The sequence below is a fragment of the Saccharopolyspora sp. NPDC045839 genome, assembly GCF_056431645.1.
On record NZ_JBWKKH010000002.1, the window covers coordinates 440769 to 497279 of the forward strand.

The following is a 56511-nucleotide window of genomic DNA, read 5'->3' on the forward strand; positions in this document are numbered from 1 at the left end:
AAAAACTCTACCCGAGCCACCCCCTCCTCTACCATTCTTTTTTTTTTTTTTTTTTTTTCCCCCCCCCCCCCCCCCCGCCCCCCCCCCCCCCCCCGTCCCCCCCCCCCCCCCCCCCCCCCCCCCCCCCCCCCCCCCCCGCCACCGTCAAGGCCTGGTGCTCCTGTTCGTGCCCCGCCGGGGAGGTTCATGCCCCGGCGGGGCGGGCGAAGCGCAGGGTTCGGATTTCGAAGGGCCGCAGCCGCAGGTCGAATGCGTCGGTGGTGGCGTCGGGTTCGGCGAGCGGCCGTTCGAGGAGGTCGGTGCGGGTGACCGAGGTGGCCGGGAAGGAGATGGTCAGCCGGGCGCGGGCGCGGCCGCCGCGCGATTCGTAGAGGCGGACCACGAGGTCTCCGCTGCGGTCGTCGGCGAGCTTGACCGCTTCGATGACGACGGCGTCGTTGTCCACGGCCACCAGGGGCACGACGGGCCGCGAGCCGTTGATGGTGCGTTCGGGAAGGTTGATGCGGTAGCCCTCGCGGCTGGCGTCGCCGATGTCCGCCCCGACGACCAGGGCGTAGCGCAGGTGGTGGCGGCCGTGGTCGGTGTCGGGGTCCGGGAAGCGGGGCGCGCGCAGCAGGGACAGGCGCACGGTGGTGGTCGTGCCGCCGCCGGGGCGGGTGTCGCGGGTGACGTCGTGCCCGTAGGTGGCGTCGTTGACCAGGGCGTGGCCGTAGCCGGGTTCGGTGACGTGCAGGAACCGGTGGGCGCAGATCTCGAACTTGGCGGCGTCCCACGAGGTGTTGGTGTGGGTGGGGCGCATGATGTGCCCGAACTGGGTTTCCGCGGCGGAGCGGTCGGCGTGCACGTCCAGCGGGAAGGCCGCTTTGAGGAGCTTCTCGGTTTCGTGCCAGTCGATGTCGGTGTCGATGTCGACGCGGCGGGCGTCGGCGGCGAGGCTGATGCGCTGCTCCACTGTGGACTCGCCGAAGCGGCGGCGGATGCGGACGGTGCCGTTGTCGAGGTCCAGCTCGTCGAGCTCGGTGAGGTCCCGGGTGTGGTGCCGGTAGAAGGCGTCGAGATCCCACGCGTCCCAGGCGTTGGGGTGGTCGGCGTGCAGCTGCAGCAGGTTCGCGGGGCCGGCCAGCGCCTCGCGTTCGGCGGCGTGGTCGTAGACGGAGGTCAGCAGCCCGCGGTGGTCGACGGTGACGCGCAGCAGGCCGTTGTCGAGGGTGGTGGTGCCGTCGGGGTGGCGGGTGGCCGTCGCCGCGGCGGCGGTGTTCGCGGTGGCCGCGCCGAGGGCGGGGACGCCGTTGCGGCTGTGGGGTGCGGCGTTGAAGGTCAGCGGCCCGGCGGGTTCGCCGGCCAGGGCGCGCAGCGCGCCGGTGATGATCGCTTCGAGTTCGGTGGCGATGCGGGCGTAGGCGGCTTCGGCTTCGCGGTGCACCCAGGAGATCGAAGAGCCGGGCAGGATGTCGTGGAACTGGTGCAGCAGCACCTGCTTCCACAGCCGGTCCAGTGCGTCGTGCGGGTAGTCGCGGCCGGTGGCGATGGCGGCGGTGGCGCACCACAGTTCGGCTTCGCGCAACAGGTGTTCGCTGCGGCGGTTGCCCTGTTTGGTCTTGGCCTGCGAGGTGTAGGTGCCGCGGTGCATCTCCAGGTACAGCTCGCCGGACCAGACCGCGGGGCCGGCGTGGTCGGCTTCGGCGGCGGTGAAGAACTCCTCGGGGGTTTCCAGGCGGACGCGCGGGGAGCCTTCGAGGTCGGCGGTGCGGTAGGCGCGGGCGAGCATTTCGCGGGTGGGTCCTCCCCCGCCGTCGCCGTGCCCGAAGGGCAGCAGGGAGCGGGTGGCGTAGCCGTGCTCGGCGAAGTTGTCGGTGGCATGGGCGAGTTCGGCGCCGCTGATCTCGGAGTTGTAGGTGTCGGCGGGCGGGAAGTGGGTGAACACCCGGGTGCCGTCGATGCCTTCCCACCAGAAGGTGTGGTGCGGGAACTTGTTGGTCTGGTTCCAGGAGATCTTCTGGGTGAGGAACCACCGCGAGCCGGACTGGGCGACGAGCTGCGGCAGGGCGGCGCTGTAGCCGAAGGAGTCGGGCAGCCACACCTCGCGGGTTTCGATGCCGAACTCCTCGAGGTAGAAGCGCTTGCCGTGGACGAACTGGCGGGCCATGGCCTCGCCGCCGGGCATGTTGGTGTCGGCTTCCACCCACATGCCGCCGACCGGCACGAACTGCCCGGTGTGCACGAAGGTGCGGACTCGGTCGTAGAGCTGGTGGTGGTGCTCCTTGATCCAGGCCAGCTGCTGGGCCTGGGACATGGCGAAGTGGAAGTCGGGGTGCTCGGCCATCAGGGCGGTGACGTTGGCGACGGTGCGGGCGACCTTGCGGACGGTTTCGCGCAGCGGCCACAGCCAGGCGGAGTCGATGTGGGCGTGGCCGACGGCGGAGATCACGTGGGCGCTGGGGTGCGCGGGCCGGGCGAGGACGTCGGCGAGGGCGTCGCGGGCGGCGGGTGCGGTGCCGGTGATGTCGTGCAGGTCGAGGCGGTCGAGCATGCGTTCCAGGGCGCGGAGGATCTCGTGGCGGCGCGGTGAGTCGGCGGGGAGTTGCCGCATGAGCTGGTCGAGGACTTCGGCGTCCTGGACGAGTTGCCACACGGGTTCGTCGAGGACGCCGAGTTCGGCGCGGCGCAGCCGGTACAGCGGCGGGGTCGCGGTGGTGGGTTTGGTGCCGAGGTCGGTGGGCCGGAATCCGTTGTCGCCGAGGATGATCGGGTTGGCGGCGGCTTCGACGTACCAGGTGCGGTGCCGGCCGGCGGAGTTGCGGCCGGCGGGCAGGTGGGTGTTGCGGGGGTTGAGGCCTTTGATGGGGGTGCCGTCGGCGTTGTGGGCGAGGCCTTCGCACTGGAATCCGGGGCGGTCGGCGTCGAAGCCGAGGTCGACCACGACTTCGACGGTGCGGCCGTCCCAGTGCGGTGGGATGGTGGCGCTCAGCCGGAACCAGCTGGTGCCCCAGGCGGGTCCCCAGGCTTCGCCGATGCCGGCGGGCGCGTAGTCGGCGCGCAGGGCCTCGGCGACGGGCACGGGTTCGCCGGGCGCGTGCCAGACGGCGATGTCGCAGGGCAGCGTTTCGGCGTAGTAGGCGGGTCGCAGGCGTTCGGCCAGCACCCGGTCGAGGCGCTGTTCGACGATGCGGCGGTCGTCGTGCATGTGCTCCCCCGATGCGCTCGGTGTGATCGTGATCATGCTGGCACATCTCGGCGGCGGGTGGGCAGCTGCGAATCGGGTGGTGGCGCGGTTGCCGACCCATAAGTAGGGACGCATCCTGCGGGTGTCCACCCGTCGGCGCGGAAAGGCGACGTCATGGCGACCTGCGAAGTCTGCGGCAATGATTACTGGATGACCTTCGAGGTGCACACCGTGGGCGGCGGGGTGCACACCTTCGACTGCTTCGAATGCGCTGCGCAGCGACTCGCGCCGCAGTGCGAGCACTGCGGGACCCGGATCCTCGGGCACGGGGTGGAGGCCAGCGGCCGGTTCTTCTGCTGTGCGCATTGCGCGCGTCAGTCGGACATGGCCATGGCCGGGGAGCTGCGCGACACCGTCGGCGCGCATCCCGGTTGATGGTCCGCCCGGGGCATGCACGCAGCGTCGGCGAGGCCTAACGGGCGTGCCCCTTTCGATGGATGAACACCTATCCGAATCTTCGTTACCAATACGTTATGAATTGCGAGAAACACGTGAGCTACCTGCGACGACATGGCGGGTGAGACGGCTTTTTCCCGCCTGGTTCGCGCCGGTTGTCGCGTCCGGGATTGACAACGGGGCGAAGCACCGTCGACTTATCCCCTCGAAGTTAGTGGAGGACGCCCCGATGGCAGGTCTGGTTCGCTGGCTGGGCGGTATGGCACGTGAGATGCAGCGGGCTCGCATGGTGATGCGGAACCCTGCGTCGAGCAGCCAAGCCCGGCGCTGACGTCCGTCAGTACCCAACCCTGCCCGGCCGCTCGGCCGGGTGCGGTCGAGGCATCGGTCCGGCGGCCACGCGCCGCGACGCAATACCGGGGCAACCAACAACCGGGCGACCGATGCCGGAACCTGCTGAAGACACTGGTGCCGTGGCCGGCCGGCCACGGCACCAGTGCGTTTAGGGCGCGATCAGGGCGCCCAGTCGACGACCGGCCCCATCGACCGCGTGAACCTCGACCGCGGCATCAGCCGCATCGCGGCGTTGCGCGCCGCGACCGGCACGGGTGCCGACCAGTGGGCGAGTTCCCCGATCCGCCGCGACCGGCGGGCGATCATCTGCGTCCGCGGCCTGCGCAGCCGGTCGTAGTCGGCCAGCCCCGCCGGCCCGGCGCCGGCCACGGCCGAGGCGAGCACCACCGCGTCCTCCAGTGCCTGGCACGCGCCTTGCCCCAGGTTCGGGGTCATGGCGTGAGCGGCGTCGCCGAGCAGCGCGACCTTCCCGGCGACGTAGGTGTCCAGGTCGGGCAGCTCGTAGGTGTCGTTGTGCAGCACGTCGGCCTCCTGCGCCGCGCCGAGCAGCGCCGGGATCGGGTCGTGCCAGTCGCGGAAGCGCTCGCGCAGTTCGGTCAGTCCGCCGCCGCGGGATTGCGGGGCGTTGACCATGGCGTAGCAGTAGGTGCGCCCGTCGGGCAGCGGCGAGTAGCCGAAGCGTTCGCCCCTGCCCCAGGTTTCGGCGGCCTCGCCGACCGGGCGGGTGGCCACGATCATCCGCCAGGTGCTGTAGCCGGCGTAGCGGGGCGCGGGTTGCGGGCCCCAGATCGAGCGGCGCGTGGTGCTGCCGATGCCGTCCGCGCCGACGACGAGATCCGCGGTGGTGGTGCCGGCGCTGTGCGCCACGGTCCCGTCGCGGTGGACCTCCCGCACTGTGATGCCGGGCCGCAGCGCCTCGGCCGGGATCGCTGCGCGCAGCACTTCCAGCAGGTCGGCGCGGTGCAGCATGGCCCATTGCCCGTAGCGGCGCCGGAGTTCGGTTGCGTCGTTGCGGGAGAGCCAGCGTCCGGTGACGTCCTTGATCCCCACCGGCGCCTGGTCGAGGGCCCGCCGCCGGACCTCCTCGCCCAGGCCGAGGCGGTCGAGGGCCCGCAGGGCGTTGGGCAGGATGGCCAAGCCGGCACCGACTTCGGTGAATTCGGGGGCTCTTTCCAGGACCTCGACCTGCCAGCCGCTGCGGTCCATGGCGACGGCGGTGGCGAGGCCGCCGATGCCGCCTCCGGCGATGATCGCTTTCACCCCGGCCTCCCGCAGTGGGCATCGATGTTCCACAGGTCCATGTCAGCGTTCCTCTCACCGGTCGCGTCGCCGCAGGTGAGCCCTGCGCGACGACCGCCACCACACGGCGGTCAGGAGCAGGAACGCGATCGCCGCCGGGATCCACCATCGGACTTCCACGTGACTCCTTAATGTCTCTAAATTTGTTTAGAGGCATTAAGTATGCATAGATGATCTAGGGTGTCAATGACGGGAACGAGGAGGTCTACACATGCCACCGCAGACCACGAGCCGACGGGACCGGCTCCGGCAGGCCACCCTGGACGAGATCCACGAGGCGGTGCGCACGCTGCTGACGACGAAGGGTTCGGCCGCGGTGACGATCAACGCGGTCGCCCGCGAGGTGGGGATGACCGGCCCTGCCCTCTACCACTACTTCGCCGGTCACGACGAGCTGGTGGGTGCGACGGCGGCGGGTTTCTGCCGCGAACTGACCGAAGCCATGCTGGCCGCCCGCGACGCCCATCCCGCCGGTGCGCACGCCCGGCGGTTGCTGGCCGCCTGCCGCGCCATGCGGGACTGGGCGGTGGCCCACCCCGCCGAGTTCGGCTGGATCTTCGCCAGTCCCCTCGCGCCGCCCAACCGGCAGCCGGACTCCGCGCGCCACGTCGCGGGGCAGCGTTTCGAGCAGGTCTTCCTGGACCAGGTCGCCGAGTTGTGGCAGGCCCGGCCGTTCCCGGTGCCCGAGTTCGCCGGCCTCGACCCGTCCCTGCGGGAGCAGCTGGGCGCGTATTCGGAGTCGCTGGCGGGGCGCCTGCCGCCGGAGGCCGCGCACGTGTTCCTGTCGTGGTGGATCCGGCTCTACGGCCTGCTGTGCATGGAGGTCCTGAACCAGCTGGACTTCGCCTTCTCCGACCTGCACCCGGTCTTCGAGGACTGCCTGCGCGAGATGTGCGGCGGGCTCGGCCTGGACTACGAGCCCGCCGGCTGAGGCCTGAGGTCAGTCGCGGGGCCGCAGGCCCGCGAGGGCGATGTCGACGAAGCGGCGCCAGTCGCCGATGGCCGCGCGGCTGACCGTCGCCAGCGCTCCGACGATCATGTACAGGTCGGCCGCGGTCACCTCGGCGGCCAGGGTGCCGTCGGCTGTGCCGCGTTCGACCAGGGTTTCCCCGAATGCCAGCAGCCGGGTGCTCACCTCGCCCTGCGGTGCCATGGAGCCCAGGACGGACTCGATGGCGCCGGAGAGGCCGCGTTCGTTCTCGTGGACTTCGCCGATGCGGCGCAGGAACGCGGTGAGGCCCTGCCGGGTGTCGGGGCCGGACAGGCACTGCGCCTCGCCGAAGGCGAGGATCGCGGCGAAGCGCTCCTCCGCGACGGCTTCGACCAGCGCCTGCCGGGTGGGGAAATGCCGGTAGACGGTGCCGACGCCGACGCCGGCGGCTGGGAGCGCTACCTCGAGGACGTCAGCGAGGCCGGGCAGACCCTGATGCGGGAGGACGGGAGCCGGGACTGGGTGAAGATCAACGAGATCGGCGTGCAGTACGGCATGCGCTACCACCTCGGCGACGCGGGTGGCGACGGCGGGGAGGCGGGCCGGTTCTTCGTCCTCGAGGCGGGGCAGGCTCGGCCCGGTCGCCTGCGGATTCCGCCTGCCTTCGCCGTCAAGGCACGCAGCGGTGACACCGGTGGGGCGTTCTCGCTGCTGGAAGTCGTCGTCGCCCAGGAGATCCCCCGGCACGTCCACCACGAGGCCGACGAGTGCATCTACGTGCTCGACGGGGCCCTCACCGTGGAGTTCGACGGGCGGGTCCACACCGCGACCCGGGGGCGGTTCGTGCTCCTGCCGCACGGTGTTCCACACGCCCTGCGGCCGGGGTCCGCGCCGCCGCCGCGCGTGCTGCAGATCTCCGCCCGGGCGGCTGGGAGTGCTTTGTCGAGGATCTGATCGAGGCCCGGGCCCGGGTGAGCTCCGGTGGCCGGCTGGATCCTGCCGCGCTCAACACCATCGCCGCGAAGTACCGGATCACCTACGAGGAATGAAACCCCGAAGTCCGATGTGGACGTCCGGGTGGCGGGCGGGCCCGCTCCGGGCTGCTGCTAGTGTTGCCGCATCGTGCGAGACCGAGGAGGTGAGACCCATTACCGCTGTTTCAGTCCGGGTGCTCTCCTTCCGCCGCCGTGACCGGCGTCGCTGAGAGCGCTCGTGGTCACCGAAAGGCACTTCTCATTCCTGTGTTGTCATCATCTTTTTCCGCTGTGGTGAGCAGCCTGCGCGCTGCTGGTTGTGTGTTCGCCGAGGACGAGGCGCGGCTGCTGCTGTCGGCGGCCGCCGACCCGGCCGAGCTTTCCGGCATGGTGCAGAGCCGGGTCGATGGCCTGCCGCTGGAGCAGGTGCTGGGCTGGGCGGAGTTCTGCGGTCTGCGCATCTCTGTCGATCCTGGGGTGTTCGTTCCCCGTCGCCGCACCGAGTTCCTCGTGGAGCAGGCCGCCGCGCTGGCCCGGCCGCACGCGGTCGTGGTCGACCTGTGCTGCGGTTCGGGTGCGGTCGGCGCCGCTCTCGCCGCGCGGCTGCCGGTGGAGTTGTTCGCCGCGGACGTGGATCCCGCGGCGGTGCGCTGCGCGCGCCGCAACATCACTGGTGAGGTCTTCGAAGGCGACCTCTACCGGGCGCTTCCGGTGGCGTTGCGGGGCCGCATCGAGGTCCTGGCGGTCAATGCCCCCTACGTGCCCTCCGACGAGGTCGATCTGATGCCACCAGAGGCGCGGCTGCACGAACCGCAGGTGGCGCTGGACGGCGGCGCCGATGGCCTGGACGTCCAGCGCCGGGTAGCGGCCGCCGCGCCGGAGTGGCTCGCACCGGGCGGACATCTGCTGATCGAGACCAGCCGCCGCCAGGCACCGCGCACCGCGGAGCTCTTCGCGGATGCCGGGCTGGTCCCGAGTGTGGCCGGTTGCGAGGAGCTGGACGCCACGGTCGTGGTGGGGGCCAATCCCGTGGCGCCGTAGTAGCGTTTTCCGGCTACCGGCCGGGCAGCTCCGAGGCAGTGTTCTCGAATCGGCGCAGGGACGTGTTCGTCAGCGCGAGCACGATGATGCCGACGACGCAGAGCGCTCCGCCGGAGAAGGCCGCGAACGCCGCGGATGTCGCGTCGGCGACCAGGCCACCCCGGAAGTTGCCCAGGTCGGGGCCGGAGACTCCGGCGATGTGGTCCACGGCGCTGACCCGGCCGCGGTGCGAGTCCGGCGTCGCCAGCTGCACGATCGCCCCGCGCGTGATCACCGAGGTGGTGTCGGCCGCGCCCGCCGCGGCGAGGCAGGTCAGCGCCAGCCACAGCGGCTGCGCCAGGCCGAACCCGGCCACGGTGGCGGCGTGCACGGCGAGCAGTCCGGCGGCCAGCAGCTGGATGACGGTCGTGACCAGCACCAGGCGCCGGCGGTCGACGGCGTCGGCCAGCGCGCCGCCGAGCAGCCCGAAGACGATCATCGCAACGGACTGGACGAGGCCGATCGCGCCGACCGCGAGGGGGCTGCGGGTGAGCTCCCACATCTGGAAGAGCACCGCGACCACCGTCAGCTGTCCGCCCAGGGCGGAGAGGGCGTTTCCCGCCCACAGGCGGCGGAAGGCGGCGCTGGTGCGCAGCGGCCGGGTGTCGAGCAGCCGGTCCGCCAGGCTCACGAGGACTGTTCCTGCGACCGCTGGAGGTGGTGGGCGATCCGGTCGTGGAACGAGCGCCGCGCCAGGGCCTCCTCCAGGTCCCGGACCACTTCGCTGAGCGGGTGCGGCAGTTCGCCTTCCAGCTCGCGGACGGCCTGTTCGGTGGCCCGCCACTCGGCTTCCAGCAGTGGGAGGAGCGCGTGGGCGCGTTTGGTCAGCGTCACCTGGCGGGTTCGCGCGTCGGTGCCCGCGATGCTGCGCACCAGTCCTTCGCGGCGCATGGCGCTCACGGTCTGGCTCATCGCCGAGTGGGTCACGTCCAGGGCGTCGGCGATTTCGCGGATGGTCATGGCGCCGCGGTGGCCGAGACGGATCAGGGGCATGACGAACCGCGGGCGGATGCTGTCCAGGCCCCGCTGCCGGTACAGCCGGCCGATCTCGTCGTCCATGTCGCCCAGCAGGCGGCGCAGCGGCTGCCAGACGCTTTCTTCTTCGGTCGGGTCAGGACCCCCAGTCGTCACCCGGCTGACTGTAACAGTGCTTATGTAAGTGCTGTTGCTCTTTTCGGGGAGGTTCCGTGACTTGGCACGAACGCACCCGGCGCCTGCAGGAACGATTCTGGCCCGCCCAAGCCGCCCTCGGGGAAGAGGTCCAAGCCCAGCTGCGCTACACGTATCAGGGCGACCGCGGCGACGGCGCAGGCCTGACCTACATCATCGAGACCTCGCAAGGCTCGCTGCTGTTTCAGGACACCGCCGGCTGCTGGGAGCCACCTACACCTACCCGCTGTTCAGTGCTGAGCCGAGCACACCCGACGCTGTCCGCTGAGGGATCGGCTACTGGGACGGGGCTGCGTGCGGGAGTCGGTGCGGCTGAGTTGCGGGCGTGACTTCACGCGCGTGCAGCACGACGTCGAAGAACTCGGACAGCGATCCGCCGGACATGCTGGCTGGCTGGGTGGGGTCGTAGCGCGGTCCGATCAACCGCAGCTTCGCTGGGGCGTCGGCGACGCGCCTCGCATCGGGGCCGCCCGCTCGGAGATCGAGCAGGTAGCGCTCAAGGTCCGTGCCCCCGAGTACGGCGTCGGTGAAGTCGGTCGGGGATGCGGGGACGAGCGCCGGCGTCCCGTCCAGGTCGACCGACCCGTGGTGGAACGTCAGGCCAGTCGACAGGTACTCGGTGCCGAGCTGCTCGCGCAGGTAGCTGCCGGCGTTGCGGCTGGTGACCCCGGCCCCGGCCTCGTTCGGCGTCCAGGCAACGCTGCGAGCGTGCCCGACCGCGCTGTGGCTCCCGCTCCAGTAGAGGATCCGATGGCCGGTGTGCACGCGCCATCGGAGCGTGTTGGCGGCGAGATACCGCTCGAGGACGCTCATGTCGTCTGCCGCGACGTCGACGAGGCCGACGAGGCGCACAGGATCGTCGGGATGATGCTCGTTGTAGGTGCGCATCCAGCGCAGCACCTCGAGGAACTCCGACACCCGCCACCATGAGTGGGTGTCGCTCAGCCGAGTCACGACGTCGCCGCGTCCGGTCTGCAACCACGCGTCGATCTCCAGGCCGGTCGTCCACTCGGCCTCGATCGCGAGCGAGCGGAACCCGAGCTGCTCAACGAGGAATCGCAGGACGCGGTGGGTCAGTTGGCTGAACTCGCGGGCGCCGTGGGCGCCCCGCGCGACGCCGACGACCGAGGCGTTGCCGACCATCGCGCGCAGCGGCTCGAGGTCAGTGAGCGGTGCTGCGGGGTCCGCGGTGCCCAGCGGGTGCGCCGCGCTGGTGATCCACTCGGTCGCCGCGATCATGCGGCACCGGCGGGGTCGTCGTGCTTGAGGCTGACGCCCGGGAACGCACGCAAGCGCGCGCCGTACAGGGCAGCGGTCGTCGCCGCCGTCATTGAGTCGGTCTTGTCGGTGGTCATTACCGGACAGTGCTACCTCGACCGCGGTCGAGGTCAAGAGGGATCGCGTTGGAGCTACCGCACCCGTCCCTGGCGCCGGGAAGGTGTCGCTGATCAAGCATCTCGCTCGAGGAACCCCTGCCGGACACCTCGCCAGCCGCGTCCCAGACCGTCGCGAGCTGGACCTGCGGCGTCTCAGATACCTGGACGGCACTCGCCTGCTTTGCGGCTCAGGACAGCTTCGGGAGTACTGGGCCTACGAGGTTGACGCGCCGCAGTTCCTCCGCGACGCCTTCGACTGCGACGAGGCGCACGACGGGCAGCAGCGTCGAGGGGACTGTGGTGATGCCGGCGCCGCGCGCTGTAGCGCGCCGGAAGCGGGCCGCCCGGCTGACAAGGGGCGGCCCGCTGGGCGGGGTCAGGCCAGGGCTTCGCGGTGTTTGGCGGCCAGCGTGACGTAGTGCTCGGCGGAGAGCTTGAGGCGGGCCTGTTCCTCTTCGGTGAGTTCGCGGCGGACCTTGCCCGGGGTGCCGGCGACCATCGAGCCCGGCGGGATCTCGGTGCCTTCCAGGACCACGGCGCCGGCCGCGATCAGCGATCCGGCTCCGATGCGGGCGCCGTTGAGCACCACCGCGCCCATGCCGATCAGGCAGTCATCTTCCACGGTGCAGCCGTGCAGGACCGCTTTGTGCCCGACGGTGACGCCGGTGCCGATCTCGGCCGGGAAGCCGGGGTCGGCGTGCACGACGCAGCCGTCCTGGATGTTGCTGCGGGTGCCGACGCTGATGTTCTCCTGGTCGCCGCGCAGCACGGCGTTGTACCAGACGCTCGCGCCGGCGGCCAGGCGCACGCGGCCGATGAGCGCGGCGCCGGGCGCGACGAACACGTCGGCGTCGAGCTGCGGGGCGATCCCGTCGATGGTCAGCGTGTGCGAGGGGCCTGAACTCACTTTTCCTCCTGTTTCTCCCGCTGCCGCCGCAACCACTGCAGCGCCACGTCGGTGTGTCCGTCCACTTTGGTCTCGATGCCGCCGAGGAAGGTGCGGTCGCCGTGCTCGGCGAGTTCGGTGAGCACCGCCTCGGGGTCGCCGGCCTCGATGACCGACAGCAGCCGCCGGTGGCGGGCCACGTCCTCGGCGAGGCTTTCGCGGCCCTGGCGGGCTTTCCGGTTCAGCGCCATGGACAGCATCATCTGCAGCTGCAGCGACCGGTAGGCGTCTTCGAGGCGCTGGTGCCCGGACAGGCCGACGACCGACAGGTGGAACTCGAAGGAGCATTCCATGAAGGCCGGTTCGTCGCCGGTGCCCGCGGCGTCGTCCATCCGCTGCAGGGCCTGCCGGCAGCGGCGCAGCCGGGCGGGTTCGGTGACCGGCACGCCCAGGCGCACCGCGAGGCGTTCGAATTCGGCGCGCAGGGTGCAGATCTCGTAGATGTCGTGCAGCGTCAGCGGGGTCACGATCACGCCTTTGCGCGGTACCTGCCGCACGAGGCCTTCGCGTTCGAGCACCCGCAGCGCTTCCCGCAGCGGTGGCCGGCTGATGCCCAGTTCGTGGGTCAGGCGGTTTTCCACGATGCGCTGCCCGCACAGCAGGTCGCCGCCGATGATCATGCGGCGCAGCGTCGCGGCGGCCAGCTCCACCAGGCTCGGTGGGCCGACGATGCTCGGGGCCCGGCGGGTCGCGGGGCTGTCTTCAACGGATCCGGTCACGTCCAGCAGTCTTCCCTTCCCGGGCCCGGTTCCGGCGCGCTTTCGCGCCGGTGCCGTGGCGCTGGTCCGCTCGGGGCAACCTCGTGGGGCAAAGCTTGTCAGCTCCGTTCTGCCTGCTGTAGACAAAAGTCAGGTGATGCCGATCACGGTATCCGGTTTCCGCCCGGATTTCTTGGAGCCGCGCATGACTTCTCCCCCAGATTCCCGATCCCAGGCCCCGCTGCACGGGGTGCGCGTGGTGGAGATCGGCGCGTTCATGGCCGCGCCGTTCGCGACGATGCAGCTGGCCGACCTCGGCGCCGACGTCATCAAGGTGGAAAACCCCGCCGGCGGTGACCCGGTGCGCCAGACCGGGCCGTTCCTCGACGGCCACAGCTCCCCGTTCGTGCGGCTCAACCGCAACAAGCGGTCGGTGGCGCTGGACCTGAAGACCGACGAAGGGCGGCGGCTGCTGTGGTCGCTGCTGGACACCGCGGACGTGCTGGTGGAGAACCTGCGGCCGGGCGCGCTGTCCGCGCTGGGCTTCGGCTATGACACCGTGCACGCCCGCAGCCCGCGGCTGGTGTACGTGTCGGCGTCGGGGTGGGGGCAGGACGGGCCGCTGGCCGCGCAGCCCGGGCTGGACATCATGGCGCAGGCCCGCGCGGGGCTGATGAGCATCACCGGCCCGCCAGGCGGGGAGCCGGCCAAGGTCGGGGTGCCGATGTGCGACCTGGTGTGCGGGCTGTACTCGGCGATGGGCGCGATGGCCGCGCTGCGGGCCCGCGAGCACACCGGCGAGGGCCAGCACGTGGACGTGTCGCTGTACGAGGCGGGGGTGTCGTTCGCGGTGTGGGAGGCCGGGAACTACTTCGCCACCGGCGAGGTCGGCCGCGCGCACGGTTCGGCGCACCAGAACAGCGCCCCCTACCAGGCGGTGCGCAGCAAGGACGGATGGGTGACCGTCGGGGCCACCACGACGAAGACCTGGCCGGCGTTCTGCCACGCCCTCGGGCTCGCCGAGCTGCTCGACGACGACCGCTACACCAGTTCCTACGACCGCTACCACCACCGCGACAGCCTCATCGCGGCCATCGAGGTGGCCACGGCGGCGCGCACCACCGCGGAGATCGTCGACGTGCTGGTGGCCGCGGGGGTGCCGTGCGCGCCGATCGCGACCATGGACCGGGTGTTCACCGATGACCACCTCGGGCAGCGCGGTTTCTTCTGGGACGCGCCGCATCCGGAGCTCGGCGAGGTGCGGCAGATCGGTTCGCCGATGCGGATGTCGGGGACCCCGGCGCGCCGCGGCTCGGCCGGGCCGGTGCTGGGCGCGCACACCGCGGAGGTCCTGGCCGAGGCCGGTGCCGAGGAGCTGGAGCGGTTGCGCGAGTCCGGGGTCATCGCCACCGGCGAGTAAATCCCCTACTTCTTCCCTTTTTTCGCGACGCAGCTCAAGGAGGAGCAGCGATGCGCGTGTTGTTGCGGGGTCGCGGCGTGGTGGCCGCGTTGTGCGCGGCGGTGCTGCTGGGTGGGTGTGCCACCGGCAGCGCCGGGCAGGAAGGTTCCGGTGGGCCGCGGCCGGCGGGGAACGTGACGATGGTGGTGCCCTTCGCCGCCGGTGGCGGCAGCGACATCGCGGGCCGGGCGATGGCCGACGGGCTGGCGGGAGTGGAGCCGGGGCTGCGGGTCAACGTCGACAACCGGGAGGGCGGGCAGGGTGCGGTCGGCTACTCCTACTTCCTGGCCAAGGCGGGTTCGCCGGACTACCTGCTGGCCACCGAGACGTCGCTGCTGTCGCTGCCGTTGAGCGTCGACGTGGCGTTCTCCTACCGCAGCTTCACGCCGATCATGAAGATCGGCGATGACTACACGCTGCTGGTGGCGCTGCCGGGGTCGCCGATCACCAGTTGCGCGGACGCGGTGGCGCACAGCCGCGGACGGCGGGTGCTGGCCGGGATTTCCGGTGCAGTGGGCCCGGATGCGGTGGTGTTCTCGCAGATGGAGCGGGTGGCCGGCGCTGATTTCGACACCGTGCCCTACGAGGGCGGTGGGGAGACGCTGGCGGCGGTGCTCGGCGGGCAGGTGGAGCTGGCGTCGCTGAATCCCAGCGAGGTCGTCGGCCAGCTGCGGGCGGGACAGCTCAAGGCGCTGTGCGTGTTCGCCGACCAGCGCTACACCTATCCGGAGCTGGCGGGGATCCCGACGTCGGTGGAGCAGGGCGTGCCGGTGTCCTTCGCGCAGTTCCGCGGCATGATCGCGCCAGGCGGGCTCAACCCGCAGGCCGCCGAGTACTGGATCGGGGTGGCCCGCCGCTTCGCCGACTCCCCCGCCTACGCCGAGTACGTCGAGTCGGAGTTCCTGCAGCCGCGGGTGGCCTTCGGCGAGGAGTTCACCGCGTACTTGCGGGACAACGAGGGGCTGCTGGCGCAGGTGGTGCGGCAGTGAGCGGGCAGCGGTCGCCGCAGGTGGCGGTCTTCGGCGGGCTTGCGCTGGTGGGTGCGGGCTTCGCGGTCAGCGCGGTCGGTTACGGGGTGATGCTGCCGGAGTCGCGGATCGGGCCGGGGTTCCTGCCGCTGGTGGCGGGCGGTCTGCTGGCCGTGTTCTCGGTGCTGCTGCTGGTCGAGCAGCTGCGCCGCCCGGCCCCGACTGCCCCGGAGGGCGGGACGGATGACTTCGGGCGAACACCGGCGCAGCGGATGTGGATCCTGCGGCGGGTGTTCGCGCTGTTGCCCGCGGCGCTGCTGGCGGTGCCGCTGGTGGGCATGGTCACCGCGTTCGGGCTGCTGGTGCTGGCGATCTCCACCTGGCTGGAGCGGCGCAGGGTGCTGCCCGCGCTGGCGCTGTCGGCGGTGTCGGCGGCGGCCATGCACGTGATCTTCGCGGTGGTGCTGCGGGTACCGCTGCCCACCGGCTTGTTCGGGTTCTGAGAAACCGGAGTCGGGGCGGGAGGCCCAGCATGCTCGACACGGATTCGCCGGTTTTGAAGCGGCGTCGGCCGCTTAGCCCACCCTCGCAACTCGCGCCGCGGCGGGTTCTCGGATGTCGTCTGGCGAGGACAGCCCCGATGCCGCGTATTGGTCATACACAAGTCGGGGATCCCGCAGCCAGGCGGCATCTGAGGTTCCGCTACTCGCACCGTCACGCAGAACGAGCCTGGAACACCTGTTTTCACCGGAGGCGCAAGTGATCGACAACTTGTTGCTGGGGTTATCGACTGCGTTCACGCCGACGAACCTGTTGTGGTGCTTCGTCGGCGTGGTGCTGGGGACCGTGATCGGGTTGCTGCCCGGGCTGGGTTCCAGCACTGGGGTGGCGATCCTGATCCCGCTGACGCTGACCGTGGAGCCGGTCACCGCGCTGATCATGCTGGCCGGGATCTACTACGGCTCGCAGTACGGCGGCACGATCACCTCGGTACTGCTGTCCACGCCGGGCGAGGCGGCCAGCGTGGTGACCACTTTGGACGGTTACCGGATGGCGCGGCAGGGCCGTGCGGGCGCGGCGCTGGCGATCGCGGCGATCGGGTCGTTCGCCGCGGCGATCCTGTCGCTGGTGCTGCTGGCCGCGCTCGCGCCGCCGTTCGCACAGTTCGCATTGCGGTTCGGGCCGCCGGAGAACCTGGCGGTGATGGTTCTGGCGCTGGTGACGATGGTGGTGCTGTCGACCGGTTCGAAGCTGCGGGCCGCGGCGATGGCCTGCGCCGGGGTGCTGCTGGCGTGCGTGGGCATCGACGCGGGCACCGGCGAAGCCCGCTACACCTTCGGCAGCATCGAGCTGCTGTCGGGCATCCCCTACATCGAGGTGGTCATCGGGTTGTTCGCCGTCGGCGAGGTGCTGTACCAGATCCGGGTGGGGGCGGCGACGCCGATCCGCGCGCGCTTCCGGGACCTGGTGATCCGCCGCCGCGACATCCGGGATTCGGCCGGCGCGATCGGCCGGGGCAGCGCGATCGGGTTCCTGCTGGGCACGCTGCCGGGCGCGGGGTCGACGCTGGCGTCGTTCCTGGCCTACGGGCTGGAGAAACGGGTTTCCCGCAACGCCGCGCAGTTCGGGCACGGCGCGATCCAGGGCGTCGCGGCGCCGGAGAGCGCCAACAACGCCGCCGCGAACGCCAACTTCATCCCGACGCTGACGCTGGGCATCCCTGGTGGTGCGACCACGGCGGTGCTGCTGGGCGCGTTGACGGTGTACGGGGTGCAGCCGGGGCCGCTGCTGTTCGAGGAGCAGCCGGAGCTGGTGTGGGGTCTGCTGGTGTCGTTCTTCATCGGCAACGTGATCCTGCTGGTGCTCAACCTGCCGTTGGCGCCGGTGTTCGCGCAGCTGCTGCGCATCCCCTACGCCTACCTGTACCCGTTGATCCTGTTCACCAGCTTCGTCGGGGCCTACGCCATCGACAACAACGTCTTCAGCGTGTGGCTGGTGCTGATCTTCGGCGTCATCGGCTACGGCATGAAGCGCTTCGAGTTGCCGATGGCGCCGCTGGTGGTCGGGGTGGTCATCGGGGCGCTGTTCGAGAAGGCGCTGGTGCAGTCCTCGGCGCTGCTGGACGGCAATCTGTGGCTGGTGCTGACCAAGCCGATCGCGGTGGTGATCCTGGCGCTGGCGGTGGTGCTGCTGGCCGGCCCGGCGCTCGCCCGCCGCGCCCGGGTGTTCCTCCGGCGCGCCGCGCCGGAGCAGTCCGAAGAGGAGTCGCATGTCTGACGAGTTGCTGGTGGCCCGCGAGGGGGCCGTGCTGCAGGTGACGTTCAACCGGCCGCGGCAGCGCAACGCGATGAGCTGGGAGATGTACGACGGGCTGGTCGCCGCGTGCGAGACGGCCGACGCCGATGACGGCATCCGGGTGCTGGTGCTGCGCGGCGCCGGGGACGAGTCGTTCGTGGCCGGCACCGACATCGCGCAGTTCACCGGGTTCACCTCCGGCGAGGACGGGGTGGCCTACGAGCAGCGAATGGAGGCGGTGCTGGACCGGTTGGAGACCACCAGGGTGCCCACGGTCGCGGCGATCTCCGGGTTCTGCGTGGGCGCGGGCATCGCGTTGGCCGCGGCGTGCGACATCCGGGTGTCGACGACGACGGGCCGGTTCGGGGTGCCGGTGGCGCGAACGCTGGGCAACTGCCTGTCGATGAACACCTATTCGCTGCTGGTGTTCCACCTGGGGCCGGCGCGGGCGAAGGACATGTTGTTGCGGGCACGGATGTTCAGCGCCGACGAGGCACATGCGGCGGGGTTCGTCGCGCAGCTGTGCGAGGTCGGTGAGCTGGAGGAGACCGTGGCGGGGGTGGCCCAGCGGCTGGCGCAGCACGCACCGTTGACGATGTGGGCGGGCAAGGAGGCGGTGCGCCGGTTGCGGTTGGCGAACCTGCCCGACGGCGACGACCTGGTGCGCACCGTGTTCGGCAGCGACGACTTCCGCAACGGGGTGCGCGCTTTCCTGGACAAATCCCCGCACCGCTGGACCGGCCGCTGAGGGTCGCGGGCGGCGCCGGGGGGTATCCGGGGGTTGTCCGAGATCGAGCGAGGAGGTGGATCATGACCACCATCGTGCGGGCCCATGATGTGGCGCGAACCGAGCATGCGCACGCGGCGGAGGTGTTGCGCCCGGAGGTCGAGGCGATGCGGGCGCTGCTGGGCGAGTTGTCGGCCGAGGAGTGGCTGATGACCACCGACTGCCCACGCTGGAGCGTGCGCGACGTCGTCGCCCACGTGCTCGGCAACGCCGAGGCCACGCTCGCCCCGGATCTCATGGTGCTGCGGGTGCGGGAAGGTGCGCTGCGGTATCCGCGGCTGTACCGGCTGGATGCGATGAACGAGATGGCCGTGGACGCGTGGCGGGACCGGCAGGCCGGTGAGCTGGCGGCCGAGTTCGCGCCGTTGTGGCGGCAGGCGATCCGGGCGCTGCCGGGCATGACGGAGTCGGTGCGCGGCCAGACGTTCGACACCGGCTATCCGGGAGCGCTGCCGGTGGCGATGGGCTATGTGGTGGATGTGGTGCTCGCCCGCGACATGTGGATGCACCGCGTCGACATCTGCCGGGCGACCGGGCGGGCGTTCACCGGGCACGAGCACGATCGCGGCGTGGTCGAGCAGGTGCTGCGGGATCTCGACGATGCGTGGACCGGGCCGCCGCTGGTGCTGGAGCTCACCGGTGTGGTCTCCGGTGGCTGGCAGGTCGGGGCGGATGCGCCCGTGGCGACCGTGCGCGGGGACACCGTGGGTGTGCTGCGCATGTTCTCCGGCCGCGTCGAGCCGCAACCGGATCTGATCGTGGAGCACGGTGACAGCGCGGTGCTGGGCGCACTTCGCGACGCACGGGTGCCGTTCTGAGGCGGGTCAGGTGCCGGCCAGTGGCACGCCGATCTGGACGTCGAGGTAGGACACGTGGTCGGCACCGTCGACGGGGCCCTGGCTTGCGTCGACGATCACGACGGTCCCGTTCACGATCCCGGCGAATCCGGTACCGGAACGGCGGCAGTCCTCGATCCGGTCGGTGACCGCGCGGCGAACCTCCTCGGTGAGGAACGTGAGCCCGCGCGGGAATTCCGCGCTGAGCGGATGCAGTTGCCGCCCGGCCTCGATCCAGCTGCCGATGCCGAACTGGGCCGAGACGATCTGGTCGCCGCGCAGCGAGACCCGGAAGTAGCCGTTGGACTGGACGCGGTTGCAGGCCTGCTGCGGCGGGTAGGTGCAGTCGTATCCGCCGGCCCGCAGGTCGTCGACGGCGGAGCTCATCGTCGTCGCGTAGTGCTCGGCACCGGTGGGCCAGCGGTGAACCGAGGTGTCGCGGACGGTGACGACCAGCCCGTCCACGGCGGACAGCAGGTAGTCGGCGTGCTCGTCCTGCCACGCCGTCCGCGGCACCTCGGTGGTGTCACGGCGCTGCGCGCGGTCGCGTTCGAAGTCGTCGGTCTCCTGCCGGATGCGGTCACCGGCACCGGGCCAGATCGCGGACAACGCCGGCGCGGCGGCGGCCGTGACCGGATCGTCGTCACCGGGGGCCGTGTCGGGCAGCGGGAACCACGCCCACGCGAGCTGGTCGTCGCGGTCGAGGAGGAACTGCGCCACCTGCGGGACGACCGCGTCCGTGGCGTCGCGGTGGCCGACCCGGCACCACAGGGCGCGCCCGTCCGCGTTGGCCCGGACCTGCGCGCAGAACCAGCCGGCGTCGGTCAACGGGCCGGTGACCGCTGCAGCGGTGCCACCGGGCGCGATCGGTTCGGCCTTCGAGCTCTCCCCCGCCGCATCGTGCTCGTACACCCCGGCCGGCGGTAACGCGGGCGGCTCGGCCGACGCGGTGCACCCGGTCAACGCGACCGCGCCCAGCGTGAGGCCCAGCCAGGGCGCGGCGAGCGTGCATGATCGGCGCATAGGCTCATCCAAGCAGGTGGCAGAGCCCGTCTGCGGGAATGGTCGTGCTGCTGCGCGCAGCGACTAGAGTGGTCGTCGTGCTTTGACGTGTTCGCGGCCCGCCCCGGACTCCTTCGTCCACGTTTTCATCGATGACGAAGGGGTCTTTCGACGATGTCTTCTGCTGTGGTGGTTCCGGCCGCGCTCGCGGCGACCCATCGTGCCAGCTCCCGCGGGTCCGGTTGGATCGACGGGCTTCCCGCGCTGGCCGAGCAGCGGCTGGCGGCGTGGCGGCTGCGCCCGGATGGCGCCGCCTGGCACGGCATGGTGGCGCTGGTGCTGCCGGTCGTGCGCGCCGATGGCAGCGCCGCGGTGCTGAAGTTGCAGCCGGTCACCGAGGACACCGCCGGGGAGCCGGTGGGCCTGCGGGCGTGGGGTGGGCGCGGCGCGGTGCGCCTGCTGGAGCACGATCCGGATTCGGGCAGCATGCTGCTGGAGAGACTCGCGACCACCTCGTTGTCCAGTGTGGACGATGATGTGGCGGCGGCACGGATCCTGGCCGGGCTGCTGGCGCGGTTGAGCGCCGTGCCCGCGCCGCCGGGCGTACGGCGGCTGTCGGACATCGCGGCCGCGATGCTCACCGAGGTGCCCGAGGCGTGCGCGCGGCTGTCCGATCCGGCGCAACGGCGGCTGCTGGCGCACTGCGCGGGCGTGGTCGAGGAGTTGCGCGGCGAGGCGGGCGACCGGCTGCTGCACTGGGACCTGCACTACGACAACGTGCTTGCGGCGCAACGGGAACCGTGGCTGGCCATCGACCCGCAGCCGCTGGCCGGTGACCCGTGCTTCGAACTGATGCCGGCGCTGCACAACCGGTGGGACGACGTGGTGACCACCGGCGACGTGGCCGCGGCGGTGCGGCGGCGATTCGAGGCGATGATCGAGGTGCTGGGCCTGGATCGGCAGCGCGCGGCGGGCTGGACGCTGGGGCGGGTGCTGCAGAACTGCCTGTGGGACATCGAGGACGGCGAAACCGAGCTGAACGACGTGCAGGTCGCCGTGGCGGAGGCGCTGATCGGCTGGGGGCCGTGACCAGGGCAGAATGCTTGACCGCTATTGATTCCCGGCCACGGCTGGCGGGCTGGCCGTGGCGCGAGTGGTGCTGCCCGACCGTCGAGTCCAGCAACCGCGAATCTGTCGACGCCCGAACGGTAGCCGTCGGAGACAGATCCAGGCCCCGTCCGCGAAGGCCGGGGTGGCGAGCACGGTCCCATCACCTCCATCCGCATCGAGGCTCTCGGAGAAGCGGCCCCAGTTGAAGCGCTCGGCGATCTGCGGTGCCTGCGCTTGGAACCGCCAGTTCATCTGGGCGCCGCAGCTCGGACCGGCTGTCGAGATCCGCGGTGTCGCACATCACACCCGGCCCATGTCACGTCCAGGCCGCCTGCCCCCATCTGGTGGGCATCAGCAAGCGAGTCGAGGAGGACGCAACGATGAGCGCACGGCAGGAGACCGGCACAGCGACCGCACACCGCGTGGTGATCTTGGGGGCGGGATACGCGGGCATGGCCGCGGCTATCCAGCTCGCGGCCCGAACCAAGCGGCGCGAGGAAGTGCGGGTAACCGTGGTGAACGCGCATGAGCGGTTCACCGAACGCTTGCGGCTGCACATGACGGCGTCCGGCCAGCAGCTCGCCGAGCTGAGCATCCCGGAACTGCTGGACGGCACAGGCGCGCGGTTCGTGCAGGGCTGGGTGACGGCGGTGGACGCGGACGCGAAGACCGTGCGGATCGACGACGACCAGGTGCTGCACTACGACACGTTGGTGTACGGGTTGGGCAGCGTGGCCGACACGTCGGCGGTGCCGGGGGGCGAGGACCACGGGTACACCCTCAGCAGCGCCCAGGACGCCGAGTTGCTGGCCGACCGGTTGGGGCGGCTCGGTAGCGGCACGGTGGTGGTCGGCGGTAGCGGGCTGACCGGCATCGAGTCGGCCGCGGAGATCGCCGAGCGGCACCCGGAGCTGAAGGTCGTGCTGCTGGGCCGGGCCGAGCCAGGTGCGGCCATGAACGCCAAGGCCAAGGCGTACGTGCACGCCGCACTCAACCGGCTGGGCGTCCAGGTGCGCTCCGGGGTCGAGATGGTGAAGGTGCTGCCCGACACGGTCGAACTGGCAGGCGGGGAGAGCATCGCCGCCGACGCGGTCCTGTGGACGAGCGGTACGCGGGTGGCGCCGCTGGCGGCCGCCGCTGGGCTGGCGGTCGACGAGCGCGGACGTATCATCACCGATGCCGCGCTGCGGTCGGTGTCCCATCCCGAGGTGTACGCGATCGGCGACGCGGCCGCGATCCGCCAGAGCTATGGCGTCATGCACGGCACCTGCCAGGGCGGCATGCCGACCGGGGTGCACGCCGCGCTGTCGATCGACCGCGTGCTCAACGGCAAGCAGCCCAAGCTGTTCCGCTTCGGCTACTACCACACGCCGGTCAGCCTGGGACGCAACGACGCCGTGGTGCAGTTCACCCGCCCCGACGACAGCCCGCGCCGGGTCTGCCTGACCGGCCGCATGGCCGTCCGGTACAAGGAAACGGTGACCGCCTCGCCGTGGCCGACCTACGGACGCATGAAGAAGATGCCCATCTCGGGCACGTTCTGGCCCCGCGGGGGCCGTTTCACCCGTGTCCGGGACGCCCGGTGACCGACCTATCCGCCCACCCCGACCAGCAGGTGTTCCGCGAGCACCGCAACCTGCTGTTCTCCGTGGCCTACCGCGTCCTCGGCTCGGCGGCCGACGCCGAGGACGCGGTCCAGGACGCCTGGATCAAGTGGTCCGCCGCCGACCGCTCGCAAGTGGCCGATCCCAAGGCGTACCTGGCCCGGATCGTGTCGAACCTGGCGCTGGAGCGGCTGCGCTCGACCCGGCACAAACGGGAGACCTACGTGGGGCCGTGGCTGCCGGAACCGATCCTGACCGGTGGTGACGCCTCCGAAAGCGTCGCCGACGCCGAGTCGGTGTCGATGGCCATGCTGGTGGTGCTGGAGACGCTCAGCCCGCTCGAACGCGCGGTGTTCGTGCTCAAGGAGGTCTTCGACTTCAGCCACGCCGAGATCGCCGAGGTGGTGGAGCGTTCCGAAGCCGCCGTGCGCCAGTGCGCACACCGGGCCCGGGAGCACGTGCAAGCCCGGCGACCGCGCTTCGCCGCGGACCGCTCGCAGCAGCGCAACGTCACCGAACGGTTCTTGGCCGCGGCCACCGGCGGCGATGTCAACGCCCTGATGGAGTTGATCTCGCCGGAGGTGACGCTGTGGACCGACGGCGGCGGCAAGGTCCGCCAGGCGCTGCGCCCGGTCGTGGGCGCGGAAACGGTGGCGGGGTGGTTCGCGGCCATCGGCACCGTCACCTACCAGGGCGTCGAACCTGCCGACATGAAGGCCGAACTAGTCGAGATCAACAGCGGGTCGGGCATCCTGTTCAGCGGACCGGACCGGGTGATCGCCACCGTCACCTTCGACTTCGGCACCGACGGCCGCATCGCCGCGATCCACAACGTGGCCAACCCGGACAAGCTCCAGGCCATCGCCGGCGGCACCGCTTACGACATCGGGACGCAGTGAGCGCCGCCGATCTCAGCCGATCCCGTAGTTCCGGACCGTGCCTGGATTGCTGAGTGATGCCGTGGTCAGGTCCGCGGTGGCGACGTCGGGGACACCGCGCGAGGTCCGACCGTGACACGAGGCCGCTGTGCACTGGGCCACGCCCTGCTTTCAGGTCCGCTGCCGGGCGAGCTCGGCCAGTGCTGTGACTGTCTTCCAGTTGCGGGCGGTGACGCCGACCCCGAGCCGCTTCTCCAGGTAGGCGGCGGTGAGCCTGCTCCGGCCCGCTCCGGCCGGGTAGTGCAGGTAGAGCTCGCGTCCAGCCAGGTGGAGTTCTTCAGGCGCCCCGTCGGGCACAGCCAGCTGCGCGGCCCGGTCGGGGTCTGGTTCGGCGGTCAGGAACGCGACGTGCAGCTTGGCGAGGTCGTGCTGACCGTCTTGGCAGGGGTGGTGCCCGGCGATGCCGGTGATCTCGGTGCCGGTGCGCACCAGGACCTGGGTGTCCACGCCGAGTTCACCGCCGAGCCGCTGCCGCAGGTCCGCCGACAGCGCCTCGGGGTCGGTGCGATCGGAGGTGAAGACGACGTTGCCGCTTTGCAGGTACGTCGCGACGTCACCGTGCCCGGCCGCGGTGACCAGGTCGCGGAGGTCGGCCATGGCGACGCGGCCGCGGCCGGCGACGTTCACGGCGCGCAGCAGTGCGATGTAGGTGTGCACGACGGAATCGTGCCATCTTCCGGCGGCAGCGTCCCCTCACCGTTGTTCGAACAACACCTGCTCGGCCCGCTCTACCAGCGCACCATCGACGCCATCCGCCAAGTCGACGACGTCCGAAACGAAGCCGACAAGGCAGGCGCCTGCTGGTGGTACTGGTCCAACGACCGCGGCAGCTGGGGCCCCTACGCCCCCGACGGCGGCTGGGCACCCCTCACCGACCACCTCACCCGCACCAACGACGGCTGACACCGCCGAAGCGCATCACCCACGCGCCTCGGCGACCGCCTCCGCCGCCGAAGCCCGGCACACGAACCGCTCGCGCAACCGGGTGATCGTCAACAACCGCAACACCGCACCATGACCAGGAACCACGAACAACCTGGTCCGGCGATGCTCGGCACGACGCTGCGTGTGCAACAACAACTCGATCGCCGCACTGCTGGCGAACGACACCTCCGAAACATCCAGCACGATGGCGTGCAACGCAGCAGCCGTCAGCCGCTGCCGGATCAACTCCGTGAGCCTGGGCACCGTGGCCAGATCGATCTCACCACCGATGCGCACCACCACAACACCCGGCACAGGCCACTCCACGGCCAGCCGCAACGCGGACGTGCACATCGAATGCCCGACGACCGGATCGTCGGACGCGCGCGGCGCGACGATCTCATGGCCCGCGCCCACCCACGCGGCCGGAGACATCCCGGATCTGGAGACGATCACGCTACCTCCCCTGGTTGCGTATCGACGGTTCGGTTGGCCACGGGACCGGGAACTCGCCGCTGCGCTCAACGCAAGGGGTACGCCGTGGCGGCTGCTCAACCGCACCCCCCACCGTAGGAGCCGCCGCCCGACCCGAACAAGGCTCGCCACGTTCGTGTGACATTCGCTCCCGATCAGGTGGCAGCAAGGCTGCAACGAGCCAAAATACCGACCAGCCGGGCGACACGCGGCCCCGCCACCAACCACCACCCAATCGCACAGAGTCACCACAGAACAAGGCGTTCCGGCACCCGCAACACGCTAAGCTCACGCCCATGCCGGCCGGCCCAGCCCAACGCATCGTCGTCTACGGCGTCACGGGATCCGGCAAATCAACCGCCGCGAGCCGCATCAGCCACGCCACCGGCCTGCCCTGGCACTCCGTCGACGACCTCACCTGGGAACCCGACTGGATCCAGATCCCCACACCCGAACAACGCGACAAGATCCACGCCATCCGCACCAAACGCGCCCGAATCCGGCAATGGGCCGCCAACCCCCACGGCCCCACCGTCCACCGGTTCCGCCGCCCCAGCGACCTCACCACCTGGATCGCCACGCTGCACCGCTGACCGCGCTCACCCGAACACGCTGTGCCGCCGAACCGGCTGCGAACCCTCCACCTCGGCACGCTCCACCGGCGCCGCATGCCGACCACCCGACACCGGCTCCCACACCGACGTCACCGACAACGACAACTCCCCACCCACGACATCCACCGACACCTGATCACCCGCCGACACCGTCCCCGCCAGCACCATCGACGCCAACCGGTTGTCCAACTCCCGCGCGATCACCCGCCGCAACGGCCGCGCCCCGAACTCCGGCTGATACCCCCGCTCCACCAACCAGTCCAAGCCCGCATCACCCACCACCAACCGGATGCCCTTCGCCACCAACTGCGCGCCCGTGCGCTCCAGCAACAACGACGCGATCCGCCGCAACTGCTCCGCCCCCAACGGCCGGAACACCACCACGTCATCGATCCGGTTGATGAACTCCGGACGGAAGAACGCCCGCAACTCCTCCAACACCACCAACGCCGACTCCCCGGCATCGGCCCCCGCATCCAGCACCCGATCCGCCCCGATGTTCGAGGTCATGATCACCACCACGTTGCGGAAATCCACCAAGCGACCCTGCGAATCGGTCAACCGCCCCGCATCCAGCACCTGCAGCAACGTGTTGAACACATCCGGATGCGCCTTCTCCACCTCATCCAGCAACACCACCGAATACGGCTGCCGCCGCACCCGATCCGTCAACTGCCCGGCCTCGCCATAACCCACGTACCCCGGCGGCGCCCCCACCAGCCGCGACACCGTGTGCTTCTCCTGGAACTCCCCCATGTCCAACCGCAACAACCGCTGCGCATCACCGAACAACGCGTGCGCCAACGCCCGCGCCAACTCCGTCTTGCCCACGCCCGTCGGCCCCAGGAACAAGAAACTCCCGATCGGCCGATCCGGATCCGCCAAACCAGCCCGAGCCCGCCGCACCGCCTCGGCCACCGACGCCACCGCCGCATCCTGACCGACCACCCGCGACCGCAACTGCTGCTCCAACTCCAGCAACCGCTGCACGTCCTCCGCACTCACGTCCGCCACCGGAATCCCCGTCCGCGACGCCACCACATCCGCCACATCATCGGCGACCACCGTCGGCTCGAACACCGCCGACTCCCGCACCTCACCACCACGCCGCAACCGCACCCGCGAACACGCCTGGTCCAGCAGATCCACCGCCTTGTCCGGCAAGAACCGATCCGCGATGTAGCGCTGCGACAACTCCGCCGCCGCCGACAACGCACCATCATCGATGCGCACCCGGTGATGCCGCTGGTACTTCTCCCGCAACCCCTCCAGCACCACCACCGTCTCGGCCACCGACGGCTCCCCCACCATGATCGGCGCGAACCGGCGCTCCAACGCCGGATCCTTCTCCACGTGCCGCCGGTACTCCTCCACCGTCGTCGCCCCGATCAACCGCACGTCACCGCGCGCCAACGCCGGCTTGAGCATCGTGCCCGCGTCCATCGAACCCTCACCCGCACCGGCCCCCACGATGCTGTGCACCTCGTCGATGAACACCAGCACGTCCTCCCGATGCGCCCGTATCTCCGCCAGCACATCCCGGAACCGCTGCTCGAACTCACCCCGGTACTTCGCCCCGGCCACCATCCCCGCCAGGTCCAGCGACACCACCCGCATGTCCGCCAACGACCACGGCACCGCGCCCTCGACGATCCGCCGCGCCAGCCCCTCCACGATCGCGGTCTTGCCCACCCCCGGGTCCCCCATGAACACCGGGTTGTTCTTCGACCGCCGCCCCAACACCTCGATCGCCTGCTCGATCTCGGCATCCCGGCCCACCACCGGATCCAGCTTCCCGGCCCGCGCCAGCTCCGTCAGATCCAGCCCGAACTCGTCCAGCCGCGGCGTCACGCTCAACACCGACCGAGCCGCACCCCGATCACCCAACTCGATCGCCCGCGCCAACGCCCTCCCGGCCACCGAATCCGCATCCGCGGCCAATCCCAACACCAGATGCCGCGCCCCCACCACGTCGACACCCTCGCCCAACGCCTGCTGATAAGCCCCCAGCAACGCCCGCCGGGCCGCCGACGACAGCACCGGCCGGCCCACCGCCCCCGAATCCTGCGCCACCACCGCCGACCGCACCGCGGCCGCCAACTCCTCCACCCGCACCCCGGAGGACACCAGCAACTCCGCCGTCGCCGGCACCTGCGTCACCGCCCACAGCAGATGCGCACCGTCCAGCTCCCGGCTGCCCCAGTCCACAGTGGCCCGAACCGCCTTCGACACCACCTCGTGCGCCTGCGCATCCAGCAACGTGCCCAACGCCAGACCGCGCTCCGACGCCGAAGCATCCCCCGACGTCCCCGAGAACACCTCGCTGAACAGCGAATCAAAGGCGGCAGAGGAATCACCGACACTGCCGCGAACCAAAGGGGCCACCTCCACACGCACACGCAGGCCCCGCCTGCAACCGAACTCCAGCAGCAGACCAGCACGCAGCACCCGCACGGCAGGACCGGCGCCCAACCGCCGACCCGCCAACGCGCCCACCAGCAGCGCCGCGCTGATCTCCACGACCGCGCCACCGAGCCCGCTCCGCGGAGCGCATTCGATCATCGCGGTCGTGATGTTGGCACCAACATACTGAGAGGCCTGCAACAGCCGTGCAGCACCACTACGCTCGCCGCGGCGCAGCACCGACGGTGTGCGCCCGCGCGCCCCGCGTCAGCTCGCGCGCTTCTGCGCCTTCTCGATCGCGTCGGCCAACCGGGTCAGCTCCTTGCCGATGTGCGACAGGCGCTCCGACATCACGCTGGCGTGCCCGGACAGCGGGCCGACGTGCCCGGCCGCCCGCAGCCACTCGGTCACCCCGCCGCACCCGACGGCCATGCCCTCGACCGTCAGCGAGAACCCGCGCATCACCTGCTCGATCTCCTCGACGCTGTGCGGCACAGCGGGGTCGCGCAGCCGATCGCCCAGCGCGGCGGCGGCCTCGCCCACCTGCCACGCCACCTCGGCCGAATAGCCCGACTCGCCGGAATCGGCACTCCGTCTCGTCCCCGACCGCCGAGGTGGCGTGTGCCTACCCGCCTGCGTCGGCGTGTTGTCGGAATGTCCAGCGGCAGTCATAACGAACCAATCAACCCGAGACGGACACCTAGCTCCACCCCGACGCGCCAGAAGCCCCCCGACCGGTGGTGCAAGTCCACCCGTTTCCCGGTTCTCCGCAGCGCAGGAGTAGGTGCCGCGAGGCTATCGCGTCATGGCCTCGGTTGGTGAAGGTTGGTCCGGAGGATTAATTTTGATCGACACTGAAATCATGAGAAATATCAAACTAAATGTTGCGGGAGGGGCGGGTTCCCGTGCCGGAAAAGTGATTTCCTCCCCGGTGGCGGGCTGGGACCATCGAGCGGTGGTGATCGACTACCGATGGCGGGCCGAGGCCTCCGACGACGAACTCGTGTCCCTGACCCTCTCCCACGGCGGCACGGCCGAGCCCGGCTGGTGGGACCGGGTCCGCACGCACAGCCTGGGCTGGGTGACGGCGCGGCTGCCGGGCGGCGCGCTGATCGGCTTCGTCAACGTCGCCTGGGACGGCGGCGACCACGCCTTCCTGCTCGACACCAAGGTCCGCCCCGACCACCAGCACCGCGGCATCGGAACGGAACTCGTGCGGCGCGCGGGGCAGGCCACTCAGGCCGCGGGCTGCACCTGGCTGCACGTCGACTTCGAGCCGCACCTGCGCAGCTTCTACTTCGACGCCTGCGGCTTCCGCCCCACGGACGCGGGCCTGATCCTCCTGGCGGACCGCTGACGGCCGGCGATCCGGATCAGCCGGGCAGCGGCGCGGGCAGCTTCGCCGCCTCGCCGATGGAGGTCCCCAGCAACCGCAGCGCCGCTTCGGAAGGAGAACCCGGTTCCGCGGTGAACAACTCCAGCCGCTGATCCTGCTGGTCCGGTACCTGCAAGGCCTGGTACTCCAGCTCCAGCGGCCCGACCAGCGGATGCCGCAACCGCTTGCATCCGTAGGTGCAGTCGCGCACCCGTCGCCGGCCCCACAGCTCCGCGAACTCGGGGCTCTTCATCGAAAGCTCCCCGACCAGCCCCGCGATCAGCGGGTCGTCCGGGAAGCGGCCCGCGACCAGCCGCAGGTAGGCGACGTGCCCACGCGCCTCGTCCGTCCACTGCGGATAGAGCTCGCGGGTGTGCGGGTCGAGAAATAGCATCCGCGACAGGCTCGGCCGGTCCGCCACCCGGTTCGGGCTGCCGAATTCCAGGTGCCCCGCCAGCAACGCGTGCCCGAGCCGGTTCCAGGCGAGCACGTCGTTGCGGCGGCCGATCACCAGCGCAGGCACCGCATCCATCGAATCCAGCAGGTGCCTCAGCCGCGGCCGCACCGACTCCGGCCGCGGCGTCCGCCGCTTCGCGCGCACCGGCCGCGCCAGGTCCCGCAGGTGCGCCTGTTCGGTGTCGTCCAGGCGCAGCGCCCGCGCGATCGCGTCGAGCACCTCCGCCGAGGCATTGCGGCTCTGCCCCTGCTCCAGGCGCGTGTAGTAGGCGACGCTCACGCCCGCCAGCTGCGCCAGTTCCTCGCGGCGCAACCCCGGGACCCGCCGCCGCATACCGTAGGACACCAGGCCCACGTCCTCGGGTTTCAGCCGCGCCCTCCTCGACCGCAGGAAGGCGCCGAGCTCACCATCGTCCACATCGGCCAGTCTGCCCGACGCGCGGCGCCGCAACCTGACCCTGCCAGGGGTACGCACCGCGCTCCTACGAAACGGCGAGGCCTGGGCAGCCCCGCCGCCGCGGCCGAGGCTTGGCCGGTCAACACCAACCGGCACGAAAGGCCGTCGCCATGCCCCTGGCCCTGCTCGCCCTGGCCATCAGCGCGTTCGGGATCGGTACCACCGAATTCATCACCAACGGTCTGCTGCCCGACCTCGCCGCGGCGTTCGGCGTGTCCATCCCCACCGCCGGCCTGCTCACCTCCGGCTACGCCCTCGGCGTGGCCGTCGGCGGCCCGGTGCTCACCGCTGCCACCACCCGGTGGTCCCGCAAGCAGATCCTGCTGGGCCTGATGCTGGTGTTCCTGATCGGCAACGTCGCGTCCGCGCTCGCCCCCACCTACGGCATGCTGATGACGGGACGGGTCGTGTCGGCACTGGCCCACGGCGCGTTCTTCGGAGTCGGCTCCGTCGTGGCCGCCGACCTGGTCGACGCCCGCAAGAAGGCCGGCGCGATCGCCCTGATGTTCACCGGGCTGACGCTGGCCAACGTCCTCGGCATGCCGATGGGCACCCTCCTCGGCCAGCATTTCGGCTGGCCCTCGGCGTTCTGGGGCGTGACCGCGCTCGGCGTCGTCGGCCTGATCGGCATCGCCGCCCTCGTACCCCACCAACCCGTCAAGCCGGGCAGCGGCCTGCGCGGCGAACTCGCCGCCTTCCGCCGCCCGCAGGTGTGGCTGGCGCTGGCCGTCACCGCGATCGGATTCAGCGGCCTGCTCACCTCGTTCACCTACGTCGCCCCGATGCTGACCGAGGTGGCGGGCTTCTCCCCCGCCAGCACCGCCTGGCTGCTGGCGATCTACGGGGCCGGACTGGTCGTGGGCACCTACCTCGGTGGCAAGGCCGCCGACCGCGCACTCCTGCCGACGATCTTCATGCTCCTGGCCGCGCTCGCGGCCGTCCTGGCGCTGTTCCCCGCAGCGCTGCACCACCCGGTCACCGCCGTGGTCGCGCTCTTCGTGCTGGGCGCGGTCGGATACGGCACCATCCCTCCCCTGCAGATGCGCGTGATGCAGCTGGCCGGCGGCGCGGCGACGCTCGTCTCGGCCGCCAACATCGCCGCGTTCAACCTCGGCGCCGCCGCCGGAGCGTGGCTCGGCGGCCTCGCCATCGACGCCGGCCTCGGCTACGCCTCCCCCAACTGGGTCGGAGCCGCGCTGACCGCGGTGGGCCTGGTCCTCGCCATCGCCACTGCAGGCCTGCGCCGAACCGACAGGCATCCCGCATCCGCGGACCGAGCCCCGGCCCACCACTGACCACAAAGGACACCGCCATGCCGACCACCACCATCGGAAGCAGCACCGTCGACTACCGCATCGCCGGCTCCGGTCCCGGGCTGCTGCTCATCCACGGCACCGGGGCCGACGCCGAGAGCAACTGGACCGAGCTGATCAACGGCGCCGCCGCCCGGTTCACCTGCGTCGCGGTCAACCTCCCCGGGTCAGGCCGAACCCCGGTCCCGCCCGAACCGCTCGACATCGTCACCCTCGCCGCCCAGGCCGCCGCCACCGCGGTCGCAGTGGGCTTGACCGATTTCCACGTCGTGGGACATTCGCTGGGGGCTGTGATCGCCACCGCCGTCGCGGCCCGCCACGGGACCCGGGTGCGGTCGCTGGTCGCCCACGCGGCCTGGACGCGAAGCGGCGCGCGAGAGGCGTTCCAGTTCGGCCTGTGGGAAGGCCTGCTGCGTGCCGACCCGGAGCTGCTGGCCCGGCACCTCCAGCTCACCGCCATGGGACCGGCCACCCTCGCGAGCCGAACGGCCGAGGAGTTCGAGCAGGCGGTCGCCGACTTCACCGAGATGCTGAGCCGGCAACAGCTGCAGCCGCTGATCGAGCTCGACGCGGACGTGGACATCCGCTCTCTGCTCAGCTCGATCGCGGTGCCCTCGCTGGTCCTTGCCAGCCGCGACGACCAGATCGTGCCCACCGCCCACCAGCGCGAACTGACCCGCGCGATTCCCGGCGCGGTCTACCGAGAGCTGCCCGGCGGCCACGCTCTGCCGTTCGAGGATCCGGCAGCTTTCGCCGAAGCCATCGCCGACTGGCTGGACGGACAGGAAGCCGCGGCTTCTGGGGCAAGGCGTTGATGGGCGGCTGACAAGCGCCCGGCCGCCAGGCGGGCCACGCGGGAGACCACTGACCACAATGGATGATCAGTGGTCTCCCGGTCAGGCGTGGGCGGTCACCGGCACGCCGAACCACCGGTCGGCCGCCGCCTGGAGCGCGTCCAGCTCGGTGGCATCCGGGCGGGGCGATGCCGATGCCCACGCCACGTAGCAGTCCGGGCGGAGGAGCAGGGCGGTGGCACCGATGTCGGCTCCGGCGAGCCGCCCGCGGACCACGTCCAGCTGGTCGGTGCGCCCGACGAGCGTTGCCGGGGAGCCGTCCTCGGTCAGGTCGATCAGCAGCGGGCGCGCGCTGCGGGTCAGCTCGGCCAGCCGCACCGGCCCGGTTTCGGTGTCCAGCTCGAATTCCGGGGCGCACCGGCCGATGAGCGGATGCGCGCCGGCGGCTCCCATGTCGTAGCGGACGTCGGAGCCCGCGGTGAGGTCCGCGATGCGCTGGACGGTGCCGGGGTCGCCGAGCATCTCGGTGAACAGCTCGCGCAGCGCGGTGACATCGCTGCCCGGGGCGATCAGCGCGGCCTGGGCCTGGGCGTAGGTGATCATGCGCGTGGCCGCCTGACGGCGTTCTGCCTCGTAGCTGTCCAGCAGACCGGGCGGAGCGTCACCGCGGAGCTCCGCGGCGAGCTTCCAGCCGAGGTTGATCGCGTCCTGCAGGCCGAGGTTGAGCCCAGGGCCGCCGCCTGCGGCGTAGACGTGCGCGGCGTCGCCGAGCAGGAACACCCGGCGGTCCCGGAACCGGTCGGCCACGCGGGTGTTGCCGCCGCTGAGGCGCCGCAGCACGTGCGGTCCGGCTCCGGTGGGCGGCCCGAGCGGCACGTCGGCGCCCAGGACTCGCCGGGCGCTCTCCCGCAGCTCGTCGAGGCTCATCGGCGCCTCGGTCTCCGGCTCGTCCCACTCGATCGTGCTGATCAGCGGGTCCTGCCCCGGCAGCGGGGCGTATCCGAACCCGCCGCGCTCAGTGCGGTGCGGCAGGAACGGCAGGAACGCGCCGCTGCCGGGCACGTTCAGCGCGCCGGTCGCGGGATCCACCCACTCCGCGGGAACGGTGGCGTTCGCGGCCCGGCTGGTCGTCCGGTCGTAGCTGACGCCGGGGAAGCCGATGCCGGAGAGCTTGCGGATGACGCTGTGGGCGCCGTCCGCGCCGATCAGGTACCGGGCCCGCAGCCGGTACGGCCCGTCCGGGCCGGTGACCTCCACCTCGACCGCGTCGTCGTCCTGCGACAGGTCGGTGACCTCGTGTCCCCGGCGGATGTCGGTGCCCAGCTCGACGGCCCGCTCCGCGAGCACTTCCACGATGCGGCGTTGCGGCACGGCCAGGTTGTAGACGGGGCTGTCCGCGAGCAGGCCCAGGTTCAGGCTCATCCCGGCGAACATGAAGTACGCGGAGTTCGGCTGAGGGGGTTGCGGGCTGCCGCTGAGCCGCTCGTGCAGTCCGCGGCGGTCGACCATCTTCACCACCTGGCCGACGAGGCCGTTGGCCTTCGGCTCGTCGCTGGGCGCGGCCAGGCGTTCCAGCACGATCGGCCGCAGCCCGGCCAGGCACAGCTCACCGGCCAGCATCAGCCCGTTCGGGCCGCCACCGGCGATGACGACATCGGTGTTCATCGAGGACTTGCTCCTTCGTTGAAGTGGAGGGGAATCGGCGTGCTTCGTCCTCATGGGACCGGGAGGCCCGCCGCGATCCGGGCGAACGCCTCTTGCAGCAGCGGCACGACCGAGCCGTGCGGGTTCTCGCGCAGCCAGTGCGTCACGGCCGTGGCGCTGCCGGCGCCGACCACGGCGGCGGCCAGTTGCGGGTACAGGTCGTGCGCCACGTCGGTGCCGGTGCGTTCGGCGATGGCCTTGGCCAGTTCGTCCTGCGCGGTGGCGTTGGCTTTGAGGACTTCGCCATGCACCGCGGGTTCGGCGAGCACGAGCCGGAGGCCGTCGATCCAGGCCCGGTCGGGGGCCTGCTCGTCACCCGTCCCCGGCTCGAACTGGGCCCGCACCGCGTTGCCGATCGCGTCCCACAGCGGCTCGGTGGCCGGGCGGTCGCGCAGTTCGTCGGCGATCCGCAGGGCGCGTTCGAGGTGGCTGGCGGCGATGGCCTCGGCCTTGCCGGCGAAGTAGTTCCGGAAGGTGCGCGGCGAGACGTCGGCGGCTGCGGCGATGTCGTCGACCGTGACGTCCTGCCATCCGCGTTCGATGGTCAGGCGGATCGCCGCCCGGCTCAACGCGAGGCGTGTCTCGCGCTTCTTGCGCTCCCGCAGCCCGAGGTGGGCGTCGTCTTCGGTGGTCATACCGACGACCCTAGCGAAACTTGCCAAATTTGCAAGATTTCCAATTTGGCAAGTTTTATGGCTGGTCGAGCTCCTGCAGGATCCCGAAGATCTCCTCGTCCGTGGTGGCGTTGAAGTCGCGGTACCACTGCCCCACCGCGGCGAAGCCGACCGGCTGCAGCACGCACACCACCACGTCGGCTTCCGCGCGCAGCGCGGTGACCGCGTCCGGCGCCCCCACCGGCACGGCCAGCACCACGCTGCGCGGCGCCGACCCGCGCAGCATCCGCACCGCCGCGCGCGCCGTGGCCCCGGTGGCCAGCCCGTCGTCGACCAGCACCACGTCACGCCCGGCCAGCGGCAGCGGTTCGCCGCGCTGGAACAGCCGCTCCCGGCGCCGCGCCTCGGCCCGCTCCCGCTCGCAGGCAGCCTGCAGGGTCCGCTCGTCGAGGTGGAACGAGCGCACCAGCTGCAGGTCGTAGCTCGGCGGGCCGTCGGCGGTCACGGCGCCGACGGCCAGTTCCGGCTGGCTCGGCGCGCCGATCTTGCGGGCCACGCAGACCCGCAGCGGCGCCTTCAGCATCCGAGCCACCTCGGCGGCCACCGGCACCCCTCCCCTGGCCAGCCCGAGGACCACGGGATCGACCAGCTCCAGCCCGGTCATCCGCTGGGCCAGGACGCGCCCGGCGTGCCGGCGGTCGGCATAACCGGTGGTGGTTCGATCCGGGAAACCCATGCGAGGCATCGCTCGCCTCCCGTCCGCCGCGCGTGCGCGCGACAGCACATCGGGAAAACCACTCGTCTCGATGATGCCCGCCCGCCGCCGCCGGGCAAACCTCCTCACGTGCGAAAGCCGGCCACCCTCAGCACCCGGAGCCGGTTCAGCGCGGCCGCCAGCTCGAAGCGCCGCGGCACGGCGAAATCGCCCACGTAGCGCTCGTCGACGGCCAGGACACCGCGCTCGACGACGTCCGCGGCGAAGGCGTCGAGCACCTCCGCCACGGTGCGGGCGCCGTCGAGCACTCCCCGCCGCGCGCAGCTGACCAGCGCCAGCCCGATCCCGGTGACCTGCGCGGGGTCGACGACCTGCTCCACGCCGCGCAGCTCCACAGTGGATTCGCCCAGGGTCAGCGCGTCCACTCCGCGGGCGCGGACCTTCGGTCGTTCGGTGGGGATCGAGCGCGGATCCACCACGCGGTGCCGGACCTGCGGGAACGCCTCGGCCTCCGAGCGGCGGCCGGTGGGCGCGGCGGCCAACTGCCGGGCGCGCTCGGTGACGTCGCGGGCGTGGTAGGCGTCGAGCATCAGCACCTGGTCGGCCACGTCCATGTAGTCCCCGGAACCGCCCATCACCAGCACCGTCGACACCCCGTGCGCGGCGTGCAGCGGCCGGATCAGGTCGACGAACGGCGTCAGCGGCTCGGACTCCTTGGCGACCAGCGCCTGCATCCGGGCGTCGCGGATCATCAGGTTCGTCGCCGCGGTGTCCTCGTCGACCAGCAGCACCTTCGCCCCGGCCTCCACCGCCTCCACGATCGCGGCGGCCTGCGAGGTCGAGCCGGAGGCGTTGTCGGTGGAGAAGTCGGTGGTGTCGGCACCGGTGGGCAGGTGCCCGACGAACGGGCTGACGTCCACCCGGTGCACCCGCCGCCCGTCCTCGGCACGCACCTTGACCGTGTCCTCGCGGCACACCACCAGCTCCCGGCCGTCGCCGGGAACGTGGTCGTAGACGCCGAACTCCAGCGCGCGCAGCAGCGTGGACTTGCCGTGGAACCCGCCCCCGACGATCAGGGTGATCCCCTCGGGCACCCCCATACCGCGCACCCGGCCCCGGTTGGGCAGCTCGACCTCGACGCTCAGCGACTCCGGCGTGGCGAACGGCACCCCGTCGGTCAGCGGCCGCTCGTCGACGCCGCTGCGCCGGGGCAGCATCGCGCCGTCGGCGACGAATGCCACCAGCCCCAGGCCCGGCAGCATCCGCCGCAGCGCATCGGTGTCCTCAATGGAGTCCACGAACTCCCGCAGCCGCCGCTGATCGGCCGTGGCCCAGCGCAGCGCGGCCTCCACCGCGTCGGGCAGCTCGTCGCAGAGCGCCTGCTCCGCCTGCCTGCCGTCGATGGTCCGGCCGCGTCCCGGCAGGTCGATGCCCAGGCGCAGCACCACCGCTCCCCCGGCGATCTGGCAGGCGCTGCGGTCCAGCACCTCCTGCCGGCCGGCGTCGACCCGCAACCGGCTGTCGCGGAGCCTGTGGTACACCGCCCGCACCAGGTACCCGGCCAGCGCCCGCGCGCGCACCGGCGTCGACCACAACTGCTCGGGGAAGCCCGCGACCGCCGGGTCGACCCGGACCTCGCAGCGGCTGGCCGGGGCGAACGGGTCCGGCTGCACGCGCTGGACCTCCAGGGTGAATCCGCCGAAGGACCAGCGGCCGTCCAAGGACTTGTAGCGGCCGTAGCTCGCGCCGTGCATGGCGCGCAGTTCCTGCCGCAGCGCTTGCTCGTCGCCGCGATCACCGCGGGGCCGTTCATCGTGCCGGCGATCCCCCGGCCGCCGGCCCCTGTACCGCCCCGCTCCGGGACCGCCCGTTCGCTGTGCCATGCCCGAGACCTACCGGACGCGAGGCCGATTCTCCAATCGGGAGACGTGGATCACGCCGGTTACCACCACAGTGGACGGCGCGTGTCCACATGGGGCAAAACCGGCGAAACGCCGTGGCGGAGCTCAGCGGGTCCGCAATGTGCGGGTTATTCTCCGAACGCGCAAGATCCCCACCCCACCCCGGTCCGAGACCTCGGACGCCCGGTCCCGCTCGACGACGATGCCTTTGCTGGTGAGGAGGCGAGTGCATGCTCCGCAGAATCCGCGGCCCGATCGGCAGCCGCCAACGGCGACACCCGGCCCGCGACGTTTCCCGCCGTCCACGTAGGACCGCAGCGCTGCTCGCGGCGATGATCGCGACGGCCGCGTTGGCCGGTGGCACGGCCAACGCCGAGCAGTCGCGCACCGCGCCGCGGCTGAGCCCCGACGATCCCAATGGCGCCTGGGCGGGCTACAGCCTGCCGGGCGGCAAGGACGCCCAAGCGCGTTCCCTCCCCCTCCCGGCCGGTGCGGTGTCCGGAATGGACGTCAGCGGCCACCAGGGCGACGTCGACTGGCCCCGGGCCTGGGCCGACGGCGCCCGGTTCGCCTACGTCAAGGCCACCGAGGGCACCGGTTTCCGCAACGCCCGCTTCGCCCAGCAGTACGACGGTTCCCACGACGTCGGCATGACCCGCGGTTCCTACCACTTCGGGCTGCCGGACCGCTCCACCGGCCGCGACCAGGCCCACTTCTTCGTCGACAACGGCGGCGGCTGGCGCCACGACGGTCGCACCCTGCCGGGGGCGCTGGACATCGAGTACAACCCCTACGGCGAGGCCTGCTACGGCCTGGACCCGGCCGCGATGTCGCGGTGGATCGCCGACTTCAGCAACACCTACCACGCCCGGACCGGGCGCTTCCCGGTCATCTACACCACGACCGACTGGTGGAACCGCTGCACGGCGTCCAATCCGGACTTCGCCCCGAACAACCCGCTGTGGATCGCCCGCTACGGCACCGACCTCGGCGCGCTGCCGGCCGGCTGGGGCTACCAGACCATCTGGCAGCACAACGACAAGGGCATCTTCCCCGGCGGGCAAGACACCTTCAACGGCAACAGCAAGCAGCTCAAGCGATTCATCTCCTGACCGTCCCTCCCAACGGCGATGCGGGCCGCCCCGGAACTTCCGGGGCGGCCCGCATCGTTGGTCGCGCGGCCTACTTGTTCAGCAGGTCCGGCGGGATCGGCTGGTCGTTGGCGATCGCGTCGAACATGCGACTGGCGGCCTTGGAGTCCCAGACGATGACCGAGCCGCCGTCGGAGTCCTTGCCGAAGCGGCCGAACGGCGCGCTGGTGGTCACGCCCTCGCCGCCGCTGATGTCGCCCATCGCCAGGCCCAGCGACGCCAGGTGCCACAGGTGGTCGCTGTCGTTGACCATGAACGTCTTGCTCGCGCTGGAGGCCAGCGGGAACAGCCGGAACGGGTTGATCAGCGTCGACGGGCTGGTCGCCTTGTTGACCAGGGCGCCCAGCAGCTTGCGCTGGTTCTCCGCACGCTCCAGGTCACCGCCCTTGAGCGAGTAGCGCGCCCGGACGAAGGCCAGGGCCTGCGGACCGTCCAGCTCCTGGCAGCCGGCCGGCAGGTGCGCGTTCGCCATGTCGTCGTCCATCGGCTTGTCCAGGCAGATGTCCACCCCGCCGACGGCGTTGACCAGATCGGAGAAGCCGCCGAAGCCGATCTCCGCGTAGTGGTCGATGTGCACCCCGGTGGCCTTCTCGACGGTTTCCGCCAGCAGCTGCGGGCCGCCGAAGGAGAACGCCGCGTTGAGCTTGGTCTTGCCGTGGCCGGGGATCTCCACGTACGAGTCGCGGGGAAGGCTGATCAGCGCCGGCTGACCGCCGCCGCCGGGGATGTGCACCAGCATCACGCTGTCGGTGCGCTGGCCGCCGGCGTCGCCGGCCGACAGTTCTTCGCGCTGCGCGTCGTCGAGGCCTTCGCGGCTGTCGGAGCCGACCAGCAGCCAGTTGGAGCCGGACGAGTCCGGGGCCTGCCCGCTGAACGACAGCGCGTCGGTGCGCTGCAGCATGCTGTCGAAGTAGATCACCAGGCCGCCCAGCAGCAGCACCAGCACGACCAGGGTGATGCCGATGCGCCGGCCCCATCGCTTCTGCTTGCGCCTCGGCGGCGGTGGTGGCCGATCGTCGTCCATCGGCCGCCGAGGGCCTTGATGAGGCGGCGGAGGCGGCGGCGGACGCCGTCCGGGTGGCGGCCCGCTCGGGGCGCCCCGGTAGTAGTCGTACCTCTCGCCGCCGCCTTGCGGTCTCCGGCTCCTCGGCGGTTGCCCCGCCGACCAGTCGCTCATGCACACACCCGCGTCGGTTCGATCCGGCGCGCCCCGCACGCGCCGGGTTTGGCGTGAAGCATCGCAGACGACCGCCGGGGAATCAGCCACCGCTACCGAACGGTGATCGGAGACCACCCGTTTCGGCTGGTGGCGGGCGTGAGTGCGACCTCACAACCCGCCACCACGGCCGTGGTGATCAGCCGTTGACGGCGTCGCGCACCGCTTCCGCCCACAGCCCGACGGCGTCGTCGACCTGCTCGGCCGTGACGATCAGCGGCGGGATCATGCGCACGACGTTGCCGTGCGGTCCGCAGGTCAGCAGCAGCAGCCCGCGCCGGGCGGCGGCCTGGTGCGCGCGGGTGGCCGTCTCGGTGTCCGGCGCGCCCTCGGGGGTGCTGAACTCGTTGCCCAGCATCAAGCCCAGCCCGCGCACGTCGCCGATCACCGGGTGTTCGGCGGCGACCTTGCGCAGGCCCTCCTGCAGCCGGGCGCCTTGTTCGGCGGCGTTGTCGACGAGCCCCTCGTCCCGCACCACGTCGAGGGTGGCCAGCGCCGCCGCGGCCGCCACCGCGTTGCCGCCGTAGGTGCCGCCCTGCGAGCCGGGCCAGGCCTGGCCCATCAACGCCTCCGGTGCGGCGATGGCCGACAGCGGAAAGCCGCTGGCCAGACCCTTGGCGGTGATCAGGATGTCGGGGCGGATGCCGGCGTGGTCGTGGCCCCAGAACCGGCCGGTGCGCCCGACGCCGGTCTGCACCTCGTCGACGATCAGCAGGATGCCGTGCCGGTCGGCACGTTCCCGCAGGCCGGCGAGGAACTCCGGCGGCGCGGGGATGTACCCGCCCTCGCCGAGCACCGGTTCGATGATGATCGCGGCGGTGTCACGCGGCGAACTGACGGTGACCAGCAGCTGGTCGAACTCGGCCAGCGCGAAGCGCACCGCGTCGGCCTCGCTGCAGCGGTGCCGGTAGGCCTCGGGGAACGGGGTGAACACGACGCCGGGCATCATCGGGCCGATCCCGGCCCGCACCTTCACGCCGGAGCTGGTGAGCGCCCCGGCGCCCATCGTGCGCCCGTGGAAGCCACCCTGGAAGGCGACGATGTTCTGCCGTCCGGTGGCCTGGCGGGCCAGCCGGACCGCGGCCTCCACCGCTTCGCTGCCTGAGTTGACGTAGAACAGCCGGTCCAGGCCGTCCGGGAGCACCTCGCCGAGCCGTTCGGTCAGCCGCAGCAGGGGCCGGTGCATGACGGTCGTGTACTGGCCGTGGATGAGGGTACCCACCTGGCGCTGGGCGGCCTCGACCACGCGCGGGTGGCAGTGTCCCGTGCTGGTGACCCCGATCCCGGCGGTGAAGTCCAGGTAGCGGCGATCCTGCTCGTCGTAGAGGTAGACCCCTTCCCCGCGAGCGGCCAGGACCGGCGTGGCCTGCTTCAGCAACGGCGAGAGCTCAGCCATGATCGACTCCAAGGTTCGTGACATGCAAAATGTAGGATTGTTGACAATCTCCGCTGACATGCAACCATCACCGAGCGTCGCTGTCCACCACCCGAGGCAGAAGGGTTCGCCGTTGCCATGACGATCTCAACCGAACAGCACCCCCGAGAGGCCGCCGTCGTCGACGCCGCGCCCAAGCAACTGCTCATCGGCGGCAAATGGCGCGACGCCGAAGGAGACCGCAGCTTCGAGGTCGAAGATCCGTCCACCGGCCGTGCGCTGTGCTCGGTCGCCGACGCCTCCCCGCACGACGGGCTGGCGGCGCTGGCGGCCGCGGCCGACGCCCAGCCGCAGTGGGCCAAGCACCCGCCCCGCGAGCGCGGCGAGATCCTGCGGCGCGCCTTCGAGCTGATCATGCAGCGGCACGAGGACCTCTCGCTGCTGATGACGCTGGAAATGGGCAAGCCGCTGACCGAGTCGCGGGCCGAGGTCACCTACGCGGCGGAGTTCTTCCGCTGGTTCTCCGAGGAGGCCGTGCGCATCGGCGGCGACTACGCGGTGGCACCCAACGGCAGCGGCCGGTTCCTGGTGATGCGCCAGCCCGTCGGCCCGGCGCTGCTGATCACCCCGTGGAACTTCCCGATGGCGATGGGCACCCGCAAGATCGGCCCGGCCATCGCCGCGGGCTGCACCTCGGTGATCAAGCCGGCGCACCAGACGCCGCTGTCGATGCTGGCGCTGGCCGAGATCCTCATCGAGGCCGGGCTGCCCGACGGCGTCCTCAACGTGGTCACCTCGCGCAGCGCGGGCAAGCTGATGGAGCCGATGATCCGCGACGGCCGCGCCCGCAAGCTGTCGTTCACCGGGTCCACCGCGGTGGGCCGCAAGCTCATCGAGCAGTCCGCCGACCAGGTGCTCAAGGTGTCGCTGGAGCTGGGCGGCAACGCGCCGTTCATCGTGTTCGACGACGCCGACCTGGACGCCGCGGTCGACGGCGCGATGCTGGCCAAGATGCGCAACATCGGCGAGGCCTGCACCGCGGCCAACCGGTTCTACGTGCACGCCGACGTCGCCGAGGAGTTCTCCCGGCGGCTCGCCGAAAGGATGAGCGGCCTGCGGGTCGGCCGCGGCGTCACCGACGAGATCCAGGTGGGCCCGCTGATCGACGACGCCCAGCTGGGCAAGGTCACCGAGCTGGTCGCCGACGCGGTGCGGCTCGGCGCGGACGTCGTCACCGGCGGCGCCGGCCGCGACGGCGAGGGCTACTTCTACCAGCCGACCGTGCTGACGAACGTGCCGCTGGAGGCCCGGATGGGCCGGGAGGAGATCTTCGGGCCGGTCGCGCCGATCACCACCTTCACCGACGAGCAGGCCGTCGTCGCCCAGGCCAACGACACCGAGTACGGCCTGGTCAGCTACCTCTACACCCGCGATCTGCAGCGCGGCCTGCGGGTGTCGGAGGCGCTGGACTGCGGCATGGTGGGCCTCAACCAGGGCATCGTGTCCAACCCGGCGGCGCCGTTCGGCGGTGTGAAGCACTCCGGGCTGGGCCGCGAAGGCGGCAAGTTCGGCATCGACGAGTTCCTGGAGACCAAGTACGTCGCCGTCGGCGGCCTCTGACAACAGGATTCACAGCTCGTCCTGCTTGACGGGGCGGGGTTCCCTCCACTGTGGAGGGAACCCCGCCCCGCGTCAGGTGCGTCAGCTCGCCATGGAGCCGTTGAGGCGCTCCAGCGCGTCGGTCATGTGCGCCGTCAGCCGCTCCAGCAGCAGCTGCTCGTCGCCCGTCTCGATCGCGTCGACGAGCCCCTTGTGCTCGTCGACCAACGCCTGCACGTCCGCGTGGTACTTGTCCTGCAGCGCCGTCAGGCACATCCGCTTCTCCACCAGCAGCGTCTGCGCCATCCGCTGCAGCCGCGGGCTGCCCGACACCCGCACCAGCGTCTCGTGGAACTCCTGGTCGGCGTCGGCCAGCTCGATCGAGTCGCCCTTGCCCGCCGCGGCGACCATCCGGCTCTGCGCGGCAGTCAGCTCCGCCACCGCCTCCACCCGGTGGTGGCGGACGATCTGCTCGCACGCGGCGCGCTCCACCGCCAGCCGGGCCAGGTAGATGTCGTGGACGTCCTCGGCGTCCAGACTCATCACGAACAGCCCGCGGTGCGGTTCGCTGCGCAGCAGACCTTCGGCGACCAGCCGCTGCATGGCCTCCCGCAACGGCCCCCGGCTGACGCCCAGCCGGGCGGCCAGTTCGGCTTCGCCGAGCTGGCCGCCCGGCGGCAGCGACCCGTACATGATCGCCGCCCGCAGCTGGTCGGCCACGATCGCCGCGGTCGACTTGCGCTGCACCGGCTCTAACTCACCCGGCTGCTGGTTCTGCTCGTCGGTCCCGAGCACCTGACACCATCTCCTCATTCCGGGGAGGCATTGCGCTCCCCTCCTGTTCCCTTGCGGAACAGCGTTCCCAATCCGTCGCGCGCCGCCCGATCACCGGCCAGCCGCAGCGCCTCCCAGGCGCTGACCTGGTTGGCGGTGAGCACCGGCTTGCCGAGCCGGTCCTCCAGCTCACCCAGCCACGCCGCGGTGTGCAGCGCGGTGTCCGGCATCAGCAGCGCATCGGCCCGGTCGTCGTCGTTGGCCGCCGCGAACTCCAGCACCGCGTCGCGGCCGAGCGTGCCCACCTCGGCGGCGGTGATGATGCCCCGGCTGGACAACCTCACCACCTCCAGCCCCGCGGCCTGCAGGAACTCGACGAACCTGGTGGCCACGTCGTCGGGGTAGGTCGCGGCCACCGCCACCCGCCGCTGCCCCAGGGCCGCCGCGGCGTGCACGAACGCGAACGACGTGCTGGACGTCGGCAGCCCCGTGACCGCCTGCAGCTTCTCCACCTGCTCCCGCGCGCCCTGCGGGCCGAAGACGAAGCTGCCGCTGGTGCACGCCCAGATCACCGACTGCACGCCGTGCTCCAGCAGCTGCCGCGCACCGTCGGCGAGCACGTCGTCCGAGCCGATGTCCAGCAGCGCGTCCACCCGATGCGCGTCCTCGCGCATCAAGGTGTGTACCAAGGGCAGCCGGGTACCACCACCGAGCAGCCTTTCGAGCGCGGGGTAGTCGTCCTCGGCGCTGTAGCCGGGGTAGAGAATTCCTGCGGTGAACGGCACCGGTAGCTCCATCCTTAGTCGACATCGTTTCCGACACCACCGCTGCGGATCCGTCGACGCCAACACCGCACAACCGGTCGATTGTTGACAATGTTACCGCAGGGTCCGTCGCGGCTAACCCGTTCTTGATGCGATCGTCACGCGGCCGGCGCGTCCACCACCTGCATCAGCCGCTGTTCCGGGGCCACCGCCTGCAGCCCCATCTCGCGCAGCGCCGCCCAGATCGTGACCTGGTTGGCCGTCAGCACCGGCTTGCCCAGCTCCTGCTCCAGCGGCCCGATGATGTCGTAGGTCGGCAGGTTGGTGCAGCTGATGAACATCGCCTCGGCCTCCGGCCGGTCGGCCGAGCGCACGATGTCCACCACCTGCCGGTAGTTGACCTTCCAGATCTGGCCGAGCAAACCCAGGCCGACGCTGGTGACCACGTCGATCCCGTGCTCGTCGAGGAAACCGTGCAACCGCTCGGTCACGCTCTCCACGTACGGCGTGGCGATCGAGATCCGGCCGGCACCCAGCATCTGCAGGGCCTGCACCAGCGCGCCGGAGGCGGTGACCGCGGCCGGCGCACCGGCCTGCCGCATCACCTCCACCAGCGCGCGCTCCCCCGTCGCCCCGTTCACGAAGCTGCCGGAGGTGCACGCGTAGGCGACCACCTCCGGCTCCGGGACCAGCAGGTCGCGGGTCGCGCCGTGCACCGCCGCCTCGTCGCTGACCAGGCTGGCCTGCTCGACGGTCACCGGCACCGGCACGAACGCCGTGCGCGTCAAGTACAGCGAGACGCCCGCTGGGGTCCACCGCCACAGTTCGCGGTCCAGCGCCAGGTCGAACGGGGCGATCACTCCCACGCCGCGTTGCGGCTCCGGGCCCGATACCGCCCCGAGGAAGTCAGGCGGCATTTGTTCCCCCGTCAACCCTGGTAGCGGTCGTAGCGGAGGGTCTCGCCGACGCTGCCGGACCGCCACACGTCGTTGCACGCCTCGGCCATCCGGTCCAGCCCCTCCACGATGGTGGCGTAGACGTTGCCCGGCACCCAACCCACGTCGCCGTTGAGCAGCAGGTTGTTCCGCCCGTAGAAGATCGCCAGGTCGATCACGCCGGGCAGCTCGTGGATGTTCTTCTCCTCCTTGAACTGGCGGTCGAGCATGCCGCCGGGGAAGGAGAAGTACACGACATCGCCGGGGATCGGAGTGACCGTCGGGTTCTCCTGACCGGGTTCGTCGGCCGCGAACCGCGGCACCATCGTGTAGATCTCATTGCGCGCGTACTTGGCGTGGTGCACCGGCCCGACCTGGGGCAGCGCTTGCCACACGGCTTCGCAGGTGCGGGGGGCGTCCTTGTCCAGCAGCTCCGCCACGCAGGACACACCGCGCTTTTCCAGCGTGATCGACAGGTACCTGGGCATCGTGATCTTCCGTTCGCAGGAGTGGGGACTGTTGACTCATCTCCTCCGGTCCCGACCCCGCCGCGCGTGGTCGGGAATCGCCTCGGCCGCCGAGGGTACCCGTGGATTGTTGACAATCCTACGAACGCTTCATAGCGTGTCAATGCCCCGTGCCGACGCGGTTTTCCCATTCAGCGCGGGCGAAACGAACTCTTAATCCGGCGCGCCCGACGATCACCGCTGCCCGGCCCCCACTCCCCACCGCACCTAAGGTCAGGTCATGATCCACCGCACTCCCACGGTCGTCGTCCTCCACGGCGGGACCCCACCGGCGGAAATGGCCCGCATCCAAGCCCACGCCGAGCTGCGCTACGCCGACGCCGACCAACTGGCCGACGCGCTGCCCGGCGCCGACGTGCTGTTCGTCTGGGCCTTCCGCTCCGAGGCCGTCACCGACGCCTGGCCCCGCGCCGACGCCCTCCGCTGGGTGCACGCCGCCAGCGCCGGAGTCGACCGCCTGCTGTTCCCCGCGCTGCAGGACTCCGACGTGCTGCTGACCAACTCCCGCGGCGTCTTCGACCGCCCGATGGCCGAATACGTGCTCGCCACCGTGCTCACCTTCGCCAAGGACCTGCACACCACGCTGCGGCTGCAGGACCGCAAGCACTGGCAGCACCGCGTGACCGAACGCGTCGCGGGCAAATCCGCCCTCGTCGTGGGCACCGGACCGATCGGCCGCGCCATCGCCCGCCAGCTCACCGCCGCCGGGCTCACCGTGTCCGGCACCGGACGCGTCGGGCGCAGCGACGACCCCGACTTCGGCGACGTGCACGCCTCCAGCGACCTCGCCCACGTCATCGGCGCCTTCGACTACGTCGTGCTCGCCGCCCCGCTGACCGAGCAGACCAAGGGACTCGTCGACGCCGAGGTCCTCGCCCACTGCCGGCCCACCGCGCGGCTGATCAACGTCGGCCGCGGCGAACTCGTCGTCGAAACCGACCTCATCGCCGCCCTGCGATCCGGGCAACTGGGCGGCGCCGCCCTGGACGTCTTCGACACCGAACCACTGCCGGAGACCTCGCCGCTGTGGGAGATGCCCAACGTGCTCGTCTCCCCGCACATGTCCGGCGACACCATCGGCTGGGTCGACGAACTCGTCGACCTGTTCCTCGAGAACCTGCGCAGCTACACCGACGGCACGCAGCTGCGCAACGTGGTCGACAAGCAACGGGGTTACATCAGCGGAACGGAGCACTGATGGCGAACACGCACCCGGCCGAACGCACGGTCGCCGACCTCACCGCCACCGAACTGCTCGCCGCCTACGCCGCGGGCGAGCTGTCCCCGGTGGAGGCGACCGAGGCCGCGCTGCGCCGCATCGCCGACGCCGACCCGGCCGTCAACGCCTACTGCCTGGTCGACGCCGACCGAGCGATGGACCAGGCCAGGGCGTCCGAAAAGCGCTGGCACCGCGGCGAACCCGCCGGGCGGCTCGACGGCGTGCCGACCTCGATCAAGGACATCTTCCTCACCGAGCACTGGCCGACGCTGCGCGGCTCCCGAACCATCGACCCGCACCAGCAGTGGACCGCCGACGCACCCTCCGTCGCCCGCCTCCGCGAGCACAACGCCGTGTTCGTCGGCAAGACCACCACACCGGAACTGGCGTGGAAGGGCGTCACCGACAGCCCGCTGCAGGGCATCACCCGCAACCCGTGGGACCCCACCCGCACCGCCGGCGGCTCCAGCGGCGGCGCCGCCGCAGCCGTCGCGCTGGGCATGGCGCCCCTGGCCATCGGCACCGACGGCGGCGGATCCGTGCGCATCCCCGCCGCGTTCTGCGGCATCGTCGCCCTCAAAGCCACCTACGGCCGGATCCCGCACTACCCCGCCAGCCCCTACGGCACCCTCGCCCACGCCGGACCGATGACCGGCACGGTCACCGAGACCGCGCTGATGCTCGACGTGCTGTCCGAACCGGACAGCCGCGACTGGTCCGCGCTGGAACCACCGAGCACGTCCTTCCTGGACGGACTCGACGCCGGAGTACGCGGCCTGCGCATCGCGATCAGCCTCGACCTCGGCTTCGGCACCCCGGTCGACCCCGAGGTCGCCCGCGCGGTCACCGCCGCCGCCCACGCCCTCGAAGAACTCGGCGCCGTCGTCGAGCAGGTCGACCCCGGCATCACCGACCCCGTCGAGGACTTCCACGTGCTGTGGTTCGCCGGTGCCGCCAAGTCCGTCGAACACCTCACCCCCGAACAGCGCGAACTGCTCGACCCCGGGCTGCACGAGATCTGCCGGCAGGGCCTCACCTACTCCGCGCAGGACTACCTCGAAGCCACCAACACCCGGATGCTGCTGGGCCAGCGCATGGGCGCCTTCCACCAGACCTACGACCTGCTGCTGACCCCGACCGTGCCGATCCCGGCGTTCGAAGCGGGCCTGGAAGTCCCACCCGGCTCCCCCCACCCGCGCTGGACCAGCTGGACCCCGTTCACCTACCCGTTCAACATGACCCAGCAACCGGCCATCAGCGTCCCCTGCGGGAACACCACCGACGGGCTGCCGATCGGCCTGCAGATCATCGGCCCCCGCCACGCCGACGCCGAGGTCCTCCGCGCCGCCCGCGCCTACGAGCAGACCCAGCCCCGGCTCCGCCCGCACACCCCCTGAAACCGCCATCACGCCAGCGACAGCATGGTGACGAAGCCCAGCGCCGTCACCAGCAGAGTGGAACAAGCCGCCAGCGCAAAGGCCTTCGGCCCGTTGCGCAGCAACGCCTTGACCCGCACCCCGAAACCCAGCGCGAACAACGCACCCGCCAGCAGCAGCGTGGTCAACTGCTTCGCACCATCGAGCACCACGACCGGCAGCACATCCACGCTGCGCACCGCCACCGCGACCAGGAACCCGACCACGAACAACGGCATCACCGGCGGACGCTCACCGCCGGCCGCACCACGACGCCGGCGCTCCACCAGGCTGACCGCGGTCACCATCGGCGCCAGCAACACCACCCTGCTCAACTTGACGACCACCGCGACCGCCACCGCCGCACCGCCCGCCGGCGACGCGGCCGCCACCACCTGCGCCACCTCGTGCACGCTCCCACCGGCGATCCGGCCGATCTCATCGGCCGACAACCCCATCCCGGCGGCCATCGCAGGCAACGCCAGCATCGAGATCGTCCCGAACACCGTCACCATCGCCACGCTCGTGGCCACGTCCTCGTCCTCGCGCTCGACGACGCTCTCCATCGCCGCCACCGCCGACGCACCGCAGATCGAGAACCCCGTCGCCACCAGCACCGACAAACCGCGCGGCACCCGCATCAACCGGCCGATCAGCAACGTCCCCAGAAACGTCAGCCCCACGATCAGCAACACCGCCACCACGGTGCCCGCCCCCAGCCCCAGCACCTGCGAAACCGACAGCTGCAAACCCAGCAGCACCACCCCGACGCGCAACAGCTTCTTCGTCGCCCACGAGATGCCCGGCCGGGTCGCCTCCGGAAAACCCGGCACGTTCCCGGCCACGATGCCCAGCACCACCGCAGCGGTCAACGCACTCACCGCCGGGACCAGCCCGGACACCACCAAGGACACCGCGACCGCCGCGCCGGTCACCACCAGCCCCGGCCACAACGCACCGACCACCGACTGCTGCGAGTTGAACGTCTTCGTCACCAGTACAGGCTCGCCACCAGGACACCCGCGCAGTAGTCGTGATCTGCACAGGACGTCATAGCCGAAGTGCATGCCCCACCAGCACGGAAACCGGCCGCCGACCGGTACCGCTGGGTCAGCGACCTATCCTTGAGGCATGGCCCCGCCCGACCCCGAATCGCTCCGGCTGCTGGTCCTCGTCGGTGAACTCGGCAGCATCGGAGCCGCCGCGGCCGAACTGCGCATCAGCCAGCCCTCCGCCAGCAAGCGGCTCAGCAGGCTGGAACGCCAGCTCGCCCTCCCGCTGGTGGAACGCACCCGCCAGGGCTGCACGCTCACCCCAGCCGGAACCATGGTCTGCGACTGGGCCAGGCAAGTCCTCGCCCACATCGACGGCCTGATGAACGGCGTGCGCGCCCTGCGCGCCCAGCACGAAGCCAAGCTCCGCGTCGCCGCCAGCATGACCATCGCCGAATACCTCGCGCCCCGATGGATCAGCCGGCTCCGCGCCACCCTCCCCGACGTGCCCCTCGAACTCGACGTCGCCAACTCCCTGGCCGTCGCCGAAGCCGTCCGCCACGGCCACGCCGACCTCGGCTTCATCGAAACCCCGGTGCCACCCGAAGGCGTCTCGGTCCGGTTCGTCACCCGCGACCGCATGGTCGTCGTCGCCCCGCCCGAACACCCCTGGGCCAAACTGCGCCGCCCCCTCACCGCCACCGAACTCGCCGCTACCCCGCTGATCGTGCGCGAACACGGCTCCGGAACCCGCGAAACCCTCCACCGCGCCCTCGTCGAAGTCGGCGCCGAGCCCGTCACCCCGCTGCTCGAACTCCGCTCCACCACCGCCGTCCGCAACTCCGTCGTCGCCGGCGCCGGCCCCGCGGTCCTCAGCGTCCTCGCCGTCGCCACCGACCTAGCCGAACAACGCCTCGTCGACGTGCCCGCCACGGGCCTCGACCTGCACCGACCGCTGCACGCGGTCTGGCGCGCCGGACTCCAGCTCACCGGCCCGGCCGCCGCCCTGCTGGCCATCGCCATGCGCACCCCGGAACCCGGCTCCGCCGCCTGAGAACCCGTTTCGGTCGTAGTGGGCGTGGACGTTGCAGGGCGAGATCCCCGCCCTGCAACGACGTCAGCCGCTTACCGACAGAGCCTGGGAACGAGGCCTAATCCTCGTCCCAAGCAGACATCACATGCTTGATCCGGCTGTACTCCTCCAGCCCGTAGCGGCCGAAGTCCCGCGCCGACGCCGAATGCTTGAACCCGCTGTGCGGCATCTCCGCCGTGAACGGGTGGTGCGTGTTGATCCACACCGTCCCGGCCTGCATCCGCCGCGACACCCGCATCGCCCGCGCGTGATCACGCGTCCAGATGCTCGACACCAACCCGTAGCGCACCCCGTTGGCCAGCTCCACGGCCTCCTGCTCGCTGTCGAAGCGCTGCACCGTCAGCACCGGCCCCAGCACCTCGTTCTGCACCAGCTCGTCGTCCTGCTCCACCCCGACGACCACCGTCGCCTCGTGGAAGAACCCGCGCTCCCCCTTGCGCCGCCCACCCGCGACGATCCGCGCGTGCTCCGGCAACCGCTCCAGATGCGCCTGCACCAACTCCAACTGCCCCAGGCTGTTCAACGGCCCGAACGCCGCATCCGGGTCCTGCGGCGGCCCGGGCCGCATCGCCTCGGCCCACTCCGCCAACGCCGCCACCAGCTCGTCGAACACCTCCGGACCCGCCAGCACCCGGCTCGCCGCCGTGCAGCTCTGCCCCGCGTTCCCGAAGGCCGCCGCGGCGATCCGCCGCGCCGCCCGCGGCACGTCCGCATCGTCGAACACCACCGCCGGCGCCTTCCCGCCCAACTGCAGGTGCGCCCGCTTGAGATCGGCCGCCACCGAACCCGCGACCTCCATCCCGGACCGCACCGTGCCGGTGATCGAGAACATCCCGGGCACCTCGTGCGCCACCATCGCCCGGCCGCTGTCGCGATCCCCGCAGATCAGGTTCAGCGCCCCGGCAGGCAGGAAACCGCCCGCGATCTCCACCAGCAACGCCGTGCTCACCGGCGTCGTCTCGGCAGGCTTGAGCACCACGGTGTTCCCCGCCGCCAACGCCGGCGCGAACTTCGCCGCCGCCAGCAACAACGGATGCGTCCACGACGTGACCTGCGCGCACACGCCGATCGGCTCCCGCCGCGAGAACGACGTGTGCCCCGGCTGGTACTCGCCGCCCGCCCCGTCCTCCTGCACCCGCGCGGCCCCCGCGTAGAAGCGGATCAGGTCCACCGCCAACGGCAGCTCGTCATCGCGCACCACCGACCAGGGCTTGCCGGTGTTGCGGCACTCCGCGACCACCAGCTCGTCGGCCCGATCCTCGATCGCGTCGGCGACGTCCAGCAGCACCTGCTGCCGCTGCCGAGGCGTCGTCTGCGACCAGGACTCGAACGCCGACGCGGCGACCGTCATCACCGTGTCCACATCCATCCACCTCGTCAGCGGAGCGGTGCCGTACTCCTCGCCGGTGCTCGGATCCACCAGCGGCAACGTCTCTCCGGCCAGGGTGCCGGCGGGCTCGCCGCCGACGAAGTTGTGCAATTCCAGCGCCGCGGTCAACAAGGGCCTCCATCGCTGAGCCCGACCGTCGGTGGCCGGCCGGTGCCACGTCCGCTCACCGACCCTAGCTCCCCCGCCGGGTGCGTGTAGGCGGCTCGCCGAGTCAGCCCGCCTTCACCGGCCGCCGCAACCACTGCGCCAGGGTGCCCACCGCCATCAGCACCAGCACCGGGGCGAACGCCCAGCGGTACGCCTGCGCCGCGGGCAGCTGCGACACCGCCTGCAGCACCGCGCCCACCAGCAGCTGGACCAGCACGGCCGCGGAGAACCCGCCCATGTTGACCACGCCCGATGCGGTCCCGGAACGGTGCGCCGCGTTGGCCATCCGCGCCCCGTCGAAGGCCAGCATGGCCCCGCCACCGCCGACACCGACGAGCACCAGCGCCACCACCAGCACCGGCATCGGCAACGTCCCCGGCCAGCCGACCAGCACCGCCCACACCAGCACCACGACGGAGGACAGGCCCAGGGTGAACCGGTCGCGCCGCTGCGGGCGGCCGGAGACGTACTGGCCCGCGAACCACGAGCCCGCGATGAACCCGAACACGCTGAGCATCAGCAGCGAACCGACCTCGGCCTGGCCGTGCCCTTGCGACTTCGTCAGCCACGGCCCGCCCCACAGCGTCGTCACCGCCAGGAACTGCGACATCAGCACGAAGTGCACCCAGAAGGAATGCTTGGTGCCGCGCTGCGCGACCACGTGGCGCAAGGTGTGCCAGACCCGCTCCGGCGACTCGGGCGCTTCGTGCTCCGGCCGGGCGTTCACGGGTTGGTCCCGGATCGCCAGTCCCGCGACCACCGCGAGCACGACCGTCAGCCCGGCCGCGCCGAGGAACGTCGGCACCCAGCCCACGCTGTGCAGTGCGAGGCCCAGCGGCAGCGTCGAGACGACCTGCCCCAGGCCGCCCGCCAGCCCGGTCAGGGCCGCGACCTTGCCGAACCGGTGCGGCGGGAACCAGTGCGCCGCCAGCCGCAGCACGTTGGTGAACATGAACGCGTCGCCGAAGCCGATGAGCATCCGGCCGGCGATCCCGCCGATGATCGACCCGGTGAGCGCGAACACCGCCGACCCGACGGCCATCGCGACCATGCCACCGGTGATCACCTTCCGCGGCCCGAGCCGGTCGGCCAGCAGCCCCGACGGCACCTGAAGGACCAGGTAGACACCGAGCTGCAGCGCGGAGAACAGGGCTAGGACCGCGGGTCCGGTTTCGAAGCGCTGCAGCGCTTCCGGCGCCGCCACGCCGAGGCTGGCGCGGTGGAAAAGCGCCGCGCAGTAGCAGAGCGCGCCGACTCCCCACACCAGCCACGCCACCCTCGACGAACTGGGGCGATCACCCTGCTGCCTGGCGGGTGGCGCGGTCATGACGGTCTCGGACACCGGAAACTCCTCCTCTGGAAATCTTGTATTCACCATAGATACAAGTTGGGTGGAAGTACGATGACCTCGTGTCGAGCGCAACACCACGCGAAGCCGTGTCCTCCGCCACTTCCGCCGCAGCCGAGCTCCCCGCCGCGGACCGCGCCTACCACCACGTCAAGGCCGGCCTGCTGGACGGCAGCTACCCCGACGGCGAGCTGCTGTCCGAGGGCGAAGTCGCGAACGCGCTGCAGATGTCGCGCACCCCGGTGCGCGAGGCGTTCCTGCGGCTGCAGACCGAAGGATTCCTGCGGCTGTACCCGAAGCGCGGCGCGCTGGTCGTGCCGGTGACCCCCACCGAGGCGCGAGCCGTCGTCGAGGCCCGGCTGGCGCTGGAGAGCTTCGCCATCGACAAGCTCGCCGTGCAGGGCCGCGAGGCGATGACCGCGGTCGGCGAGCAACTGGCCGCGCACCCGGCCTGCGACGCCGCCGACCTCAGCGACGCCGAGATGCACGAGACCGACCGCGCGTTCCACGCGACGCTGGTGGCTTCGGCAGGCAATCCCGTGGTCGCCGACCTCTACAACGCCCTGCGCGACAAGCAGATGCGGATCACGGCCATGGCCCGCACCCACGCAGTGCGCCCTCGCATCACCCAGCAGCACGCACACCTCGCGGACGCGCTCCGCGACGGCGACCCCGAGCTGGCCAAGTCCCGGCTGCGCGAGCACCTCCTGGGCACGGTCCGCGGGTTCGGCGTGGCAGGTGGCCCCTACCTCGACCCGGATTCGGACGTCTGACGCCGTTTTCGAATGGTGAGCCGGTGTGGTTGACGGCCTACTGGAGGGTTAATTTCGATCAGCACTGAAATGATTGTGATTATAAAATTACTGTGCCGAGCCGAGCCGGAGCCCGGCCCGACGCAGGCCTACGCCACGCAGAACTCGTTGCCTTCGGGGTCCTGCATGATCCACCAGTGGCCGGCGGGCCCCTGGTCGAACTCACGGACGCGGGTCGCCCCCAGCCCTTCCAGCCGGGCCACCAGCTCCTCGCGCCCGCCGGGCTCGCTGTGGACGTCGATGTGCAGGCGGTTCTTAACGGTTTTGCCCTCGGGCACGTCCTGGAAGAGCAGTCGCCGGCCGCGGCCGACGCCGCTGGTCTCGTCGAACGGGTCCTCGGGGTGGCGGACTGCGGCGTAGCCGCGGAAGTTCTTGCGGCCGCGATGCTCGACGACCGCCTCCTCGCCGATGTGACCGGCGGCCAGCAGCTGCTCGATGAGCGCACTGGGGTCTTCCACCTCGTAGCCCAGGGCCTCGGCCCAGAAGTCCGCGAGGACGGGTGCGTTCGTGCTGTCGATGACCAGCTTCCAGCTCAGTGCCATGTAACCAGTTATATCGGTTAGTCGGATGCCGCGGCAACCGGTGGCGCGCTGCCCTAGCCGGTCCGGCCGCTCGCCGCGGCGTCGTAACGGCGGGCGAGGTGCGCGAAGGCGTCCTTGAGCTCGGCCGGCCCGACGACCTCGATGTCCGCGTCGAACCTGCCGATGGTGGCGGCCAGGCCGGGCCACGACCAGGAACCGAGGACGAGCCGGCAACGGTTCGGGCCGAGCTCCTCGACCACGCCGTCCCGGACGTAGGGGGACACCGCGCCGGCGGGGACGGCGAGGATCACCTCGCCGCGGCAGGGCCAGTCGCCGGAGCCGTCGAAGCCCCGGAACCTGCCGGAGACGAAGGCTGCCACGTCACCTCCTGGCAGTTCGCGCGCGACGAAGCGGGGTCCCGTGGGGATGCGCGGGGTCATCCGGTCCGCGCGGAAGGTGCGCCAGTCCTCTCGGTCGAGATCCCAGGCGACGAGGTACCAGCGCCCGCCCCAGGTGACGAGGTGGTGCGGCTGCACCCGGCGCGGCGCACCACCGTTGTCCATCCGCGACGGGGACACGGGCGCGTAGTCGAAGCGCAACACCTCGCGGGCGTGGACGGCGGCGCCGAGCGCCATGAGCACGCCGCTGTCGACCTGCGGGGGCGGCGCGGTCGCGTGCCGCTCGACGGCGGTGATCGGGAAGGTGTCGATCCGGCGGCGCAGCCGTGCGGGCATGACCTGCCGGACGGTGTTCAGCGCGCGCGCCGCTGCTTCCTCGATGCCGACGCCGGCGGTGGCGGCGATCTGGAGCGCGACGGCGAGGGCGATGGCCTGCTCGTCGTCGAACAGCAGCGGCGGGAGTTCCGCGCCCGCGTCCAGCCGGTACCCGCCGTCCGGGCCTTTGGTCGCCACCACGGGATAGCCGAGCTCGCGCAGGCGGTCGACATCGCGGCGCACGGTCCGCTCGCTGACCTCCAGCCGCTCGGCCAGCAGCGCCCCCGGCCAGTCGCGGCGCGCCTGGAGGAGGGAGAGCAGCGACAGCAGTCGCGCTGATGTCTTCGGCATGGACCAATACTGCCCCGAGTAGCGGCCACAACCTGACCGCTACTCCTGCGACCGTGGTTCTCATGCCGAACAACGAGAACGACCGCAAGGGCGCGACCGCCACCCTCGACGGCGAGCGGGCCGACCTGCTCACCGAGCTCGCGACCGCGCGATCCGCCCTGACCAACACGACGCGCGGGCTCAGCGACGCGCAGGCCGGCGAACGCCCGACGGCCAGTGCACTGTGCCTGGGCGGGCTGATCAAGCACGTGGCCGCCATGGAAGAACAGTGGATGCGCTTCGCGCTCGACGGGCCGTCGGCGATGCGCTTCGACCTGCCCGACGGTGTCACCTGGGCGGACATGGCGGCCGGAACCGCACGCGAGATCCCGCAGTGGGCGATCGACCACCAGAACGACTTCCGGATGCTGCCCGGCGAAACCCTGGCCGGGATCGTCGAGCGCTACGAGCAGGTCGCCGCCCGCAGCGAGGAGATCATCGCCGCCGTGCCCGACCTGTCGGCGACGCACCCGCTACCGGAAGCGCCCTGGAACGAGCCGGGAGCTGTGCGCAGCGTGCGCCGGGTGCTGGTGCACGTCATCGCCGAGACCACCCAGCACGCGGGGCACGCGGACATCCTGCGCGAGACGCTCGACGGCCAGACCTCGAGCTGACCGGCGGCATCTCGACCGGATCGGGCTTGCACGAAATCGAAAGGAACTGCGTCGCTGTGAAGATGCGCGAGCGTGGGCGGGTTCTCCGCCACCGCCTAGGCACCATGATCGACCGAGTCCGGATCATCGGCGAGGTGCCGGTCCGATGACCGTTCTCGACGCCCGGGCGCTCAACCGCGCGACGCTGGCCCGGCAGCTGCTGCTCGATCGCGCCGACATGCCTGCTCTCGACGCCGTCGCCCACCTCGGCGGCTTGCAAGCGCAAGAACCGCAGGAACCGTTCGTCGGACTCTGGTCCCGGCTGCGCGCGTTCGCCTCGGCGACGC

The 56511-nt window shown here is 71.2% G+C and carries 55 protein-coding genes (1 of these 55 cut by a window edge); 26 read left to right on the forward strand and 29 right to left on the reverse strand.

Annotation, left to right across the window (positions count from 1 at the left end; translation table 11 throughout):
* Positions 1-184: 184 nt before the first annotated feature.
* Positions 185-3220 carry an alpha-mannosidase gene (locus AC07EQ_RS05025; RefSeq protein ID WP_478386624.1) on the reverse strand — a complete coding sequence of 1012 codons (3036 nt, stop codon included), beginning with the start codon at positions 3218-3220 and terminating at the stop codon, positions 185-187.
* 117 nt (positions 3221-3337) lie between these two features.
* On the opposite strand from AC07EQ_RS05025, the gene AC07EQ_RS05030 reads away from it, so the two are divergent.
* Complete coding sequence (locus AC07EQ_RS05030) at positions 3338-3598, forward strand: Prokaryotic metallothionein (RefSeq protein ID WP_093267697.1); 261 nt, start codon at positions 3338-3340, stop codon at positions 3596-3598.
* 534 nt (positions 3599-4132) lie between these two features.
* On the opposite strand, the gene AC07EQ_RS05035 is transcribed toward AC07EQ_RS05030, so the two are convergent.
* Positions 4133-5233, reverse strand: a complete 1101-nt coding sequence (locus AC07EQ_RS05035; protein ID WP_478386625.1) for an FAD-dependent monooxygenase — start codon at positions 5231-5233, stop codon at positions 4133-4135.
* A 250-nt stretch (positions 5234-5483) separates the two neighbouring features.
* On the opposite strand from AC07EQ_RS05035, the gene AC07EQ_RS05040 reads away from it, so the two are divergent.
* The gene (locus tag AC07EQ_RS05040; RefSeq protein WP_478386626.1) at positions 5484-6203 is read left to right on the forward strand and encodes a TetR/AcrR family transcriptional regulator; all 720 of its coding nucleotides are present in this window, start codon (positions 5484-5486) and stop codon (positions 6201-6203) included.
* A 9-nt stretch (positions 6204-6212) separates the two neighbouring features.
* Here the strand turns inward: AC07EQ_RS05040 and AC07EQ_RS05045 are convergent, their stop codons facing one another.
* Positions 6213-6563, reverse strand: coding sequence for an SbtR family transcriptional regulator (locus tag AC07EQ_RS05045; RefSeq protein ID WP_478386750.1), 351 nt, complete (start codon positions 6561-6563; stop codon positions 6213-6215).
* On the opposite strand from AC07EQ_RS05045, the gene AC07EQ_RS05050 reads away from it, so the two are divergent.
* Together AC07EQ_RS05050 and AC07EQ_RS05055 are read left to right on the forward strand one after the other, a co-directional pair.
* Positions 6474-7157, forward strand: a complete 684-nt coding sequence (locus tag AC07EQ_RS05050) for a cupin domain-containing protein (RefSeq protein ID WP_478386751.1) — start codon at positions 6474-6476, stop codon at positions 7155-7157. The genes AC07EQ_RS05045 and AC07EQ_RS05050 overlap by 90 nt on opposite strands.
* Before the next feature lie 314 nt (positions 7158-7471).
* Positions 7472-8218, forward strand: a complete 747-nt coding sequence (locus tag AC07EQ_RS05055) for a putative protein N(5)-glutamine methyltransferase (protein ID WP_478386627.1) — start codon at positions 7472-7474, stop codon at positions 8216-8218.
* 13 nt (positions 8219-8231) lie between these two features.
* Here the strand turns inward: AC07EQ_RS05055 and AC07EQ_RS05060 are convergent, their stop codons facing one another.
* The 5 genes from AC07EQ_RS05060 to AC07EQ_RS05080 all read right to left on the reverse strand — a co-directional run bounded on the left by AC07EQ_RS05060 (position 8232) and on the right by AC07EQ_RS05080 (position 12468).
* Positions 8232-8888: an MFS transporter gene (locus AC07EQ_RS05060; protein WP_478386628.1), complete on the reverse strand. Its 657-nt coding sequence runs from the start codon at positions 8886-8888 to the stop codon at positions 8232-8234.
* Complete coding sequence (locus AC07EQ_RS05065) at positions 8885-9388, reverse strand: MarR family winged helix-turn-helix transcriptional regulator (protein ID WP_478386629.1); 504 nt, start codon at positions 9386-9388, stop codon at positions 8885-8887. The genes AC07EQ_RS05060 and AC07EQ_RS05065 overlap by 4 nt, the downstream gene beginning before the upstream one ends.
* 315 nt (positions 9389-9703) lie before the next feature.
* Entirely contained in the window at positions 9704-10666 is a 963-nt protein-coding gene (locus AC07EQ_RS05070) for an erythromycin esterase family protein (protein ID WP_478386630.1), read from the reverse strand.
* Between the two features lie 513 nt (positions 10667-11179).
* A complete protein-coding gene (locus AC07EQ_RS05075) occupies positions 11180-11710 on the reverse strand; it encodes a gamma carbonic anhydrase family protein (protein WP_452612532.1) in 531 nt (176 codons plus the stop codon).
* Positions 11707-12468, reverse strand: a complete 762-nt coding sequence (locus AC07EQ_RS05080; protein ID WP_478386631.1) for a GntR family transcriptional regulator — start codon at positions 12466-12468, stop codon at positions 11707-11709. Before AC07EQ_RS05080 ends, AC07EQ_RS05075 begins: the two co-directional genes overlap by 4 nt.
* 184 nt (positions 12469-12652) lie before the next feature.
* Between AC07EQ_RS05080 and AC07EQ_RS05085 the strand changes: the two genes are divergently transcribed.
* The 6 genes from AC07EQ_RS05085 (at position 12653) to AC07EQ_RS05110 (ending at position 18774) form a co-directional block, all read left to right on the forward strand.
* Positions 12653-13867 carry a CaiB/BaiF CoA transferase family protein gene (locus AC07EQ_RS05085; RefSeq protein ID WP_478386632.1) on the forward strand — a complete coding sequence of 405 codons (1215 nt, stop codon included), beginning with the start codon at positions 12653-12655 and terminating at the stop codon, positions 13865-13867.
* A 50-nt stretch (positions 13868-13917) separates the two neighbouring features.
* On the forward strand, positions 13918-14895 hold the full coding sequence (locus AC07EQ_RS05090; protein ID WP_478386633.1) for a tripartite tricarboxylate transporter substrate binding protein: 978 nt from the start codon (positions 13918-13920) through the stop codon (positions 14893-14895).
* Positions 14892-15377, forward strand: a complete 486-nt coding sequence (locus AC07EQ_RS05095; protein WP_478386634.1) for a tripartite tricarboxylate transporter TctB family protein — start codon at positions 14892-14894, stop codon at positions 15375-15377. The genes AC07EQ_RS05090 and AC07EQ_RS05095 overlap by 4 nt, the downstream gene beginning before the upstream one ends.
* 256 nt (positions 15378-15633) lie before the next feature.
* Positions 15634-17151, forward strand: a complete 1518-nt coding sequence (locus AC07EQ_RS05100; protein WP_478386635.1) for a tripartite tricarboxylate transporter permease — start codon at positions 15634-15636, stop codon at positions 17149-17151.
* Entirely contained in the window at positions 17144-17917 is a 774-nt protein-coding gene (locus AC07EQ_RS05105) for an enoyl-CoA hydratase/isomerase family protein (RefSeq protein WP_478386636.1), read from the forward strand. The genes AC07EQ_RS05100 and AC07EQ_RS05105 overlap by 8 nt, the downstream gene beginning before the upstream one ends.
* A 62-nt stretch (positions 17918-17979) precedes the next feature.
* A complete protein-coding gene (locus AC07EQ_RS05110) occupies positions 17980-18774 on the forward strand; it encodes a maleylpyruvate isomerase family mycothiol-dependent enzyme (RefSeq protein ID WP_478386637.1) in 795 nt (264 codons plus the stop codon).
* Between the two features lie 6 nt (positions 18775-18780).
* Here AC07EQ_RS05110 and AC07EQ_RS05115 read toward each other — a convergent pair whose 3' ends face one another.
* Complete coding sequence (locus AC07EQ_RS05115; RefSeq protein ID WP_478386638.1) at positions 18781-19815, reverse strand: hypothetical protein; 1035 nt, start codon at positions 19813-19815, stop codon at positions 18781-18783.
* A gap of 153 nt (positions 19816-19968) precedes the next feature.
* Between AC07EQ_RS05115 and AC07EQ_RS05120 the strand changes: the two genes are divergently transcribed.
* The 3 genes from AC07EQ_RS05120 to AC07EQ_RS05130 all read left to right on the forward strand — a co-directional run bounded on the left by AC07EQ_RS05120 (position 19969) and on the right by AC07EQ_RS05130 (position 23407).
* Positions 19969-20883 carry an aminoglycoside phosphotransferase family protein gene (locus AC07EQ_RS05120; protein WP_478386639.1) on the forward strand — a complete coding sequence of 305 codons (915 nt, stop codon included), beginning with the start codon at positions 19969-19971 and terminating at the stop codon, positions 20881-20883.
* 401 nt (positions 20884-21284) lie between these two features.
* Positions 21285-22490 (forward strand): NAD(P)/FAD-dependent oxidoreductase, encoded by a 1206-nt coding sequence (locus tag AC07EQ_RS05125; protein ID WP_478386640.1) that lies wholly within the window; start codon positions 21285-21287, stop codon positions 22488-22490.
* Positions 22487-23407 carry an RNA polymerase sigma-70 factor gene (locus tag AC07EQ_RS05130; protein ID WP_478386641.1) on the forward strand — a complete coding sequence of 307 codons (921 nt, stop codon included), beginning with the start codon at positions 22487-22489 and terminating at the stop codon, positions 23405-23407. The genes AC07EQ_RS05125 and AC07EQ_RS05130 overlap by 4 nt, the downstream gene beginning before the upstream one ends.
* Before the next feature lie 150 nt (positions 23408-23557).
* Here the strand turns inward: AC07EQ_RS05130 and AC07EQ_RS05135 are convergent, their stop codons facing one another.
* Complete coding sequence (locus tag AC07EQ_RS05135) at positions 23558-24103, reverse strand: DUF1697 domain-containing protein (RefSeq protein ID WP_478386642.1); 546 nt, start codon at positions 24101-24103, stop codon at positions 23558-23560.
* Between the two features lie 9 nt (positions 24104-24112).
* On the opposite strand from AC07EQ_RS05135, the gene AC07EQ_RS05140 reads away from it, so the two are divergent.
* On the forward strand, positions 24113-24349 hold the full coding sequence (locus tag AC07EQ_RS05140) for a hypothetical protein (protein WP_478386643.1): 237 nt from the start codon (positions 24113-24115) through the stop codon (positions 24347-24349).
* 15 nt (positions 24350-24364) lie between these two features.
* Here the strand turns inward: AC07EQ_RS05140 and AC07EQ_RS05145 are convergent, their stop codons facing one another.
* Positions 24365-24826: an STAS domain-containing protein gene (locus AC07EQ_RS05145; RefSeq protein ID WP_478386644.1), complete on the reverse strand. Its 462-nt coding sequence runs from the start codon at positions 24824-24826 to the stop codon at positions 24365-24367.
* A gap of 314 nt (positions 24827-25140) precedes the next feature.
* Between AC07EQ_RS05145 and AC07EQ_RS05150 the strand changes: the two genes are divergently transcribed.
* Positions 25141-25437 carry a hypothetical protein gene (locus AC07EQ_RS05150; protein WP_478386645.1) on the forward strand — a complete coding sequence of 99 codons (297 nt, stop codon included), beginning with the start codon at positions 25141-25143 and terminating at the stop codon, positions 25435-25437.
* A 6-nt stretch (positions 25438-25443) separates the two neighbouring features.
* On the opposite strand, the gene AC07EQ_RS05155 is transcribed toward AC07EQ_RS05150, so the two are convergent.
* The gene (locus tag AC07EQ_RS05155; protein WP_478386646.1) at positions 25444-28020 is read right to left on the reverse strand and encodes an ATP-dependent Clp protease ATP-binding subunit; all 2577 of its coding nucleotides are present in this window, start codon (positions 28018-28020) and stop codon (positions 25444-25446) included.
* Positions 28021-28128: 108 nt separating this feature from the next.
* Positions 28129-28416 (reverse strand): hypothetical protein, encoded by a 288-nt coding sequence (locus AC07EQ_RS05160; protein ID WP_245761277.1) that lies wholly within the window; start codon positions 28414-28416, stop codon positions 28129-28131.
* Between the two features lie 400 nt (positions 28417-28816).
* On the opposite strand from AC07EQ_RS05160, the gene AC07EQ_RS05165 reads away from it, so the two are divergent.
* Entirely contained in the window at positions 28817-29218 is a 402-nt protein-coding gene (locus AC07EQ_RS05165) for a GNAT family N-acetyltransferase (protein WP_478386647.1), read from the forward strand.
* 16 nt (positions 29219-29234) lie between these two features.
* Here AC07EQ_RS05165 and AC07EQ_RS05170 read toward each other — a convergent pair whose 3' ends face one another.
* Positions 29235-30110 carry a helix-turn-helix domain-containing protein gene (locus tag AC07EQ_RS05170; RefSeq protein ID WP_478386648.1) on the reverse strand — a complete coding sequence of 292 codons (876 nt, stop codon included), beginning with the start codon at positions 30108-30110 and terminating at the stop codon, positions 29235-29237.
* Between the two features lie 149 nt (positions 30111-30259).
* Here AC07EQ_RS05170 and AC07EQ_RS05175 point away from each other — a divergent pair, with 149 nt between their 5' ends.
* Positions 30260-31444 (forward strand): MFS transporter, encoded by a 1185-nt coding sequence (locus tag AC07EQ_RS05175; RefSeq protein ID WP_478386649.1) that lies wholly within the window; start codon positions 30260-30262, stop codon positions 31442-31444.
* A gap of 17 nt (positions 31445-31461) precedes the next feature.
* Entirely contained in the window at positions 31462-32277 is an 816-nt protein-coding gene (locus tag AC07EQ_RS05180) for an alpha/beta fold hydrolase (RefSeq protein ID WP_478386650.1), read from the forward strand.
* Positions 32278-32358: 81 nt separating this feature from the next.
* Here the strand turns inward: AC07EQ_RS05180 and AC07EQ_RS05185 are convergent, their stop codons facing one another.
* From AC07EQ_RS05185 to AC07EQ_RS05200, 4 genes are all read right to left on the reverse strand, one after another.
* Positions 32359-33921: an FAD-dependent monooxygenase gene (locus AC07EQ_RS05185; protein WP_478386651.1), complete on the reverse strand. Its 1563-nt coding sequence runs from the start codon at positions 33919-33921 to the stop codon at positions 32359-32361.
* A gap of 50 nt (positions 33922-33971) precedes the next feature.
* Positions 33972-34595, reverse strand: coding sequence for a TetR/AcrR family transcriptional regulator (locus AC07EQ_RS05190; RefSeq protein ID WP_478386652.1), 624 nt, complete (start codon positions 34593-34595; stop codon positions 33972-33974).
* A 55-nt stretch (positions 34596-34650) separates the two neighbouring features.
* Positions 34651-35319 (reverse strand): phosphoribosyltransferase, encoded by a 669-nt coding sequence (locus AC07EQ_RS05195; protein WP_478386653.1) that lies wholly within the window; start codon positions 35317-35319, stop codon positions 34651-34653.
* Positions 35320-35414: 95 nt separating this feature from the next.
* A complete protein-coding gene (locus AC07EQ_RS05200) occupies positions 35415-37172 on the reverse strand; it encodes an ABC-ATPase domain-containing protein (protein WP_478386654.1) in 1758 nt (585 codons plus the stop codon).
* Between the two features lie 350 nt (positions 37173-37522).
* Here AC07EQ_RS05200 and AC07EQ_RS05205 point away from each other — a divergent pair, with 350 nt between their 5' ends.
* Positions 37523-38302 carry a lysozyme gene (locus AC07EQ_RS05205; protein WP_478386752.1) on the forward strand — a complete coding sequence of 260 codons (780 nt, stop codon included), beginning with the start codon at positions 37523-37525 and terminating at the stop codon, positions 38300-38302.
* A 70-nt stretch (positions 38303-38372) separates the two neighbouring features.
* Here AC07EQ_RS05205 and AC07EQ_RS05210 read toward each other — a convergent pair whose 3' ends face one another.
* Positions 38373-39365: an LCP family protein gene (locus tag AC07EQ_RS05210; RefSeq protein ID WP_478386655.1), complete on the reverse strand. Its 993-nt coding sequence runs from the start codon at positions 39363-39365 to the stop codon at positions 38373-38375.
* Between the two features lie 331 nt (positions 39366-39696).
* Positions 39697-40953 (reverse strand): aspartate aminotransferase family protein, encoded by a 1257-nt coding sequence (locus AC07EQ_RS05215; protein WP_478386656.1) that lies wholly within the window; start codon positions 40951-40953, stop codon positions 39697-39699.
* Positions 40954-41070: 117 nt separating this feature from the next.
* Between AC07EQ_RS05215 and AC07EQ_RS05220 the strand changes: the two genes are divergently transcribed.
* On the forward strand, positions 41071-42552 hold the full coding sequence (locus tag AC07EQ_RS05220; protein ID WP_478386657.1) for an NAD-dependent succinate-semialdehyde dehydrogenase: 1482 nt from the start codon (positions 41071-41073) through the stop codon (positions 42550-42552).
* Positions 42553-42633: 81 nt separating this feature from the next.
* Here AC07EQ_RS05220 and AC07EQ_RS05225 read toward each other — a convergent pair whose 3' ends face one another.
* The 4 genes from AC07EQ_RS05225 to AC07EQ_RS05240 all read right to left on the reverse strand — a co-directional run bounded on the left by AC07EQ_RS05225 (position 42634) and on the right by AC07EQ_RS05240 (position 45492).
* On the reverse strand, positions 42634-43326 hold the full coding sequence (locus AC07EQ_RS05225) for a GntR family transcriptional regulator (RefSeq protein ID WP_478386658.1): 693 nt from the start codon (positions 43324-43326) through the stop codon (positions 42634-42636).
* Positions 43327-43340: 14 nt separating this feature from the next.
* A complete protein-coding gene (locus tag AC07EQ_RS05230; protein ID WP_478386659.1) occupies positions 43341-44090 on the reverse strand; it encodes a maleate cis-trans isomerase family protein in 750 nt (249 codons plus the stop codon).
* 137 nt (positions 44091-44227) lie between these two features.
* Entirely contained in the window at positions 44228-44986 is a 759-nt protein-coding gene (locus AC07EQ_RS05235; RefSeq protein WP_478386660.1) for a maleate cis-trans isomerase family protein, read from the reverse strand.
* Positions 44987-44997: 11 nt separating this feature from the next.
* A complete protein-coding gene (locus AC07EQ_RS05240) occupies positions 44998-45492 on the reverse strand; it encodes a DUF3830 family protein (protein ID WP_093267744.1) in 495 nt (164 codons plus the stop codon).
* Between the two features lie 259 nt (positions 45493-45751).
* Between AC07EQ_RS05240 and AC07EQ_RS05245 the strand changes: the two genes are divergently transcribed.
* Both AC07EQ_RS05245 and AC07EQ_RS05250 read left to right on the forward strand, forming a co-directional pair.
* Positions 45752-46729 carry a D-2-hydroxyacid dehydrogenase gene (locus AC07EQ_RS05245; protein WP_478386661.1) on the forward strand — a complete coding sequence of 326 codons (978 nt, stop codon included), beginning with the start codon at positions 45752-45754 and terminating at the stop codon, positions 46727-46729.
* Positions 46729-48147 (forward strand): amidase, encoded by a 1419-nt coding sequence (locus AC07EQ_RS05250; RefSeq protein WP_478386662.1) that lies wholly within the window; start codon positions 46729-46731, stop codon positions 48145-48147. Before AC07EQ_RS05245 ends, AC07EQ_RS05250 begins: the two co-directional genes overlap by 1 nt.
* Positions 48148-48155: 8 nt before the next feature.
* Here AC07EQ_RS05250 and AC07EQ_RS05255 read toward each other — a convergent pair whose 3' ends face one another.
* On the reverse strand, positions 48156-49160 hold the full coding sequence (locus AC07EQ_RS05255; protein WP_478386663.1) for a YeiH family protein: 1005 nt from the start codon (positions 49158-49160) through the stop codon (positions 48156-48158).
* Positions 49161-49296: 136 nt separating this feature from the next.
* Here AC07EQ_RS05255 and AC07EQ_RS05260 point away from each other — a divergent pair, with 136 nt between their 5' ends.
* Entirely contained in the window at positions 49297-50211 is a 915-nt protein-coding gene (locus AC07EQ_RS05260) for a LysR family transcriptional regulator (RefSeq protein ID WP_478386664.1), read from the forward strand.
* A gap of 97 nt (positions 50212-50308) precedes the next feature.
* On the opposite strand, the gene AC07EQ_RS05265 is transcribed toward AC07EQ_RS05260, so the two are convergent.
* Both AC07EQ_RS05265 and AC07EQ_RS05270 read right to left on the reverse strand, forming a co-directional pair.
* Positions 50309-51748 (reverse strand): aldehyde dehydrogenase family protein, encoded by a 1440-nt coding sequence (locus AC07EQ_RS05265; protein WP_478386665.1) that lies wholly within the window; start codon positions 51746-51748, stop codon positions 50309-50311.
* Between the two features lie 103 nt (positions 51749-51851).
* The gene (locus AC07EQ_RS05270; protein ID WP_478386666.1) at positions 51852-53129 is read right to left on the reverse strand and encodes an MFS transporter; all 1278 of its coding nucleotides are present in this window, start codon (positions 53127-53129) and stop codon (positions 51852-51854) included.
* Positions 53130-53197: 68 nt separating this feature from the next.
* On the opposite strand from AC07EQ_RS05270, the gene AC07EQ_RS05275 reads away from it, so the two are divergent.
* Complete coding sequence (locus tag AC07EQ_RS05275) at positions 53198-53908, forward strand: GntR family transcriptional regulator (RefSeq protein WP_478386667.1); 711 nt, start codon at positions 53198-53200, stop codon at positions 53906-53908.
* Between the two features lie 128 nt (positions 53909-54036).
* Here AC07EQ_RS05275 and AC07EQ_RS05280 read toward each other — a convergent pair whose 3' ends face one another.
* Together AC07EQ_RS05280 and AC07EQ_RS05285 are read right to left on the reverse strand one after the other, a co-directional pair.
* Positions 54037-54489 carry a VOC family protein gene (locus AC07EQ_RS05280; protein ID WP_478386668.1) on the reverse strand — a complete coding sequence of 151 codons (453 nt, stop codon included), beginning with the start codon at positions 54487-54489 and terminating at the stop codon, positions 54037-54039.
* A 53-nt stretch (positions 54490-54542) separates the two neighbouring features.
* Positions 54543-55532: a helix-turn-helix transcriptional regulator gene (locus AC07EQ_RS05285; RefSeq protein WP_478386669.1), complete on the reverse strand. Its 990-nt coding sequence runs from the start codon at positions 55530-55532 to the stop codon at positions 54543-54545.
* A gap of 62 nt (positions 55533-55594) precedes the next feature.
* Here AC07EQ_RS05285 and AC07EQ_RS05290 point away from each other — a divergent pair, with 62 nt between their 5' ends.
* Both AC07EQ_RS05290 and AC07EQ_RS05295 read left to right on the forward strand, forming a co-directional pair.
* The gene (locus AC07EQ_RS05290; protein WP_478386670.1) at positions 55595-56185 is read left to right on the forward strand and encodes a DinB family protein; all 591 of its coding nucleotides are present in this window, start codon (positions 55595-55597) and stop codon (positions 56183-56185) included.
* 145 nt (positions 56186-56330) lie between these two features.
* Positions 56331-56511 carry the 5' end (the start) of a winged helix DNA-binding domain-containing protein gene (locus AC07EQ_RS05295; protein WP_478386671.1) on the forward strand. It continues 920 nt past the right edge of the window, so 181 of the gene's 1101 nt are visible here — the first part of the coding sequence; the start codon lies at positions 56331-56333; its stop codon lies beyond the right edge, outside the window.

Coding starts and splice junctions, on each gene's coding strand:
- AC07EQ_RS05025 (WP_478386624.1), bottom strand. CDS start 3,220: ATGATCACGATCACACCGAGCGCATCGGGGGAGCACATGCACGACGAC.
- AC07EQ_RS05030 (WP_093267697.1), top strand. CDS start 3,338: ATGGCGACCTGCGAAGTCTGCGGCAATGATTACTGGATGACCTTCGAG.
- AC07EQ_RS05040 (WP_478386626.1), top strand. CDS start 5,484: ATGCCACCGCAGACCACGAGCCGACGGGACCGGCTCCGGCAGGCCACC.
- AC07EQ_RS05070 (WP_478386630.1), bottom strand. CDS start 10,666: ATGATCGCGGCGACCGAGTGGATCACCAGCGCGGCGCACCCGCTGGGC.
- AC07EQ_RS05085 (WP_478386632.1), top strand. CDS start 12,653: ATGACTTCTCCCCCAGATTCCCGATCCCAGGCCCCGCTGCACGGGGTG.
- AC07EQ_RS05090 (WP_478386633.1), top strand. CDS start 13,918: ATGCGCGTGTTGTTGCGGGGTCGCGGCGTGGTGGCCGCGTTGTGCGCG.
- AC07EQ_RS05105 (WP_478386636.1), top strand. CDS start 17,144: ATGTCTGACGAGTTGCTGGTGGCCCGCGAGGGGGCCGTGCTGCAGGTG.
- AC07EQ_RS05110 (WP_478386637.1), top strand. CDS start 17,980: ATGACCACCATCGTGCGGGCCCATGATGTGGCGCGAACCGAGCATGCG.
- AC07EQ_RS05115 (WP_478386638.1), bottom strand. CDS start 19,815: ATGCGCCGATCATGCACGCTCGCCGCGCCCTGGCTGGGCCTCACGCTG.
- AC07EQ_RS05120 (WP_478386639.1), top strand. CDS start 19,969: ATGTCTTCTGCTGTGGTGGTTCCGGCCGCGCTCGCGGCGACCCATCGT.
- AC07EQ_RS05125 (WP_478386640.1), top strand. CDS start 21,285: ATGAGCGCACGGCAGGAGACCGGCACAGCGACCGCACACCGCGTGGTG.
- AC07EQ_RS05150 (WP_478386645.1), top strand. CDS start 25,141: ATGCCGGCCGGCCCAGCCCAACGCATCGTCGTCTACGGCGTCACGGGA.
- AC07EQ_RS05155 (WP_478386646.1), bottom strand. CDS start 28,020: ATGATCGAATGCGCTCCGCGGAGCGGGCTCGGTGGCGCGGTCGTGGAG.
- AC07EQ_RS05175 (WP_478386649.1), top strand. CDS start 30,260: ATGCCCCTGGCCCTGCTCGCCCTGGCCATCAGCGCGTTCGGGATCGGT.
- AC07EQ_RS05180 (WP_478386650.1), top strand. CDS start 31,462: ATGCCGACCACCACCATCGGAAGCAGCACCGTCGACTACCGCATCGCC.
- AC07EQ_RS05185 (WP_478386651.1), bottom strand. CDS start 33,921: ATGAACACCGATGTCGTCATCGCCGGTGGCGGCCCGAACGGGCTGATG.
- AC07EQ_RS05190 (WP_478386652.1), bottom strand. CDS start 34,595: ATGACCACCGAAGACGACGCCCACCTCGGGCTGCGGGAGCGCAAGAAG.
- AC07EQ_RS05195 (WP_478386653.1), bottom strand. CDS start 35,319: ATGCCTCGCATGGGTTTCCCGGATCGAACCACCACCGGTTATGCCGAC.
- AC07EQ_RS05200 (WP_478386654.1), bottom strand. CDS start 37,172: ATGGCACAGCGAACGGGCGGTCCCGGAGCGGGGCGGTACAGGGGCCGG.
- AC07EQ_RS05205 (WP_478386752.1), top strand. CDS start 37,523: ATGATCGCGACGGCCGCGTTGGCCGGTGGCACGGCCAACGCCGAGCAG.
- AC07EQ_RS05210 (WP_478386655.1), bottom strand. CDS start 39,365: ATGGACGACGATCGGCCACCACCGCCGCCGAGGCGCAAGCAGAAGCGA.
- AC07EQ_RS05215 (WP_478386656.1), bottom strand. CDS start 40,953: ATGGCTGAGCTCTCGCCGTTGCTGAAGCAGGCCACGCCGGTCCTGGCC.
- AC07EQ_RS05220 (WP_478386657.1), top strand. CDS start 41,071: ATGACGATCTCAACCGAACAGCACCCCCGAGAGGCCGCCGTCGTCGAC.
- AC07EQ_RS05235 (WP_478386660.1), bottom strand. CDS start 44,986: ATGCCGCCTGACTTCCTCGGGGCGGTATCGGGCCCGGAGCCGCAACGC.
- AC07EQ_RS05240 (WP_093267744.1), bottom strand. CDS start 45,492: ATGCCCAGGTACCTGTCGATCACGCTGGAAAAGCGCGGTGTGTCCTGC.
- AC07EQ_RS05245 (WP_478386661.1), top strand. CDS start 45,752: ATGATCCACCGCACTCCCACGGTCGTCGTCCTCCACGGCGGGACCCCA.
- AC07EQ_RS05250 (WP_478386662.1), top strand. CDS start 46,729: ATGGCGAACACGCACCCGGCCGAACGCACGGTCGCCGACCTCACCGCC.
- AC07EQ_RS05260 (WP_478386664.1), top strand. CDS start 49,297: ATGGCCCCGCCCGACCCCGAATCGCTCCGGCTGCTGGTCCTCGTCGGT.
- AC07EQ_RS05280 (WP_478386668.1), bottom strand. CDS start 54,489: ATGGCACTGAGCTGGAAGCTGGTCATCGACAGCACGAACGCACCCGTC.
- AC07EQ_RS05285 (WP_478386669.1), bottom strand. CDS start 55,532: ATGCCGAAGACATCAGCGCGACTGCTGTCGCTGCTCTCCCTCCTCCAG.
- AC07EQ_RS05290 (WP_478386670.1), top strand. CDS start 55,595: ATGCCGAACAACGAGAACGACCGCAAGGGCGCGACCGCCACCCTCGAC.